Source organism: Prevotella sp. E13-17, from assembly GCF_022024035.1.
In the GTDB taxonomy this organism is placed as follows: Bacteria; Bacteroidota; Bacteroidia; order Bacteroidales; family Bacteroidaceae; genus Prevotella.
Window position 1 is genome coordinate 2,249,191 of record NZ_CP091787.1, and the last position, 57,523, is coordinate 2,306,713.

General features: G+C 43.7%; 60 protein-coding genes, 1 tRNA gene and 1 pseudogene (2 of these 62 running past the window's edge). 15 read left to right on the forward strand and 47 right to left on the reverse strand.

The window, feature by feature from the left end; translation table 11 throughout:
* Positions 1–613, forward strand: partial view of a 3-deoxy-manno-octulosonate cytidylyltransferase gene (gene kdsB, locus L6472_RS09060; protein WP_237804337.1) — the 3' portion only. It extends 134 nt beyond the left edge of the window; only the last 613 of its 747 coding nucleotides appear in the window; the start codon falls outside the window, past its left edge; the stop codon is at positions 611–613.
* Here the strand turns inward: kdsB and L6472_RS09065 are convergent.
* From L6472_RS09065 to L6472_RS09085, 5 genes are all read right to left on the reverse strand, one after another.
* The gene (locus L6472_RS09065) at positions 591–1,250 is read right to left on the reverse strand and encodes a DnaJ domain-containing protein (protein WP_237804339.1); all 660 of its coding nucleotides are present in this window, start codon (positions 1,248–1,250) and stop codon (positions 591–593) included. The two genes, kdsB and L6472_RS09065, sit on opposite strands and share 23 nt — an antisense overlap.
* A gap of 114 nt (positions 1,251–1,364) precedes the next feature.
* Entirely contained in the window at positions 1,365–2,906 is a 1,542-nt protein-coding gene (gene rny, locus L6472_RS09070) for a ribonuclease Y (protein ID WP_237804341.1), read from the reverse strand.
* Positions 2,907–2,934: 28 nt separating this feature from the next.
* Positions 2,935–3,246 carry a cell division protein ZapA gene (locus L6472_RS09075; protein ID WP_370640839.1) on the reverse strand — a complete coding sequence of 104 codons (312 nt, stop codon included), beginning with the start codon at positions 3,244–3,246 and terminating at the stop codon, positions 2,935–2,937.
* The gene (locus L6472_RS09080) at positions 3,246–3,542 is read right to left on the reverse strand and encodes a hypothetical protein (protein WP_237804343.1); all 297 of its coding nucleotides are present in this window, start codon (positions 3,540–3,542) and stop codon (positions 3,246–3,248) included. Before L6472_RS09080 ends, L6472_RS09075 begins: the two co-directional genes overlap by 1 nt.
* A gap of 80 nt (positions 3,543–3,622) precedes the next feature.
* Positions 3,623–4,252, reverse strand: a complete 630-nt coding sequence (locus L6472_RS09085; protein ID WP_237804345.1) for a hypothetical protein — start codon at positions 4,250–4,252, stop codon at positions 3,623–3,625.
* A 132-nt stretch (positions 4,253–4,384) separates the two neighbouring features.
* On the opposite strand from L6472_RS09085, the gene rfbA reads away from it, so the two are divergent.
* Genes rfbA through L6472_RS09100 form a run of 3 tightly spaced genes read left to right on the forward strand, consistent with a single transcriptional unit; the run spans position 4,385 to position 8,305 of the window.
* Positions 4,385–5,263, forward strand: a complete 879-nt coding sequence (rfbA, locus tag L6472_RS09090) for a glucose-1-phosphate thymidylyltransferase RfbA (RefSeq protein WP_237804348.1) — start codon at positions 4,385–4,387, stop codon at positions 5,261–5,263.
* 39 nt (positions 5,264–5,302) lie between these two features.
* Positions 5,303–7,852, forward strand: coding sequence for a polysaccharide biosynthesis tyrosine autokinase (locus L6472_RS09095; protein WP_237804350.1), 2,550 nt, complete (start codon positions 5,303–5,305; stop codon positions 7,850–7,852).
* Between the two features lie 3 nt (positions 7,853–7,855).
* Positions 7,856–8,305, forward strand: coding sequence for a BT0820 family HAD-type phosphatase (locus tag L6472_RS09100; RefSeq protein WP_237804352.1), 450 nt, complete (start codon positions 7,856–7,858; stop codon positions 8,303–8,305).
* Between the two features lie 70 nt (positions 8,306–8,375).
* On the opposite strand, the gene rplT is transcribed toward L6472_RS09100, so the two are convergent.
* The 10 genes from rplT to L6472_RS09150 form a co-directional block, all read right to left on the reverse strand.
* Entirely contained in the window at positions 8,376–8,720 is a 345-nt protein-coding gene (rplT, locus tag L6472_RS09105) for a 50S ribosomal protein L20 (protein ID WP_237804354.1), read from the reverse strand.
* 35 nt (positions 8,721–8,755) lie between these two features.
* Positions 8,756–8,953: a 50S ribosomal protein L35 gene (rpmI, locus tag L6472_RS09110; protein ID WP_027450087.1), complete on the reverse strand. Its 198-nt coding sequence runs from the start codon at positions 8,951–8,953 to the stop codon at positions 8,756–8,758.
* A 54-nt stretch (positions 8,954–9,007) separates the two neighbouring features.
* A complete protein-coding gene (infC, locus tag L6472_RS09115; RefSeq protein WP_237804356.1) occupies positions 9,008–9,709 on the reverse strand; it encodes a translation initiation factor IF-3 in 702 nt (233 codons plus the stop codon).
* Positions 9,710–9,991: 282 nt separating this feature from the next.
* Positions 9,992–10,150: a rubredoxin gene (rd, locus tag L6472_RS09120; RefSeq protein ID WP_237804358.1), complete on the reverse strand. Its 159-nt coding sequence runs from the start codon at positions 10,148–10,150 to the stop codon at positions 9,992–9,994.
* A gap of 431 nt (positions 10,151–10,581) precedes the next feature.
* Positions 10,582–12,525 carry a threonine--tRNA ligase gene (thrS, locus tag L6472_RS09125; protein ID WP_237804360.1) on the reverse strand — a complete coding sequence of 648 codons (1,944 nt, stop codon included), beginning with the start codon at positions 12,523–12,525 and terminating at the stop codon, positions 10,582–10,584.
* A gap of 61 nt (positions 12,526–12,586) precedes the next feature.
* Entirely contained in the window at positions 12,587–14,437 is a 1,851-nt protein-coding gene (locus L6472_RS09130) for a CotH kinase family protein (protein ID WP_237804362.1), read from the reverse strand.
* Between the two features lie 10 nt (positions 14,438–14,447).
* On the reverse strand, positions 14,448–16,451 hold the full coding sequence (locus tag L6472_RS09135) for a tetratricopeptide repeat protein (protein ID WP_237804364.1): 2,004 nt from the start codon (positions 16,449–16,451) through the stop codon (positions 14,448–14,450).
* The gene (gene def / locus L6472_RS09140) at positions 16,448–17,008 is read right to left on the reverse strand and encodes a peptide deformylase (protein WP_237804366.1); all 561 of its coding nucleotides are present in this window, start codon (positions 17,006–17,008) and stop codon (positions 16,448–16,450) included. Before def ends, L6472_RS09135 begins: the two co-directional genes overlap by 4 nt.
* Before the next feature lie 19 nt (positions 17,009–17,027).
* Positions 17,028–17,447 carry a Holliday junction resolvase RuvX gene (gene ruvX / locus L6472_RS09145; protein ID WP_237804368.1) on the reverse strand — a complete coding sequence of 140 codons (420 nt, stop codon included), beginning with the start codon at positions 17,445–17,447 and terminating at the stop codon, positions 17,028–17,030.
* 5 nt (positions 17,448–17,452) lie between these two features.
* On the reverse strand, positions 17,453–17,965 hold the full coding sequence (locus tag L6472_RS09150) for an SPOR domain-containing protein (protein WP_237804370.1): 513 nt from the start codon (positions 17,963–17,965) through the stop codon (positions 17,453–17,455).
* Positions 17,966–18,179: 214 nt separating this feature from the next.
* Here L6472_RS09150 and L6472_RS09155 point away from each other — a divergent pair, with 214 nt between their 5' ends.
* Genes L6472_RS09155 through L6472_RS09165 form a run of 3 tightly spaced genes read left to right on the forward strand, consistent with a single transcriptional unit; the run spans position 18,180 to position 19,051 of the window.
* A complete protein-coding gene (locus L6472_RS09155) occupies positions 18,180–18,386 on the forward strand; it encodes a YtxH domain-containing protein (RefSeq protein ID WP_237804372.1) in 207 nt (68 codons plus the stop codon).
* A gap of 23 nt (positions 18,387–18,409) precedes the next feature.
* Positions 18,410–18,763 carry a phage holin family protein gene (locus L6472_RS09160; RefSeq protein WP_237804374.1) on the forward strand — a complete coding sequence of 118 codons (354 nt, stop codon included), beginning with the start codon at positions 18,410–18,412 and terminating at the stop codon, positions 18,761–18,763.
* A 21-nt stretch (positions 18,764–18,784) separates the two neighbouring features.
* On the forward strand, positions 18,785–19,051 hold the full coding sequence (locus tag L6472_RS09165; RefSeq protein ID WP_237804376.1) for a hypothetical protein: 267 nt from the start codon (positions 18,785–18,787) through the stop codon (positions 19,049–19,051).
* A 13-nt stretch (positions 19,052–19,064) separates the two neighbouring features.
* On the opposite strand, the gene L6472_RS09170 is transcribed toward L6472_RS09165, so the two are convergent.
* From L6472_RS09170 to L6472_RS09185, 4 genes are read right to left on the reverse strand one after another with little or no spacing between them, the layout of a single operon-like run.
* The gene (locus L6472_RS09170; protein WP_237804378.1) at positions 19,065–19,940 is read right to left on the reverse strand and encodes a hypothetical protein; all 876 of its coding nucleotides are present in this window, start codon (positions 19,938–19,940) and stop codon (positions 19,065–19,067) included.
* A gap of 39 nt (positions 19,941–19,979) precedes the next feature.
* A complete protein-coding gene (locus L6472_RS09175) occupies positions 19,980–20,744 on the reverse strand; it encodes an MBL fold metallo-hydrolase (protein ID WP_237804380.1) in 765 nt (254 codons plus the stop codon).
* 16 nt (positions 20,745–20,760) lie between these two features.
* On the reverse strand, positions 20,761–21,777 hold the full coding sequence (gene murB, locus L6472_RS09180) for a UDP-N-acetylmuramate dehydrogenase (protein WP_237804382.1): 1,017 nt from the start codon (positions 21,775–21,777) through the stop codon (positions 20,761–20,763).
* 12 nt (positions 21,778–21,789) lie between these two features.
* Positions 21,790–22,647, reverse strand: coding sequence for a DUF4348 domain-containing protein (locus L6472_RS09185; RefSeq protein ID WP_237804384.1), 858 nt, complete (start codon positions 22,645–22,647; stop codon positions 21,790–21,792).
* A 130-nt stretch (positions 22,648–22,777) separates the two neighbouring features.
* Between L6472_RS09185 and L6472_RS09190 the strand changes: the two genes are divergently transcribed.
* Both L6472_RS09190 and L6472_RS09195 read left to right on the forward strand, forming a co-directional pair.
* Positions 22,778–22,851: transfer RNA gene (locus L6472_RS09190), tRNA-Arg, on the forward strand.
* A gap of 267 nt (positions 22,852–23,118) precedes the next feature.
* Positions 23,119–23,661 carry a thioredoxin family protein gene (locus L6472_RS09195; RefSeq protein ID WP_237804386.1) on the forward strand — a complete coding sequence of 181 codons (543 nt, stop codon included), beginning with the start codon at positions 23,119–23,121 and terminating at the stop codon, positions 23,659–23,661.
* Between the two features lie 179 nt (positions 23,662–23,840).
* On the opposite strand, the gene L6472_RS09200 is transcribed toward L6472_RS09195, so the two are convergent.
* Entirely contained in the window at positions 23,841–27,098 is a 3,258-nt protein-coding gene (locus tag L6472_RS09200) for a S41 family peptidase (RefSeq protein ID WP_237808009.1), read from the reverse strand.
* A 263-nt stretch (positions 27,099–27,361) separates the two neighbouring features.
* Between L6472_RS09200 and L6472_RS09205 the strand changes: the two genes are divergently transcribed.
* On the forward strand, positions 27,362–27,910 hold the full coding sequence (locus tag L6472_RS09205) for a 3'-5' exoribonuclease domain-containing protein (protein WP_237804388.1): 549 nt from the start codon (positions 27,362–27,364) through the stop codon (positions 27,908–27,910).
* Between the two features lie 83 nt (positions 27,911–27,993).
* Here the strand turns inward: L6472_RS09205 and L6472_RS09210 are convergent, their stop codons facing one another.
* From L6472_RS09210 to L6472_RS09225, 4 genes and pseudogenes are all read right to left on the reverse strand, one after another.
* Positions 27,994–28,392, reverse strand: a complete 399-nt coding sequence (locus tag L6472_RS09210) for an FKBP-type peptidyl-prolyl cis-trans isomerase (protein ID WP_237804390.1) — start codon at positions 28,390–28,392, stop codon at positions 27,994–27,996.
* Positions 28,392–28,769 (reverse strand): thioesterase family protein, encoded by a 378-nt coding sequence (locus L6472_RS09215; protein WP_237804392.1) that lies wholly within the window; start codon positions 28,767–28,769, stop codon positions 28,392–28,394. Before L6472_RS09215 ends, L6472_RS09210 begins: the two co-directional genes overlap by 1 nt.
* 87 nt (positions 28,770–28,856) lie before the next feature.
* Positions 28,857–29,183 carry a winged helix-turn-helix domain-containing protein gene (locus L6472_RS09220; protein WP_237808010.1) on the reverse strand — a complete coding sequence of 109 codons (327 nt, stop codon included), beginning with the start codon at positions 29,181–29,183 and terminating at the stop codon, positions 28,857–28,859.
* Positions 29,157–30,824 (reverse strand): annotated as a pseudogene (locus L6472_RS09225) (Na/Pi cotransporter family protein); the annotation flags it as partial. The pseudogene L6472_RS09225 and the gene L6472_RS09220, both read right to left, overlap by 27 nt.
* A 231-nt stretch (positions 30,825–31,055) precedes the next feature.
* Between L6472_RS09225 and L6472_RS09230 the strand changes: the two are divergent.
* Positions 31,056–31,601, forward strand: a complete 546-nt coding sequence (locus L6472_RS09230; protein ID WP_237804394.1) for a flavin reductase family protein — start codon at positions 31,056–31,058, stop codon at positions 31,599–31,601.
* Positions 31,602–31,605: 4 nt separating this feature from the next.
* On the forward strand, positions 31,606–32,415 hold the full coding sequence (locus tag L6472_RS09235) for an inositol monophosphatase family protein (RefSeq protein ID WP_237804396.1): 810 nt from the start codon (positions 31,606–31,608) through the stop codon (positions 32,413–32,415).
* Positions 32,416–32,501: 86 nt separating this feature from the next.
* Here L6472_RS09235 and L6472_RS09240 read toward each other — a convergent pair whose 3' ends face one another.
* Genes L6472_RS09240 through L6472_RS09250 form a run of 3 tightly spaced genes read right to left on the reverse strand, consistent with a single transcriptional unit; the run spans position 32,502 to position 33,801 of the window.
* Positions 32,502–32,840 carry a hypothetical protein gene (locus tag L6472_RS09240; protein WP_237804398.1) on the reverse strand — a complete coding sequence of 113 codons (339 nt, stop codon included), beginning with the start codon at positions 32,838–32,840 and terminating at the stop codon, positions 32,502–32,504.
* Positions 32,837–33,379: an RNA polymerase sigma factor gene (locus tag L6472_RS09245; protein ID WP_237804401.1), complete on the reverse strand. Its 543-nt coding sequence runs from the start codon at positions 33,377–33,379 to the stop codon at positions 32,837–32,839. Before L6472_RS09245 ends, L6472_RS09240 begins: the two co-directional genes overlap by 4 nt.
* Positions 33,379–33,801 carry a DUF6249 domain-containing protein gene (locus tag L6472_RS09250; RefSeq protein ID WP_237804403.1) on the reverse strand — a complete coding sequence of 141 codons (423 nt, stop codon included), beginning with the start codon at positions 33,799–33,801 and terminating at the stop codon, positions 33,379–33,381. Before L6472_RS09250 ends, L6472_RS09245 begins: the two co-directional genes overlap by 1 nt.
* Positions 33,802–34,288: 487 nt before the next feature.
* Here L6472_RS09250 and L6472_RS09255 point away from each other — a divergent pair, with 487 nt between their 5' ends.
* Positions 34,289–35,143, forward strand: coding sequence for an OmpA family protein (locus L6472_RS09255; RefSeq protein WP_237804405.1), 855 nt, complete (start codon positions 34,289–34,291; stop codon positions 35,141–35,143).
* Between the two features lie 107 nt (positions 35,144–35,250).
* On the opposite strand, the gene L6472_RS09260 is transcribed toward L6472_RS09255, so the two are convergent.
* The 7 genes from L6472_RS09260 to L6472_RS09290 all read right to left on the reverse strand — a co-directional run bounded on the left by L6472_RS09260 (position 35,251) and on the right by L6472_RS09290 (position 40,449).
* Positions 35,251–35,544 (reverse strand): hypothetical protein, encoded by a 294-nt coding sequence (locus L6472_RS09260; protein WP_237804407.1) that lies wholly within the window; start codon positions 35,542–35,544, stop codon positions 35,251–35,253.
* Between the two features lie 25 nt (positions 35,545–35,569).
* Positions 35,570–36,430, reverse strand: coding sequence for a hypothetical protein (locus L6472_RS09265; RefSeq protein WP_237804409.1), 861 nt, complete (start codon positions 36,428–36,430; stop codon positions 35,570–35,572).
* A 10-nt stretch (positions 36,431–36,440) separates the two neighbouring features.
* Positions 36,441–36,959: a hypothetical protein gene (locus L6472_RS09270; RefSeq protein ID WP_237804411.1), complete on the reverse strand. Its 519-nt coding sequence runs from the start codon at positions 36,957–36,959 to the stop codon at positions 36,441–36,443.
* 94 nt (positions 36,960–37,053) lie between these two features.
* Positions 37,054–37,335, reverse strand: coding sequence for a WYL domain-containing protein (locus L6472_RS09275; protein WP_237804413.1), 282 nt, complete (start codon positions 37,333–37,335; stop codon positions 37,054–37,056).
* Between the two features lie 9 nt (positions 37,336–37,344).
* Positions 37,345–37,800, reverse strand: a complete 456-nt coding sequence (locus L6472_RS09280) for a hypothetical protein (protein WP_237804415.1) — start codon at positions 37,798–37,800, stop codon at positions 37,345–37,347.
* Between the two features lie 95 nt (positions 37,801–37,895).
* Positions 37,896–38,957 (reverse strand): hypothetical protein, encoded by a 1,062-nt coding sequence (locus L6472_RS09285; protein ID WP_237804417.1) that lies wholly within the window; start codon positions 38,955–38,957, stop codon positions 37,896–37,898.
* A gap of 259 nt (positions 38,958–39,216) precedes the next feature.
* A complete protein-coding gene (locus L6472_RS09290; RefSeq protein ID WP_237804419.1) occupies positions 39,217–40,449 on the reverse strand; it encodes a nuclear transport factor 2 family protein in 1,233 nt (410 codons plus the stop codon).
* A gap of 175 nt (positions 40,450–40,624) precedes the next feature.
* On the opposite strand from L6472_RS09290, the gene L6472_RS09295 reads away from it, so the two are divergent.
* Positions 40,625–41,029 carry a hypothetical protein gene (locus tag L6472_RS09295; RefSeq protein WP_237804421.1) on the forward strand — a complete coding sequence of 135 codons (405 nt, stop codon included), beginning with the start codon at positions 40,625–40,627 and terminating at the stop codon, positions 41,027–41,029.
* 72 nt (positions 41,030–41,101) lie between these two features.
* Here the strand turns inward: L6472_RS09295 and L6472_RS09300 are convergent, their stop codons facing one another.
* From L6472_RS09300 to L6472_RS09360, 13 genes are all read right to left on the reverse strand, one after another.
* Positions 41,102–41,539, reverse strand: coding sequence for a hypothetical protein (locus L6472_RS09300; protein ID WP_237804423.1), 438 nt, complete (start codon positions 41,537–41,539; stop codon positions 41,102–41,104).
* Positions 41,540–41,758: 219 nt separating this feature from the next.
* Complete coding sequence (locus tag L6472_RS09305; RefSeq protein ID WP_237804425.1) at positions 41,759–45,223, reverse strand: DUF6035 family protein; 3,465 nt, start codon at positions 45,221–45,223, stop codon at positions 41,759–41,761.
* Positions 45,220–45,720: a hypothetical protein gene (locus tag L6472_RS09310; protein ID WP_237804427.1), complete on the reverse strand. Its 501-nt coding sequence runs from the start codon at positions 45,718–45,720 to the stop codon at positions 45,220–45,222. The genes L6472_RS09305 and L6472_RS09310 overlap by 4 nt, the downstream gene beginning before the upstream one ends.
* 51 nt (positions 45,721–45,771) lie before the next feature.
* Positions 45,772–48,048 (reverse strand): hypothetical protein, encoded by a 2,277-nt coding sequence (locus tag L6472_RS09315; protein WP_237804429.1) that lies wholly within the window; start codon positions 48,046–48,048, stop codon positions 45,772–45,774.
* A gap of 107 nt (positions 48,049–48,155) precedes the next feature.
* Positions 48,156–50,681, reverse strand: coding sequence for a lipopolysaccharide assembly protein LapB (locus tag L6472_RS09320; protein ID WP_237804431.1), 2,526 nt, complete (start codon positions 50,679–50,681; stop codon positions 48,156–48,158).
* Between the two features lie 31 nt (positions 50,682–50,712).
* Positions 50,713–51,150 (reverse strand): TerB family tellurite resistance protein, encoded by a 438-nt coding sequence (locus L6472_RS09325; RefSeq protein WP_237804433.1) that lies wholly within the window; start codon positions 51,148–51,150, stop codon positions 50,713–50,715.
* On the reverse strand, positions 51,147–51,329 hold the full coding sequence (locus tag L6472_RS09330; RefSeq protein WP_237804435.1) for a hypothetical protein: 183 nt from the start codon (positions 51,327–51,329) through the stop codon (positions 51,147–51,149). Before L6472_RS09330 ends, L6472_RS09325 begins: the two co-directional genes overlap by 4 nt.
* Positions 51,330–51,729: 400 nt before the next feature.
* Positions 51,730–52,908, reverse strand: coding sequence for an ATP-binding protein (locus L6472_RS09335; RefSeq protein WP_237804437.1), 1,179 nt, complete (start codon positions 52,906–52,908; stop codon positions 51,730–51,732).
* Between the two features lie 25 nt (positions 52,909–52,933).
* Entirely contained in the window at positions 52,934–53,245 is a 312-nt protein-coding gene (locus L6472_RS09340; protein WP_237804439.1) for a helix-turn-helix domain-containing protein, read from the reverse strand.
* Between the two features lie 13 nt (positions 53,246–53,258).
* Positions 53,259–53,603, reverse strand: a complete 345-nt coding sequence (locus L6472_RS09345; RefSeq protein ID WP_237804441.1) for a type II toxin-antitoxin system RelE/ParE family toxin — start codon at positions 53,601–53,603, stop codon at positions 53,259–53,261.
* A 434-nt stretch (positions 53,604–54,037) separates the two neighbouring features.
* A complete protein-coding gene (locus L6472_RS09350; protein WP_237804443.1) occupies positions 54,038–55,282 on the reverse strand; it encodes an ATP-binding protein in 1,245 nt (414 codons plus the stop codon).
* A gap of 303 nt (positions 55,283–55,585) precedes the next feature.
* Positions 55,586–56,311: a DUF2461 domain-containing protein gene (locus L6472_RS09355; RefSeq protein ID WP_237804445.1), complete on the reverse strand. Its 726-nt coding sequence runs from the start codon at positions 56,309–56,311 to the stop codon at positions 55,586–55,588.
* A 101-nt stretch (positions 56,312–56,412) separates the two neighbouring features.
* Positions 56,413–56,853 (reverse strand): hypothetical protein, encoded by a 441-nt coding sequence (locus tag L6472_RS09360; RefSeq protein WP_237804447.1) that lies wholly within the window; start codon positions 56,851–56,853, stop codon positions 56,413–56,415.
* Positions 56,854–57,175: 322 nt separating this feature from the next.
* Between L6472_RS09360 and pepT the strand changes: the two genes are divergently transcribed.
* Positions 57,176–57,523: the 5' portion of a peptidase T gene (gene pepT / locus L6472_RS09365; RefSeq protein ID WP_237804449.1), read on the forward strand. The gene runs 876 nt beyond the window's last position; 348 of the gene's 1,224 nt are visible here — the first part of the coding sequence; it begins with the start codon at positions 57,176–57,178; its stop codon lies off the right edge, out of view.

Consider the following 57,523-nt stretch of genomic DNA (forward strand, 5'->3'; position numbering starts at 1 on the left):
TGTCGCTACCGACGATGAGCGCATATACAGGGCTGTCGAACAGTTTGGCGGACGCGCTGTCATGACACGTGCGGATCACAAAAGCGGTACTGACCGCATTGAGGAGGCTGCACAGAAGATCAAAACAGATGCAGACGTCATCATCAATATACAAGGCGACGAACCCTTCATCCAGAAGAGCCAGCTGGAAACGGTGAAACAACTCTTTGACGATCCTCAAACTCAGATCGCCACATTAGGAAAGCCATTTGAAAACATGGAAGCAGTAGAGAACCCTAATTCTCCCAAAATCATTTGTGATGTCAACGGCTATGCCATGTACTTCAGCCGAAGTGTGATACCATATATAAGAGGAAAAGAAAGAAATGAATGGATAAAGCAATTCCAATTCATCAAGCATATTGGACTCTATGCCTATCGTCGCGAAGTGCTGTCTGAAATAACGAAACTGCCCCAAAGCCCACTAGAGTTAGCAGAGAGTTTGGAGCAGTTGCGCTGGTTACAAAACGGTTATCGAATCAAGGTTGGACTGACCGATGTCGAAACGGTTGGTATTGATACGCCTGAAGATCTACAGCGAGCCGAGCAGTTTATCCTTGCTGCATCTGTTTGAGCAACTCCTGCTGACGAAGAGACAAACTGGCGGGCAGTGTCACATTGTATGTAATAATCAAATCTGTGCCATTCGCTCCTTTACCTCGCAAACGAACCTTAGAGCCTGGCTGCGTGCCGGGCTTTATTTTTAGTTTCAACTTTCTGCCATCTTGCGTTGCCACAATGACATCACCGCCTAGAAGCGCTGTGTACATATCTATAGACACCGAGGCTTGGGTATCCGAAGGCGTGTGACGACCACGACTGTCCATATTACCCATACCACCGCGGAAAAGACTGTCGAAGAACGAGCTGAAACCACCATGACCATTGGAGAATGCAGAGAAATCAAAGCCATCGAAAGAATCGCGTCCACGTCCGCCGGCACCAGAGAAGCCGCCAAATCCACTACCACCACCATATGCGTCAGCCTCTTTCCACTGGGCACCATACTGGTCGTACTTCTTGCGCTTCTCAGGATCACCAATCACATCGTAAGCCTCGTTCAGTGCTTGAAACTTTGCCTTTGCTTTTGGATCATCTGGATGAAGATCGGGATGAAACTGCTTGGCACGTTTCAAGTAGGCTCGTTTCACATCCTTTTGAGGGATATTCTTATCTACACCTAAAATTTTGTAATAATCTATAAATGCCATAATACAATCCTCCTCTTTTTTATAAAAGTACCAGCAAAAAACATGCCATGGTACATAAAAAAGAAACCTTAAGTCGAAACTTAAGGCTCCTTTTTATATGAATAAACTAATTATTTACTTAGCATAAGCTACAGAACGCGTCTCACGGATAACCGTTATCTTCACCTGACCGGGATAGGTCATCTCATTCTGTATCTTTGTTGCAATCTCACCGCTCAGCGCCTCTGTTTCCGCATCATCCATCTTGTCTGCACCAACGATTACGCGCAGCTCGCGACCAGCCTGAATAGCATAAGTCTTAGTCACACCAGGATAGCTCATTGCGATAGCCTCAAGATCGTTCAAACGCTTAATGTAAGCTTCAACAATTTCGCGGCGGGCGCCAGGACGCGCACCACTGATGGCATCACAAACCTGAACAATAGGAGCTAACAACGTCTGCATCTCCATCTCATCGTGGTGGGCACCAATGGCATTGCAGATATCGGGCTTCTCCTTATACTTCTCAGCAATCTTAGCACCATAGAGTGCGTGTGGCATCTCACTCTCCTCATCGGGCACCTTACCAATATCATGCAGAAGTCCGGCTCGCTTAGCCTTCTTAGGATTCAAACCAAGTTCTGATGCCATAACCGCACAAAGGTTGGCCGTCTCACGAGCATGCTGCAAGAGGTTCTGACCATAGCTCGAACGATATTTCATCTTTCCTATGATACGTACCAATTCAGGATGCAAGCCATGGATACCAAGATCAATAGCCGTGCGCTTACCTGTTTCGATAATCTCATTATCCAACTGCTTCTTCACCTTGGTCACCACCTCCTCAATACGTGCAGGATGAATACGTCCATCACTTACCAACTGGTGGAGAGCCAAACGGCAGGTTTCACGACGTACGGGATCAAAGGCCGAGATAACAATAGCCTCAGGAGTGTCATCGACAACGATTTCAACACCGCAAGCAGCTTCGAGAGCACGAATATTACGACCCTCACGTCCGATAATACGACCTTTAACTTCGTCATTATCAATATGAAACACCGACACAGAGTTCTCAACTGCAGTCTCAGTGGCAACACGCTGAATGGTCTGAATAACAATCTTCTTGGCCTGAGCGTTAGCGTTAAGCTTCGCCTCATCCATAATCTCGTTGACATAAGCTGCAGCATCCGTACGAGCTTCGTCCTTCATGGCTTCCACCAATCTGTTCTTAGCCTCCTCAGCACTCAAGCCAGACAGTTCTTCGAGCTTTTCACGCTCTTTCTGCTGCATCTTATCAAGCTCTTCTTGTTTGATGGCCAGAGATCTCTTTTCGTTTTCAATACGCTGCATTTGGTTGTCCAAATCGTTCTTACGGCGCCCCAACTCTTCCTGACGCTGATTAAGAGATATCTCTCTTTGCTTCAGTTTGTTTTCACTCTGTTGGATATGCTGATTACGCTGCTGAACCTCTTTTTCAAGTTCACTCTTCTTGTTGAGGAACTTTTCTTTCACCTCCAGCAATTTCTTTTCTTTAATCACTTCAGCATCTTTCTGAGCAGCGCCAATAATTTGTTGCGCCTTCCCCTTAACTACTTTTAGAAAGATGAAATATCCTATTGCCACGCCAGCAGCCAACGCAACAACAGCAATAAAAATCACAATAGATGTCTCCATATAATAATTATGTAAAGTTAATATTCTCTCACTTGATGACCTCTTCAATCTCAGAAGTCAGTTGTGAGAGAATATCCCGATAAGGAACGGTATCATTATTACCTAATTCCTTTTCATATCGTAGAGCAATTTCCACCAAAGTCATCAAGGCAATCGTATGATCGCTTTTAATACCGGCGAAAACCTGTGCATAAGCACCATATCGCTCTGAGATTAACTTTGCAGCCGCACGATAGAATTCTTCATCTGCACGATCAATCGTAGCATGAATATCCTCATCGTACACGTGCAACGTTATATTAAGTTTCTCTTTACTTCCTTCTGCCATCGCTTCCGTCATTACTTTTCACCGCTAAGAACAGCAATGCACTTATTAACATCTCGTATCAGATTGGCAATTCTAACCTTGGCGCCATCCAGGTCGCCGCTTGTTATTTCCATCATCTTAGCCATCTTCAACGATTGGTAGTCATGTTCTTGTTGAGCCATTTGCTCCTTCAAGGAACCGATTTCAGCATCCCTCTGCTCCACCATGGCATACAATTCTCCGTTTTCCTTCTTTAATTCTTGAAAGCGGAGAATCAACTGCCTTACGCGAGTCTGGAAGTTCGCTAAAACCTTCTCGTTCTGATTCATGACAAAAATTATCTACTTACAAAGGTAGAAAAAAAACGCTTAATTAATAACTTTTATAGCAACTTTTTAATATTTATTAATTATTTATCTGTATTTTGGGGATTTTTCTCTTTCTTTGCAAGCATCACAACACGATAGACGAAATCTGTCACCCATTTTTCAGAGAAGCCTAAACGCTTATTATACTCGCGAACAGAAAGGACTGTTTTGATGACACCGGCGTCCGTATAATCATTTTTTGTAAAGATCTCATGAACAGTCTTTTCTGTCATCGCATACAAGGCCTTCTTAAAGAAACTGGGAAGACGAAGTTTAACTTTCATCAAATTGCCTGTCAACATCATGACATCCTGAACAAATGCTTGGAATTGCAGCAAGTAAGTCTGTACGTCTTGTATTTTCTTACAACGACGGCGAATACTCTGATCTATTTCTTTAAAGAACAAATCGTCCATCTGATACATGTCCTTCAAGATTCTCTTACATCGTGACTTTTCTGCAACACCCAGCTTACCCCCCTGAGTCGGAACTTTAAGAGTGGTTTTAAAAACGCGCAAGTCAGGTAAAGCTGCTAAATTAGAAATACCGAGATCTGCAGCTATTGCTGCTTGAAAATATACGCGAATCAGCGTCATAAAGTCTTCCATGCCACCAATTCTCGCTTCCGTTTCTTGTGCCTTACGGCCAAACAATTTTGTTAAAAAGTTCATAGTTTCCGAAATAAATTGTGTGCAAAGATACGCTTTTTTCTGTAATTTATGAAGTTTTTAAGGAAAAAGATACCTTTATATAAAAAAAAAACGTATCTTTGCAAAGCTAATTTAGTTACAAATGAATCTATTATGAAAGGAATTGTACTTGCTGGAGGTAGTGGTACACGTCTCTACCCAATCACGAAAGGTATTAGTAAGCAACTGATACCCATCTTCGACAAGCCAATGATATACTATCCTATATCTGCTTTAATGCTTGCTGGCATTCAAGACATCTTGATCATTTCAACGCCACATGATTTACCAGGATTTAAGCGTCTGCTGGGTAATGGTGAGGATTTGGGCGTTCATTTTGAATATGCCGAGCAACCTTCTCCTGACGGACTTGCCCAAGCATTCATTATTGGCGAAGATTTCATTGGAGATGACTGCGTTTGCCTGGTCTTAGGAGACAATATCTTTTACGGCTCCGGATTCACTGGTCTCTTGAAGCAGAGCGTTGAGAATGCTGAGAAACGCAATCTGGCAACAATCTTTGGATATAACGTAAACGATCCTCAGCGTTACGGTGTAGCAGAGTTTGACGCAGAGGGCAATTGTCTTAGCATAGAAGAGAAACCCGAACATCCTAAGTCAAACTATGCTGTGGTAGGTTTATACTTCTACCCCAACAGTGTAGTCAAGATAGCCAAAACCATCAAGCCCAGCGCCCGCGGCGAACTTGAAATCACGACAGTAAACCAAGAATATCTAAAGCAAAACGCCTTAAAGGTGCAAACACTGCAGCGTGGCTTTGCATGGCTAGATACAGGTACTCACGACTCTTTGTCGGAAGCAAGCACCTTTATTGAGGTCATCGAGAAGCGACAAGGGCTGAAAGTTGCATGTCTTGAGGAGATTGCCTACAAGAAGGGGTGGATCACTTCAGAACAATTGCTTGCCATTGCACACCCCATGCAAAAGAACGAATACGGCCAATATCTCATAAATTTAGCCAAACAGAATTAAAACTTAAAGAATCACTAATACCTAATTAATTTATTTTATATGGAAGATAACCAAAAGAAGAATATTGCTGACAACATTCTCGATCAAACTCAGGAAGAAGAATCCTCCTTCAATATTGGAACCATCATTACTATGTTGGTTCTCAACTGGCAGTGGTTCTTGCTATCAATATTCATATGTGTCTGCGGTGCATCGATTTATCTACGCTATAAGACCCCCGTTTATCAGATGTCTGTCAAGATGCTGATAAAAGACGAAAACAACAGTCGTCGCACCAATGGACAGGTACTAGCTAACATGCAAGACCTTGGAATCATTTCAAACACTGCCGGTTTTGAGAATGAGATTGAAATTCTGCATTCAAGCCTATTGGCCCGCGAAGTTGTAAAGGATTTGAAGCTCTATACAGAATATCGTCATGATGGCCACATCAAGAAGACATTAGCCTACAAGAATCAACCTATCAATGTAGATCTGGATCCGGAAAGTCTGAACAGACTCGACAACACCCATGGCAGTATTAGCTTGAAACTGGAAAAGAAAGCCAACACCTATCACGTAGAAGACATGATGGGAGAATTTTCTGGTTCCTTCAAGACGATGCCGGTTTCCTTCAACACGTCTTATGGTACGCTGACCTTCACTAAGAATCCGCTAACAGAGCAGAAAGAACGGGAAGCAAAAATGCTCAGCCGGGGCAAAACAGCCGAAGCCAATCAAGACACAAACGAGAACAATGACTATATAATGTATGTCACCATCAGTTCGCCTTCACGAGTAGCCTCATTATATGCAGGAAAGCTAAACGTCACTCCGACATCGAAGGTAACATCTATTGCTGAACTTACCATCAATGATGAGATTCCCGAACGTGCCTCTGACTATTTAACTCAACTTGCAATCTGCTACAACAGACAGGCAAATGCCGACAAAAATGAGATTGCATACAAGACCGAGTCATTCATCAACAAGCGTCTGGAAAAAATAAATTCAGAACTTGGCATCACCGAAAGTGAGTTGGAACAATATAAGCGTAACAACAACTTGGTACAACTCAAGTTAGACGCTACGCAAATCATGACACAGACAAACCTCTACTACGGTCAGTTGTCTGAAGCCAACACACAAATCCAGCTACTCGACTATCTACGTGAATATATGGACAAGAAGGCCAACAGATACCAGATTATCCCTTCTAATGTTGGCCTGACTGATGGTGTATCGTCATCGCTGATCAACCAATACAACAAGGTTGTACTGGACCGCAACCGCCTGCTGGCTTCGGCTAACGAGAATGCGCCCAGTGTCATGACGCTTACCAACACCTTGGATCAGCTACAGAAGAGTATTGATGACGCTTTGATTCAAGCGCGCCGTTCTGCCGACATCGAGCGTATGGGTATTCAGAAACGATACGAAACCTTCCAGAATAAGGTTGAGAGCACCCCCACACAAGAACGAGTACTCACACAGATTGGACGCCAACAAGAGGTTATGTCTGGCCTTTACCTGCTGCTTCTGCAAAAGCGCGAAGAGAACTCAATCTCACTAGCCGCTACCGCAGACAAAGGTCGCCTCATTGATGAACCATCCTCTGGAGGAAAAGTCAGTCCTAAGGGGTCTATTATACTATTGGCTGCCTTGCTTTTTGGCTTCGCCATCCCCCTACTTATCTTGTATATTCTCCAACTGCTGCGCTATAAGATTGAAGCTCATGATGACGTGGTTAAACTGACCACATTACCTATAGTAGCAGACATTGCAGTAGCAACAGAGTCTATTAAGACCTCAGCAGGAATTGTTGTTCATGAGAACACGAACAATCAGACCGACGAGATATTCCGTGCGATGCGAACCAATATCAACTTCATGATGAAGGAAGGGCAAAAAGTCATCATGTTCACATCAACGACCTCAGGCGAGGGTAAGACATTTAATGCGGCCAACCTTGCTGTCAGCACCGCTCTGTTAGGCAAAAAGGTTATACTTTTAGGTCTCGACATTCGAAAGCCTGCCTTAGGACGCCTCTTTAACTTCAAGGACCGAGAGAGAGGTATCACAATGCTGTTGACCAAGCAGACAATCAGCGAGAGTGATCTTAAAAGTCAGATTCTCCCCTCGCACATTAACCGTAATCTTGATATTCTGCTGGCAGGCCCAACACCTCCTAACCCCACCGAGTTGTTGGCACGTGATAATTTGAAAATCATTATGGACATGCTGAAGCAGGAATATGATTATATTATTCTTGATACGGCTCCTGTCGGCCTGGTGACAGACACTTTGCAAATCGGCAAATATGCGGATGTTACTGTCTATGTATGCCGTGCCGACTACACGCCAAAATCAGCATTCGGAAATATCAATGCGCTTAGCCGAGATGGCAAACTGCCCAACATGTGTATCGTTATCAATGGTGTGGACATGTCTAAGAAGAAGTATGGCTACTATTACGGCTATGGCAGATACAGACGTTACACACACTATGGACATTATAGCAACTATGCTAACTACAGTACATATGGCACTTATGCCAACTATTCGGACAGCCAATATGGCAAACCAGACGATAATTCAATCAAGAGATAAACCATGATTATAGCTGTAGATTTTGACGGAACCATCGTTAAACATCGCTATCCTGCAATTGGCGAAGAGATTCCGTTTGCCATTGACACACTAAAAATGCTGATAAACGACCGCCACAGATTAATTCTGTGGACGGTTCGTGAAGGGAAACTGTTGGAAGAAGCCATCAACTGGTGTCGCCAACGTGGCATTGAATTTTATGCTGTGAACAAAGATTACCCAGAAGAAACGACAAGCAACAATGAATATTTCAGCCGCAAGCTGAAAGTTGATGTCTGGATTGACGATCGCAACCTTGGCGGACTGCCTGATTGGGGTACGATCTATCGCATGATTAGCCAGCACAAGACATGGGACGACATTATCAATGAGGAAATAAAAAGCAATCAGTTGACATCTTACAAGAGTGAGCAGGATCCCTCAAAAAAGAAAAAGCCGTGGTGGAAATTCTAACCCACATAAAAAAAACAAAAAGAGAAGAAACCCAAATGAGTTTCTTCTCTTTTTTTCAGCTTTACTCTTCTTACTTCACCTTGGCAACAATAGCCTTGAAAGCCTCGGGGTTGTTCATAGCGAGGTCAGCGAGAACCTTACGGTTGATCTCGATGCCAGCTTTGTGCAGAGCACCCATCAGCTGTGAATAGCTCAAACCTTCCAGACGAGCGGCAGCGTTGATACGCTGAATCCACAATGCACGGAAGTTGCGCTTCTTATTGCGGCGGTCACGGTAAGCGTAGGTCAGACCTTTCTCCCAAGTATTCTTTGCTACTGTCCACACATTCTTGCGGGCTCCAAAGTAACCGCGAGTGAGCTTAAGAATTCTCTTACGTTTTGCTCTTGATGCAACGTGATTTACTGATCTTGGCATAATTTTCTTTCTTTAAATGTTAGACAATAGGTTAATTAACGGAGACACAACAGGTCACGAACCTGCTTCATGTTGCTGTTGTCAACGAGAGTTGTACCAACCAGATTACGCTTTTGCTTCTTAGTCTTCTTAGTCAGAATGTGACTGTGGTAAGCGTGGTGTCTCTTAACCTTACCTGTACCGGTGAATGAGAATCTCTTCTTTGCGCCGGAATTTGTCTTTACTTTTGGCATTTTTTTATTGTTTAAATTGTTATTAATAATTGATGGCAACGCATATACCGGGCGTTACGCATCTGTTTCTTCAGTCAGTTTCTTCAGTGCATCGGCACTAATCTTGGCATTTGCAAACAGTCCTCCGTTGCTGGGCGTCTGAACATCTGCAACGCTATCGGCTTTCTTTGCAGCATTCTTTGACTCTAAAGCTTCAGCCTCTCTGTCGCGGGCCTGCTGGCTTTTCTTTGCCACTCCTGCCTTTTTGGGTGCCAGATAGATGAACATTTTCTTTCCTTCGAGTGAAGGCATTGACTCTACCTTACCGAATTCCTCAAGGTCGTTGGCAAAACGCAACAACAAGACTTCGCCCTGCTCCTTGAACAAGATGCTTCGACCACGGAAGAACACGTATGCACGCACCTTGTTTCCCTCTTCCAAGAACTCCTTGGCATGCTTCAATTTGAACTGGTAGTCGTGTTCATCTGTCTGAGGTCCGAAACGAATCTCCTTCACCTCCACCTTCACCTGCTTGGCTTTCATCTCCTTAGCTCGCTTTTTCTGTTGGTAGAGGAATTTTGAATAGTCGATGAGACGACAAACAGGCGGATTGGCATTGGGTGAAATCTCAACGAGGTCAACGCCCTCATCACGTGCCATATCCAAAGCCTGCCTTGTTGGCACAACCATAGATCCGCTGTCGCCTACGATGCGGACCTCACGTACACGAATCTGTTCGTTGATGCGGTACTGATTCTGTTTCTTGTCTATTTTCATCAAACTATTTTTGCAAATCGGCTGCAAAGTTACAATATTTCAGCGAATTAGCAAAACATTTTAGGGTATTTTTTCTTAAGAAATCATTGAAAAAGTAAGAAAATTACTAACTGTTTATCAAAAGTTACGAAAAGTCGAGCGCAGTACAAAATAAATCCATTTATTTTTTTATGCCGAGACGGAGTAATTTCGCAACTATTGTTGCAAAGTTATAAAAAAAATCTGCCGAGTTGTTATTCGACAAAGCTCGGCAGACGATGATTTTACTTAGTTCACAAGGGGTTAGGCCTTACTGAAATCGCCCTTTCCTACCCCGCAAACGGGGCACACCCAATCATCCGGAAGGTTCTCAAAGGCCGTACCCGGCTCAATGCCGTTGTCGGGATCTCCCACTGCGGGGTCATATTCATAACCACACACGTCGCATACATACTTTTCCATAAATTGTTCAGTTTAAGTTAATAAAAAGGTAATGTCTGAGCGCAAAGATAGCATATAATTATGGAATGCGCAAACTTTCTGCGTGAAAAAATCAGTCATTCCATCATGAAGAGCACCATTTTAACATGAGGATAGCACCACTTTGCCGTCACAAAAGTGGCTGTTTGAGGTAAGGAAAATGGCACCATTGCAGAGCAACAGTAAGCCAACGGCTTTGCATTCAGCCCCTGGAAAGCGCATTTCCAGGGGCTGGACGCAATCAATCTAGACGCTGGAGAAGGCTTTTCCAGGGGCTAAAAACAGCGTTTCTAGGGGCTGGAATGAAACCAAAACCTTAACTATTGCAAAACAAAAGTGGCACTATAAGACAAGAAAAGTGGCACCATTCCATTGGAAAAGTGCCACTTTGATGATATGAAAGTGTAAAAACTTTAGAAGTTCTTGGTCTGCTCAGCGACCTCAGCATTGATCTTATCGATGAACTGCTGAATGGTCATAGTGGCCTGTTCGCCACCACCCTGTTGACGCATAGAGACGAGACCCTCGGCAGCTTCTTTCTCGCCGACAATGACCATGTAGGGGATGCGTTTCAACTCATTGTCGCGAATCTTGCGGCCCAGCTTCTCATTGCGCAGGTCAATACTGCCACGAACGCCCTGCTGATTGAACTGTTCGAGCACCTTCTTGGCGTAATCGTTGTACTTCTCTGAGAGAGGAAGCACGACAACCTGGTCGGGTGTCAGCCACAAGGGGAAGTGACCGCTGGTATGTTCGATAAGCACGGCGGTGAAACGCTCCAGCGAACCGAAGGGTGCGCGGTGGATCATCACAGGGGTCTTCTTCTGGTTGTCCTCGTCGGTGTATTCCAACTGGAAACGCTTAGGCAGGTTGTAGTCCACCTGGATGGTGCCCAACTGCCAGCGACGACCGATGGCATCCTTGATCATGAAGTCGAGCTTAGGACCATAGAAGGCGGCCTCGCCGTATTCTACCTTAGCGGGGAGTCCCTTCTCTTCGCATGCTTCCTGGATAGCTTTCTCGGCCAATGCCCAGTCTTCATCACTGCCAACATACTTCTCATGGTTGTTGGGGTCACGCAAAGAGATCTGTGCTTCGAAGTTGAAACCGAAGGCAGAGAGCACGACATTAATGATGTCCATGACGTTCAGGAACTCCTGCTTGACCTGATCCGGACGACAGAACAGGTGAGCATCGTCTTGAGTGAACGAACGTACGCGTGTCAGACCGTGCAGCTCACCACTCTGTTCATAGCGATAGACAGTGCCAAATTCGGCAATGCGCAGGGGCAGATCCTTGTATGAACGAGGCTTCCAAGCGAAGATCTCACAGTGGTGAGGACAGTTCATGGGCTTCAACAGATACTCTTCGCCCTCTTCTGGTGTATTGATGGGCTGGAAGGAGTCTTTGCCATAGTGGTCCCAGTGACCTGAAGTGACATAGAGATTCTTAGAACCTATATGTGGAGTGATTACTTCCTGATAGCCGTAACGCTTCTGTACTTTGCGCAGGTGCTCCTGCAGACGAAGACGAAGGTCGGTGCCTTTTGGCAGCCAAATGGGAAGTCCCTTACCTACTTTGTCAGAGAACATGAAGAGTTCCATCTCCTTACCAATCTTGCGATGGTCGCGCTTCTTTGCTTCCTCCAACATGACGAGATACTCGTCGAGCATCTTTTTCTTGGGGAACGAGATACCATAGAGGCGCTGCATCTGCTCGCGAGTAGCATCGCCACGCCAGAAAGCGCCTGCAACAGAGGTCAGTTTGATGGCCTTAATCTCGCCAGTGTCCATCAAGTGAGGTCCACGGCAAAGATCGGTGAAGTTGCCCTGTGTATAGGTGGTGATGGTTCCATCCTCGAGGTCCTGCTCAATGTGCTCGCACTTATAGGTCTGGCCATTGGCGGCAAATTGCTTCAGCGCATCGGCCTTGGCCACTTCCTTGCGAACGACAGGCTCCTTCTTTGAGGCCAGTTCACGCATCTTATTCTCAATGGTAGCGAAATCGCTCTCCTTGATGCTCTCGCCGTTGGGCAGCAGCACATCATAGAAGAAGCCGCTCTCTACGGCAGGACCAAAGCCAAACTGAATGCCAGGATACAACTCCTGGAGTGCTTCAGCCAGCAGGTGGGCAGAGGTGTGCCAGAAGGTGTGCTTACCCTGCTCGTCGTCCCACTTATAGAGCTCGATCTGCGCGTCCTCGTTGATAGGACGGTTCAACTCTACCGTTTCGCCGTTTACGCCGCAGGCCAAAACGCTGCGTGCCAGAGCCGGCGAAATACTCTCGGCAATCTGTAGTCCGGTTACGCCCTGCTCATACGAGCGAACAGATCCGTCCGGAAAAGTAATGTTGATCATATTTACAATATATGTTTAAGTTTAAATCGCCTGCAAAGTTAGCACAATAATTTGAAACAGCCTAATTCTTGCATACCTTTTTCACGGTCTTTCCTTGTATCACGACATAGATTCCTTGTGGCAGGGACTCCAGGTCGTGACCGCAATATGTTCCAGAAAGATTGTATATGCGACATGGCTGACGGCCGGTTGCGTCTGTTTCTGCAATGCCATTTGGTTTGGGCACAAACACATAGTTAAGTCGCTTGTCCATCCAGCCGATGCGTTTCATCAGATACTGGCGGACCACATCGACCTCTGACCGATAACTTCCCCAGACCATAGGATTTTGATGAACATACTCGTTGAGTATGGGCCAACGCAGAAAGTTTAGCCTCTGCGATGCTTGCAGCACCTCTTCCATAGAGTCAACAAACGCCACCAGATGGTCTTCGTTGAGTCCTTTCTGCCGGGCATCGTCCCATATTTCGAGCATTTTCTGGATAGAAGGGGCATCGTTAATCACGATCTTATCAACAAAAGACCTCATGGTGCCTGCGCAACTGCCCTTCGTGCGATATACATAATCGGTCAACGAGTTGACGGGATAAGTACGATTATCATTGTCGAAAGCCAAGTCGAAATCCCACACCGGACCTGTATAGAACAGGCTTTCATTGCGGTTTTTATACATATAGACGCTCCAATAGGTATCTGTGTTGCCAGACAGTTCGCCCACCAGGAAATGGCGCAAGAAGGATTCTTTGTCAAGATAGCGTGCCGTGTTAGACTCCATCTGATTGAAACGTCCTTCGATATAGTCTCTCTGCGCAGTCGTAATACTGTCGGAATCGGGCGATTTGATGGTGACAGGAAGTCCGTATTGGGAATAGAACCACGAGTCTTCATCAGCAGCATAGGCGTCTATCTCTACCAGATAGCCACCAGTCAGTGCCGTCCCACTGTTGTCCTGAGGCGTCATCTCGGTAATATTGACTCGATTTTTGTTGATTTCTATCTGGTCGCACAGCTGATAGCAGCCTTTGTATTCGCCGTTCAACAACACATCGACGGCAGTGCCAAAAGGTGTATAGCTCATCCCGAGGCGTTTACTTAGCTCGAAGGCAAGGAGGTTTCTCATCAGCGACTTGTCGCCGTAGTTATTGATCAACGTCCACTTCTTAGCCTTGGCAGGTGCGTCAAGCACGCGCTGCTTTTTATCGAACTTGATGCGATAGGGTTTCTTGGGAAAACTTCTTGACGCATTTCCGCGTTCACGCGTGGTGCCAGGTTCAGAGAGAAGTGTGGTGCCACCGTCAGAGATGATGGTCAGTTGCGACACAATCTGGTGTTCCTTATCATAAGGAATCTCATTGTTCTGCGTATGAATACTGACTGTTGGCAGGTTGGTCAGCTGATAGAGATGACTGTCGTCTCCGACTCCTTTATGTCCATAGAACTCCAGTTCTGCAATGTTGCACCTGGCGTCCGACGGGCCTACATAGCGCACATAGCGGAAACCACGACTGCAATTCACATCGGCATAGGAAAAAAGTCCGATGGTTCCTCGTTCCGATATAATATATATAGGTAGGGCATCCATAAAGTCGGCACTATTGGCACCTTCGAAAACGCCCAGCACCACACGCGCCTCACCATGACTATCGTTGCGAGGCGACCATCCCACGCGGGTAATCACATAGGGCTCTCCCAAGTCGAGTCCGGCCCATGTGTAACTTCGGTCATACGATGCGAAATAGGTGTCAAGCTTCCCATCGAACGCCATCGCATAGGTGTTGACCGTCGTCGACCTCTGTCCATTAGAATAATCCACTGAATAAGGCGTACCTATAGGATGGCCTGTCAGTTTCCCATCGGCTTTCATCAGCGTGAAGTGCATCAGGCATAATGAAGCCAAAAAGAGTTTTCTCATAATTACTTTACTACTTACTATATTTTTTAATGATACTATATGCAGTATATAAGCCCAGCTCTCCTGCTTTGCTCAAATCGCGGATGCCTTCTTCTACCCGTTGATGGTAGATAAGACAAAGCCCACGGTTGTAATATGCCTCGGCCATGTTGGGATCTATTGCTATGGCTGCAGTAAAGTCTGCAATAGCCGATTCGTAGGCCTTTCGCTGTGCATGCTGGTTGCCACGGTCATACAACAGGTAGGCATTCTGCGGGCTAAGTGCCAAAGCGTGATTGAAGTCGGCCAGCACATTGGCATTCTTCAACTCTGTATTCGTGCCTTCTGAAGCCTGAAACTGATTGATACGCGACTGACATACAGCACGCTGCCACAAGGCCAGCACTGATGTGGAGTCTATATGAAGGTAGGTGGAGAGATCTTCGATGGCCCCTTCGTAGTTCTGTATGGCAGAATAAGCTATGGCACGCAGCAACAGGTTCCTGACTGCCAACTGCGTGTCGTGCGACTGGTCAATGGCAACGCTTAACGAGTCAATATACGAGAAATAAGAAGACGATCGCTGTGCGTCCATCACCTCTTGACTATTGCTGATGAAAAGCTGACGACTGCTCTGCCGATTGAACTCTTCTACCTGCCTATCGAAATGTGGCGCTGCGTTCAACTCGCCACGATGCTCTGAAAAGGACAATGCAAACATGGGCTGAAACCCCATCTCCACCTTGCGGTTCTGCACCTTGCCACGATAGTTGTTCTGATATTCATGTTCCAACTCCTGGGCATCTTCGACCACCAACTGGTTGTATTTCTCGGGGTCGGAATCGCTACGCTTACGGAGCTTCTGCGGATCCAGTCTTGGTTGTTTGCCATAAAGGTGTTTATAAAGTTGGGCCTTATAAACCGTAAACTCATCTTTCTCGGCTTCTTTCGTCATTCCGAGTCTTCTATAACATGAGGCTCTGAACTCGAGTCCTGTCCAGAAATTTGGATATTCTTCAATCACCTTCGAATAGTCCCGTATGGCTGCTCTCAAGTCGCCTGTCTTGTCTAACAGGACTGCTCTATTGAAAAGCGCCATCATATTGTCAGGTTCCAACTTCAAGACGAAGTCGAAATCGGTGATTGCTCTATTGTCATCACCAACCTGAGCACGCAGCAGGCCTCGGTTATAGTGACCCAAAAAGTTGTTGGGGTCTAAGTCGAGTGCCATGTCATAGTCGGCCATGGCACCACGAAGGTTCTTTCTGTTGAAACGCACCAGAGCGCGATTGATAAGACAACCGGCATGCTTGGGCATCAGTCGGATGGCTTCATCCAACTGTTCTTCGGCTTTTTTCCAGTCTTCGCGCGACAGCGAGATAATGCTCATTGCAGCCCAGGTATGTCCGTCGTAAGGATCAATCTCCATACTTTTCTCAAGTGCTGCAATGGCCTGCGTCGTGTCCTTCATCTGCATATAGACATCGGCGCGCATGGAATATGCCTGCGCATAATTGCTCCATCGCTGCTGGATAGTATCCAATTCTGCCAAGGCTTCATTGAAATCCTCATTCTGTATATGGCAGAGCACTCTGTTATGCCACAAGCCCTTATTCTCCGGATTATACTTTAGCGCTTGCGAATAGTCTGCAGCGGCGTCGGCATACTTCTTTTGCTGAATACGGGTTAGTCCGCGCAACTCATAGATACTTACCACGTAGGGGTTGCGCTGAATAGCCTCTGAGCAGTCGGCCTCTGCACCACTGAAATCATCGAGATAGTATTTTGCTACGCCACGAAAGAACCATGGCTCGTAGAGATAAGGCTTTGCCACTATCGCCTGATTAAAATACTGCATCGAAAGGACGTAATCTTCGTAATAGAGTGCCGATCTTCCAATTGCTATCAGACGGTCTGTATTGAACTGAGCAAAACACTTGGTTTGAGAAAAAAAAGAAAACGAAATAACGAGAGAAAGCCACGTAAAGAACTTACGCAGCCCATTTCCCACTATTTCGTTTTCTTCGAAATTCATTTTCTTACAGGCTTTGTCTTGTATCCGCAACGATAGCGGCCTTGTATGAGCGCCTTCAACTTGCTCTTGATAAGCTGCTTGCGAAGAGGTGATACTCTGTCAACAAACATCTTTCCATCCAAATGGTCGAATTCATGCTGCATCACACGTGTCAGATAGCCTTCCACCCACTCATCGTGAGGTTGGAAATCTTCGTCCATCCACTGCACGCGAATACGCGTAGGACGAGTCACCTTCTCATGGATGGCAGGCAGCGACAAGCACCCCTCTTCGAGCGACTCCATCTTTGTTTCATCGTATTCGATGATATGTGGATTGATGTAAACACGTTTAAAACCCTTGTATTCGGGCATATCATCCGACAGAGGATCTAAGTCAATCACAGCCAAACGGATATCTTTTCCCACCTGAGGCGCTGCCAAACCTATACCTTCAGAATCTGCCAACGTCTCCCACATATCTGCAATCAACTGCTTCAATCCAGGATAATCTGGGGTAATATCTTCTGTCACCTTACGCAGTACAGGTTGACCATATATATAAATAGGTAGAATCATTCAGATATTATTTTATTAATTAATACTTTTTTTGCGAACGCATGTAGTCTTCCAGAATAATCGTGGCTGATATTTCATCTACCAAGGCTTTGTTCTGACGTGCTTTCTTTCTCAAGCCGCCATCCAACATAGCCTGATGAGCCAACACCGATGTGAATCGTTCATCGAAATATTCAATGGGAACCTGAGGCATGGCCTTCTTCCAGCGATTCACAAACTGCTGAATACGTGCCATATTTTCACTGGCTTGCCCATTCATCTGCTTGGGCTCTCCGATAACAATACGTTCAACCTCCTCACGAGAGATATAGTCTTTCAACCAATCAAACAGTTCAGAAGTAGCGACAGTCGCCAATCCTCCAGCTATCAGCTGCAGAGGATCAGTGACTGCCAGACCTGTTCTCTTTTGACCGTAGTCAATAGAAAGTATTCGAGCCAATGCTTTTATTTCGTGTTGAACAACAACCAGGCATCGGGATATTTAGCACGCAACTGATCGCGGCTTGTCACAGCATCAATCTTGCTATCGAAGGTTGAAGCTACAACACGATACATCACACGACTTGGAGTCTCGTTCTTTACAATCTGTGCTGCATAGCCATTGTTCTTCAAGTTCTGCTGCTCTCTCTCTGCATTAGCCACAACAGTAAACGAGCCAACAACGACACTGAAGTTCTTCAGACCAGCACCACTAACCAAAGTCACGCTCTCCTGACGTACAGCTACGTTATCAACATTGTCCACAACCTGAGTCTGTGTGGCAGGACGAGTGACAACAGGCGTAACAACAGGAGTCTCTGTTACCTGCTGCACTGGAGTCACCTGCTGATCCTGCTGCATAGCAGCCTGAGCCTGAGCCTTCTCATAAGCTTTTTTATAAGCGCTCTCACTTGACTTACAACTTGTCATCATCATGGCCACGCAAAGGCCTGCACAGAATACGAAGTACTTTTTCATAATCTAAAATTAATGTGTTCTTTTAAAAATATTTTGTGCGAAATTACAAATTATCAATGAAAAATAAGACAATTCGGTGCATAAACTTTGTTAAATGGGTATAAATATAGCGTTTTTAACAAAAAATGGCAACTATTTTTAGGTTCTTTTGATTATTATTTATATTTTTGCCTCACAAAGAATATTATTATTTATAACAAAACAACAAAACACTATGAAAGGATTTGGTTATTTTGGCGCATTCCTGTGCGGAGCGGTTGCTGGTGCTGCCATTGGAATGCTGGCTGCTCCCGCTAAAGGCAGCGAAACTCGCGAAAAGATTTCGGAAACACTTGAAGAATTTTTGAGCAAGCACAATATTAAGTTGAATCGCAAAGAGGTCGGTGATCTCGTCAATGATTTGGAAAACGCCACAGAATAGTCATTTACGCTTATTCTGAATATATGTTATCAAGTGACAAGAATATAGATGCGCTGACACATCTCCTTGATGTCTTTGCGCACTATCTAGGGCTTCGTGTAGAGTACACGAAACTGATTGTAATTGCCAAGAGCGTCAAGTTAATTTCAGCTGCTATCTTAGCATTGATTATGTTGTTTTTGACAGCAGGCATGATTTTATCTCTATCTGTTGGCGCTGCTTATTGGATTGCCAACACCTATGGCATCATCCAAGCATCGCTAACGCTGGCAGGTATCTACCTAATCATGATGGTTATTGTCTATTTGGGCAGAAAGGTGTTCTTCGAACGACCGATTGTCAGATTCCTAACCAGACTGCTTTTGGAGAAAGATTAAACAGGAAAGGAGCTTACACTTATGGTACGAAAAAGACCTATACGAGAGTTCAACTCACTCGATGACATTGAGTTGCGCAAGGCACAATTGGCAGAGAGCTTCAAAGCCGATGAGAAAGAAATGCGTCTCACTTGGCAATACATCAACCTCAAAGAAGAAAACGCAAGCATCAACGACCGCATCTCAAGCGCCATCTCCTACGGTCTCATGGCCTTCGATGGGGTTATGACTGTACGCAAGCTAACAAACCATTTTAGGGGGTTGCGCAATCTATTTAGGAATAAATAAACAAACTGATGAGCTACTCAAAATAGCTCATCAGTTTGTTTTTCAGTTCTGTAAACTTCACAGAGTCAGGCAGTGTAATCAGCCTACCCTCTGTTTGTATTTCGTTCACAGGCATCAGTTTGATGACAACAATATGCGGGTTGATTTCATCCACAATGTGATGCGAATGGGCAAATGAGGCATCAAGTAACACAACACTATAACCAAAGTCCTTATTAGTGCCACCCACTCTATTAAGCACTTGCTCAGATGTTTCTGCATAAACAACACGACAACGGTCTATCATCAGCTCACGCAATTCATTATAGCGCGCGACATTTTGTGTTGCGAAAAGCAGTTTAGGTATAGACGGATCAACCTCTGCCTTCAAGTTCTGATCTATGTACCTACGTAGCAGCCGTTTCGACTCCGACACATTTTTCACGTTCAAAACCATCCGTGGTTTACCATCTTTATTGATATATCTTCCTCCTACACACAAATCAACGTCTTCAACACATTTCGGCTTGTGTCCATCATAGATTTCCATTCCTACCTCTAAGTCATGAATATCTTCTCTGCGGTCGAAAGCCTTTGAAATAACAAAGCGCACCGGGCAGTTCTTACAAGACATGTCTGAACCGCAGGAACCACTGTCACAACCGACCTTACAACGTAGCACATTACCCAACAAGTTAGGTTGGGCTTTCTTAAAACCAGGATTCAACGCATAATAATTGGTTTCTTCGACCTCAAACTTATCGTTTATCAAAAAGGCATAGCTATTTATATTGTTTACCAACGTATTCATTTTATCAACTTCAGAACGAAGACGATATGCTCTCATTTCCATCCAAGCAACAATGCCAACAAGCATCAGCAAAGCGATAATTAATATATATACAATCATAATCTCTGAGTTTATTGGGTTAATAATCCATTATGTCACTTAAACAATATTTAGAATCTGACCGTCGTAAGCCAACTTAATATCATCGGGCAGCCGCCGGTTCACTTCTTCATGCAGACCCACATCATGACACATGTGAACAAGATACGTCTGCTTGGCACCCACACTGCGGGCAAAGGCAATCGCATCATCTACTAACTGATGAGAATGGTGAGGCCGATCGAAACGCAAGGCATTGACAACCAGCACATCAACTCCTCTAAGTAGCTCTGCTTGCTCGGACTCAATAGTCTTCATATCAGTGATGTATGCAAACTTACCGAATCGATAGCCAAGGATTGGTAATTGGCCATGCATCACCCGTATGGGCAGTATATCGATGTCACCAATCTTCATTGCCTCTCCCGCCTTGATCTCGTGAAGTCCGATGGCAGGGACTCCTGGATAGCGGTGCTCAGCAAAACAATATGGTAACATTTGCAACAAATTCTTGCGAGAGATGCCGTCAGCGTAAACATTCATTTCGCCAAACTGGCAATAGGGGCGGATATCATCCAAACCTCCAATGTGGTCATAGTGCGAATGAGTTATCAGAATGCCATCAATCCTGCGGAATGGCTGCGGCAAAATCTGCATACGGAAATCAGGACCACAGTCAACCAACAGACGTGTGGTTTCCGTCTCCACAAGTATAGAACAACGCATGCGTTTATCCTTGGGATTGGTACTCTGACAAACCTCACACTGACATCCGATGACTGGCACGCCACACGATGTTCCTGTTCCAAGAAAAGTTATCTTCATGCGCATTATTTCGTCATTAAATGATATTTACCTCTGGGCTGATCAATATACCAAACTTCGATTTGACATCCTGACAGATAGCGTTACACAACTGTACTATTTCCTCGCCAGTGGCGCCACCACGGTTCACCAACACCAACGCTTGTTTGGCATGAACACCTGCGCGTCCTACTGTACGTCCTTTCCAGCCGCATTGATCGATCAGCCAGCCTGCTGGCACTTTCTCGTGTGCCTCATCTATATTATAATGTGGCATATCGGGATACTGATGCTGTAATGATTCGAAAACTTCCCTATCAACGACAGGGTTCATAAAAAAGCTGCCGGCATTGCCTTCTACCTTGGGATCTGGCAATTTTTCCCGACGAATAGCGATGATTACCTCGCGCAACTGTTTAAGTGTCGGCTCAGCAATTCCGCGTTTATCTAATTCAGCCTGAATGTTTCCATAAGCCACATTTAAAGGAGCACCCACTGTCCTTAAACGATAGGTCACATGTGTGATCAGATAGTGATTCTTCCATTCATGTTTAAACTTGCTATCACGATATCCGTAAGCACATGACTCCCTGCTGAACGTACTGATTCGACCAGTAGCTATTTCCACAGCCTCAACTTCGGTAATCAAGTCTTTTACTTCTGCACCATAAGCACCAATATTTTGCACGGCCGACGCACCCACCTCGCCAGGTATCAACGACAAGTTCTCTGCACCCTGCCACCCGTTTTCCACACAGCAAGCCACCACATCGTCCCACGTCTCGCCACTTCCGGCTTTTAAGAGAATATCGCCATTGGCAGTCAATGCGGATTCTATTCCTTTGATGGCAGAATGGACAACAGTACCTTGGAAATCACCCGTAAGAAGCAGGTTGCTCCCCTCACCTACTATCAGCAGAGGTTCATCGGCAGCCAACATCTCTGTCACCCGTTGTGCTTCTTCCACCGTCTCGTATTCAACAAAACGGTGACACTTAGCATCAATTCCAAAGGTGTTATGTTTGAGCAGACTATAGTTTTTCTCTATTCTCATCCGTCGTTGTTCTTAAGTGATTAGTTTGGTCAGTTTCCAACGTCCCTTTACGAGTTTGAACGTCAGTTCCATCTCCATACCATTAGCAATACCGCGCAACACCAGCACCTTCACCGTCGAGGCAGGATTCTGATGCCCATACACAATATTATATTCAATACTGTTTGGTAGTTCTGGTGCAAAAGCATTCCAAAAGTCTGGCGTAATAACACCTTCCATCATTGAGAAGTCATCCTCGGGATCGGGACCCACAAAATCGATGGCATCGCTCAGACTCTCGCGCTGAAACAGCGAGTCTGTAACGAATCTATGATAGAAAGTCAGAAAGGAAGCATTAGGATTACGCTGAAAGGCCTGATTGCGCAAGGCCGTCAATCGCCATTTTCCATCTTTCCGACGAAACTGGTAGCGACTCACATAAGAGGCGTTCATATGGAAATGCTCCACCGTCACCTCACTAATAGTTGTATCTTTGATCTGTTCCACCTGCTCGGTATTGTCCAGCAAAAGAGTATAAAAGTCTTTCTTCATAAAGAACTTCTCCATTTTCCACTGCTGCTTCAAGATCTCACCATTTCTCACTGTGCCACTCTTTACGTTGGCAATTGTTGAGTCAGTGCTTACAGGTAATGGGAACACAGTACGCTCGATTTGCAATTTGTTGTTTGAAGCATAATTGAATATAAAGTCATCAAACAGTTCCTCAGCCGACTGAGGCATTGGCGCATCAGCACTCCCCTCCACTAAGCCCGCGCTATATAGTGAATCGGCAGCCTCGTCATCAAGGCTGTAGTCCTCTGCTCCATGTTTCCCCTTACAGCCTGCCAACAGCAGAACAACCAGAGAAATTAAAAAAAATCTGTCAAGCATAACTTTGAACCAATCAACGATAATTCAGCATGCAAAGTTACTAATTAAATCTTCAAAACCAACAAACTACGATTAAAATTTGTCCGTTTCACTTTTTTTCTATACTTTTGCATCTGCTTTCACGCATCAAGGTCCCGTAGCTTAGCTGAATAGAGCGTCAGATTCCGGTTCTGAAGGTCTTGGGTTTGAATCCCAACGGGATCACAAAAGATTAAAAGGTTTCGAAGAATAAAGGTTGTTTAAATTCTTTGGAACCTTTTATTTTTTTAGGATGGCTGGCACCAGCCCATGGGGTAAGTGGCTTGTGGTTCAGCGCCGCAAAGATACAGAAATACGGAAATGACAGACCGACGGAGAAGGAATAATAGACTTATGTTTTGAGATTCCACGGGAAAACATTACCTTTGCAGACGGTAAGTAATCTATCAGACAACTATCAATAATCAATAAAAACAAGAGAGAACGATGAATATGATGAATAAACTCATGATGAGAACGATGAATGTTTTCGTGAAGGAAAGTTTGGTGGTGCTTGGTCTGACGTGCCTGTTTGCACTCAGCACGAACGCACAGAACGGGCTGAAGAAGGTTTACAACGAGAACCTTAACCCGCTGGAACAAATAGACCAGGCCGTGGCCAAGGCGAAGGCCGAGAGTAAGTATGTGGTCTGTCAGGTGGGTGGCAACTGGTGCCCCTGGTGCCTGAGGTTTGCCGACTTCATCACGAAAGATACGACCATCAGCAAGGTCATCGATCGGAATTTCGTGTATATCCACGTGAACTACAACCCACGTAAGTCGCAGGATGCCGACAAGGCAGAACAGGCCAGCGCGCTGATGAAGCGCCTGAACAATGCCGGTCGTTTTGGTTTCCCCGTGTTCGTGGTGCTCGACAAGGAAGGTCAGGTTATCCACATCCAGGACTCAAGTTTTCTGGAAGAGGGACAAGGCTACGACCAAAAGAAAGTGCTGCGTTTCTTTGAGGCTTGGACGCCCCAAGCTGTTAACAAATAAAAGCGAGAGGCTGTTGATAAAAGCAAGAGACTTTATATAAGCGAGAGGCTGTTGATAAAAGCGAGAGGCTGCTGGCAATAAACCAACAGCCTCTTACTTTATTTCTTTGTGCCAAACACCTGCCGATATACATGGCACGTAAACCAGCAGGAAAGTTTGCGTATTGATTGACAGACACTTTACAGCTCCTTCAGCAGCTCGCGAACAGCGGCCTCTAACTGCAGGTCAACGCCCTTGACTACAGTCTCAGGACGGTTCAGTACGGGCACGTCGGGCTCCAGCTGTGTATTCTCCAGATAGGTACCATCGGGCAACTGATAGCCGATAACGGGAACACCGAATATCAATGTGGGGTCTTGCAACGTCTCCCAGTTCACCGAACTCATCGTGCCAGGCACTGGCGCTCCGACCAGCTTACCTATCTTCTGATGGCTATACACCCAAGGAGTGCCATGCGCATTGCTATAATTGCCCTCGGCTTGCAGCATGATACTTGGGTGGTTGTAACGACGACTAGGCATGTCGCACACCTCCCTACCCCTGATGACTTGCGTGAAGTATTTATGCCCCGAGAACAAGATTTCAATATCCTCGTGCAGACGTCCACCACCATTATGGCGAGTATCAATAACGATACCCTCTTTCAGGTTGAACTTACCCAAGATGTCTGAATAAACATCGCGGAAGCTGGCATCGTTCATGCTTTCTATATGAACATATCCAAGACGACCGTTTGACAAGCGATCCACTTCAGCAGCCCGACTCTTGATCCATCGCTTATAGAGCAGCAGCGACTGTTCCGACTGACTGATAGGCAACACTACCTCGTCCCAATTGCCAGCATGGCCTTTAAGACTGACCAGTGTTTTCTTACCTTTACACAGGTTCAGCAACTGCGCCAGGTCGGTATCCTTGCTAACAGGTTGTCCATTGATAGCAGTCAGCACGTCGCCTGCCTTCACCTTGCTATTAGCCCTGCTGAAGGGGCCACCCTCAAGCACTGCTGTAATCCTGATTCCATCGGTAGCTTCAGACAGGTCGTAAAGAAGTCCCAACTGTGCCGTAGCATCACCCTTGGGTGCAGGACGGAATCGACCGCCCGTATGACTCACGTTCAACTCACCCAGCAGTTCACTCAGCAGTTCAGCGAAGTCATAGTTATTAGTAATATGCGGCAGGAAACGGGCATAGTTCTGCACCATCAACTCCCAGTTGCAACCATTATAGTCGGTACGGAAAATCTTCTTATTAATCTGTTTAGCCACATGGCGCAACAAGTATTCACGTTCAGCAGCCAGATCCAGTTTCATCTGCGCATCATAGGCGATAGGAGTAATCTTGTCGCCCTTCTCTATCTTCTTCATGCTGCTACCCAGCGAATAGAGGTTACCATCCTTATCCATCTGCAGCACACCACTTCCCCCCTTGCTCAGCAACTTAGTTTCATGTTTGCGCAAATCCATCTTCCAAAGGTCTGGCGCGCCCTCGAAAGCAGAAAAGTAATAGAGGCTCTCACCATCCTTACTCACGATGGCATCGCCCAGACGACTGCTGTTAGGTGTCAGTCGCACGATGCGGTCTTCAATGCCCTCAAACTCAATTTTCAACGTCTTGACAGAGTCGGTCTCAGCCTTCTTGTCGTCCTTCTTGCCCTTTACTTTCTTTTCAGAGGCGTCTTCCTTCTTCTCAGGCTTAGCCTTCTCCAGTTCTTTCAACAGTGCATAGTCTTCGGGCGACAGGCGATAGCGGTCGTAGGCATCTTGTGTAAGGAACGCCAGGAACACGTCCTCCTGACTGCCCCACGAGGCATGACTGCGCATACCGTAGCGCTCACTCTCAAACATGATAGCCTTGCCGTCCATCACCCAACGGGGGCGGCCACTCATATAGCCACTCTGTGTGATGGGATGTATCTCACCACCTTCAGCACTCACAATACCTTGATCTGCATAAGGATCGCGTTTATTGGCGATATAGCTCAGCACAAACCACTTGCCATCGGGACTCCATTCGAAGTCGAACCCACCGTCCTGATCATACCATTTGCTTCCATCGGTGACCTGTGTCACTTTCATTGTTTTCAGATCCACCACTTTCAGTTTGATACGATCTTCGATAAAAGCCAGTTTCTTCCCATCAGGACTATATTTTGGACTATGACGCTCCACCTGTGAAAAGTCAATCTTACCCTCCAATTTCAGTGCAGGCAATTCAGAAAACACACTTTCCTCCTTGAGCAGTGTCGCATTGGCAAAATTCAGATCTTCGTCTCTAACGATGCGAGCCGTATAGAGTTGCCAATTACCATTGCGTTCTGAGGCATACACGATGCTACGACCATCAGGTGCGAAGTCCACGTCTGCTTCTGCACCTGCAGTCTGAGTGATGCGACGAGTAGTCGCATATTCTGTACTGGTCACGAACACCTCGCCACGGGCCACGAAAGCCACTTGTTTGCCATCGCGGCTCACCACCGCCTGTCGAGCACCGCTTGTGAATGTCAGATCAGAAATGACGGGCTCATCATCACGCGTTATTGTGATAGTCAGTTTCTTTGGTTTTTCTCCTGTCTTCTGTGTATAAATCTCACCATTATAGGTATAGCACAACAAACCACCTCTGGCAACACTCAAAAAGCGCACAGGGTGTGTCTTAAAGTTGGTGACTGCGCGAGGAGACAAGCCTTGACCATTGACCATCGAACCATTCAAGTCATAACTATACACGTTCATGCTACCACCATTGCGTTCACTCAAGAAGAAGAGTGTTTTTCCATCGGCACTGGCCACAGGATTGCGATCCTCGCCAGCATGAGCGGTAATATTGGTATGCTGACCGCTCTTGGCGTCGTAGAACCAGACATCGCGCGTAATCGATGAGGTGTGATGTTTACGCCACTCGTCCTCATAGCCCTTGCGATCCTGATAGTAAAAGCTCTTACCATCGGCAGCAAAGCTCAGCATCTCAGCTGGCGTAGCCAGCACCTGCAGTGTTCTCCCACCTTTTACCGACACCTTGTACAACTCGGGCAACGTGTTGTCGGGAAACATCACACTCTCAGCAGGATCCTGAATTGCAGCGCCAAAGAGCACCCACTGACCATCGGGCGAGAATGCTTGTGGCACCTCAGCCACGCTATTATAGGTCAGTCGTTGAGCCGAGCCGCCATCAGCAGCCATTATAAATACGTCCATATTGCCATGTCGGTCGCTGGCAAAGGCGATCTGCTTTCCATCAGCACTCCATACGGGCGAACATTCGTAACTGTCTTGTGTTGTCAACTGCACCGCTGCTCCGCCATTAGAAGACACCTTATATATATCACCCTTATAGCAGAACAACACTTGCCGTCCGTCGGGGCTAACTACCACATCTCTTAACCAAAGAGGGGTAACAGCCTGACTGGCACTCATCTGAGCCGATGCCCCTGCCAACATTGCTGTCACCACGGCTGCACGCATCCAGCTATTCTTAATCTTTTTCATCTTTATACAATATTTTTCGTTTAGTCTTTTCCAGGTTCATCACAAGAATAGAACCGCAAAATTACATATATTCTGTGACTTTTCTACATAATTATTCATTTTTTAACATCACAGGAAAGCTTGTTCTGCAGCATTAAACTATCTTAATTATCAACATGAAAAGAGTAGTAATATAGTCATTTTAAGTATCTTTGCTCACAAAAAAAACATATTATATGCTTCGAGACTTTATTGCCATCGATTTTGAGACTGCCAACCAACAGCCTTCCAGTGTCTGCTCAGTAGGCATTGTCATGGTGCGTGGCGGACAAGTGGCAGATACCTTCTACAGCCTCATCCAGCCCGAACCAAACTATTACCACTACTGGTGCCAGCGGGTGCACGGCATCACGCAAGACGAAACCAATGCAGCTCCCATATTCCCGATAGTATGGCAACAACTTGAGCAACGCATCCACAACGTCTATTTCTCTGACCAGACACGCCACAACCTACACTACCAAATAGCCACCCTACCCTTCGTGGCCCATAACGCCCGCTTTGATGAAGGGTGTCTAAAGGCAGCTTTTAAGGTCTATCAAATGGACTATCCCGATTATCGATTCTACGACACGCTCGCAGCATCACGTCGCCAGTTCGGCCATTCATTGCCAAACCATCAACTCCACACTGTGGCAGCTGCCTGCGGCTACGACCTTCGAAATCACCACCATGCACTCGCTGATGCTGAGGCCTGTGCTGCAATAGCGCTGAATTTATTATAACGATTCGTCATACACAATGGTTAACTCATCACTGACATTAAAATCATCATGAAATCAAAGTGATAATAGCCACCACCGAAGCATCATGCTATAGCTATTAGCTCAATTTCAAAGATGAGCGTTGAACCTCCAGGAATGCCTGGTTGAGAGAATTTTCCATAGCCCATCTCTGCAGGAATATACACTTCCCACTTATCGCCTATATGCATCTGTTGCATAGTAATAATCCATCCTTCAATAAGATCGCACAACCGGCAAGCCAATGGCACACCACCCCGACTGCTGTCGAACTCCCTACCATCAATGGTACGCCCAGTGTAGTGGGCAGTAACGATACTTCTGACCGTCGGTTGGGTGCTCTCTTGATTTCCCTCGCTAAGCACCTTGTAATAAATGCCTTTGGGCAGTGCTTTCACCCCGTCCTCTTTCGCTTTTGCTTCCAGCCACTCTTTATTGGCTTGTATGTATGCACGTTTTGCCATCACTCACAGTTTTTTGCCAAAAACTTCTCTCTATCTACGACAAAGCGCAGGTGGGTACCTTCGCCAAGAAGTGTATCACCACAATAGGCAGCCACCTTAAATGATATTTTGCGGCCATCCACATTTGTCACCTCTGCCTCGGCTCTTACCACATCACCAACCTTTGAAGGTTTTAGATGAGACGATGCTATATGTCCTCCGACAGTGGTGCTGCCTTCTGGCAGAGCATTCTTAACAGCCAACATTGCCGCATTCTCCATCAGCGCTATCATCATTGGTGTAGCCAACACTGGCATATCACCAGAGCCAATATTCACCGCAGTGACAGACTCTGTAACGGTCAGTTCACTGCTATGTTTCATCCCAATCTTTATCATATTTTCCTTTTAGGTTCAAAATACGATACAAAAGTAATGATTTTCCCCGAAAAACCGTCCGATTAACATCAAAAAGAAGAGTTTGATTCAAACATTGGTAGATTCGAATACATAACCGAAACCAGTACGACTGACAATGTTCTGAGCATAGGTGCCTAATTTCTTGCGCAGACGAGTGATGTTGACATTGACGGCACGATCGGTCACTACGACTCCCTCCCAAACGCTGTCCATCAGCTGCTGACGCGAGAACACCTTTCCCTGATTAGCCAACAACAGGCGGAGGAGTTCGAACTCCGTTGGAGTTAGACTTACAGGTTCTCCATCAACAGTGGTTGTTTTCTTATCAAGATTCAATTGTAATCCCTTATAATTAAGCAAGTGCTTGCCCAGACGAGCCTCAACGATGTTCATCGCATAGTCGCCAATTTTCTCACAATCGGCCACAATATCATTGAAGAGCGTCCCCAGAGCATAAGAATACTGATGCGAGTTGACACCCATCACTGTTGCCGTCTTCAATTGATTGCGCAACTCGTTGATATCGTTTTCGATGGCACGCGAGTCTTCTATTGAGATATCCTTACGACGACCGCTCACCACCACAATCATCTGAGCAATAGCTTCATTGACGTATCTAAACATATCATGCAGTCGCACATATTGCTCAGCTGTAAAGTCCTCCTTATGGTCACGCAGATGATTCACTGTGCGTGCTATCTTATAACAGGCATCACCAATAGATTCCAGTTCGCCTATCTGACGCAGCATCACACGAGTCTTTTCTTTTGTATCATCCGAGAGGTGTTCATTGCCCACTTGTTCCAGATAGTTGGCAATCTCTATTTCCATGTTATCGGCTATCGTTTCATATCGCTCTATACGGGCATACTGGCTCTCAAACTCCTTTTTGTCTCGCTCATCAACCAGCGCACATATCATGCCAAACATGCGGTGCATACGTTCAGCAAAATGCACGGTCTCTTTTTGGGCCTGCAGCACAGCAATCTCAGGCGTCTGTATCACGCCACCACTGATAAAGTGAAGCGTGGTTGGTAGCTTTTCAGCGCTCTGTTTTTCAGGCAGCAGTCGGCACACAAGGCGCTCCATCTGTGGTATCAATCCAATCAGCAGGGCTGTATTGAGCACATTGAAACAGGTGTGAAACATGGCTAATACGACGGGAATACGCTCCGCTTGTCCCGCCGCTGACGGATTATACCCAACCAACGAGCACACCATATCGGTAAAGGGATAGAACACGACCAGCACCCACATGACGCCAAACACATTGAACAACAGATGAGCCAGCGCCGCACGACGTGCCTCAGTACCTGCACCCAGCGCTGCCAAATTGGCCGTTGCCGTAGTTCCAATATTCTCACCCATTACCAACGCAATTCCCATGTATATGGGCAGTACGCCTGTTGAACAAAGCAGAATAGTGATAGCCATCACTGCTGCCGACGACTGTACAACACAAGTGATAACAGTACCCGCTACCAGGAAAGTCAGAATGGTGAGGTAGCTGCCAGTATCAAACGAGGCAAAGAAGTTGACCACATCAGCATTATGAGCCAAATCCATATCGCGCCCCACACTGCTCAACAGCACCAGCGACCAAAATAGGAATCCTAATCCGAAAAGCAGATCACCCACCACGCGATGTCGCTTTTTATAGATAAGCACCATACCAACGAGAAAGGCAGGGAACACCACCACCGTCAAATCAAGATTATATCCCAGCGACATAATCCACGCTGTAAGTGTGGTACCAATGTTGGCACCCATGATGACCGATATGGCTTGTGCCAACGTGAGTAGTCCGGCAGACACGAAAGAAACAGTCATCACCGTTGTTGCCGATGATGACTGTACGGCACAGGTCACCATCGTACCTGTCAGCATACCCATAAAACGATTGCTCGTCATGCGAGCCAATATATGCCGCAAACTTGGTCCTGCCAGTTTCTGCAGTGCATCACTCATGGTCTTCATGCCATAGATGAGCAGTGCCAACGAACCTAGCAACCTAAAAAACAATTCTACATTCATAATAGTTATGATAAGATATTTATTATTTCGCCACAAAGATACAAAAACAATATTATATGCGCTATAATATGTTGGTTACAATTTGGCTACAAATTACAAAGCAATACTTTTCTTGTTTTTTATTCTACGTTATTTTGGGGTTTGCATTTTAAATCGTATCTTTGCAAAATGAGTTCAATCCGTTTGCTCGCTAAAACAGCAACATCACTCACCTAAACAAAAAGAAAGAATATGAAAAGCTTTAAATCTGCAGCGTGGCTATTGCCACAACCCGTACTGATTATCGGCACCTACGACAAAGATGGCAGACCCAATGCTATGAATGCAGCTTGGGGCGGCCAGTGGGACATGAAAGAGATTATGATTTCTTTGGGCTCTCACCAGACAACAGACAATCTGGCAAAAAATCCCGAATTTACCGTTACTTTCGCCACCACCCAAACCATGGTTGCATCTGATTATGTCGGAATCACGAGTGGAAGGAACACACCCGACAAAATGGATCGAACGGGATGGACCATTGAGAAGGCGCCCAATGTTAACGCACCCATTTTCAAGGAATTTCCCTTGACGCTGGAATGCCGTGTGAAACAAAAGATTGACGAGAGCGAGACGGGCTATTTCTTGATAGCCGACATCGTGAATATCCTTTGCGACGAGAACTATCTGGCTGAAGACGGTAAGCCCGACGTTGAAAAGATGCGCCTCATCACCTACGACCCCGTTCACCACAACTACATCCAACTTGGCAGCCCCGTTGGCAAGGAACTGAAATAAGAGTATGATAGACCACGAATTACATGCACTTGAAGGCATCAAGGAAACTGCCATCAGGATGGCTCTGCATTGTGGCAAACTACAACTTGAGTCTTTCCGTTCCAATAACATCGGAATAGACACCAAGAGCAATGTTTACGATGTCGTGACAAAGGTGGACAAAGCCTGCGAAGACTATCTGCTCGCAGAGATCTCACGTCTCTACCCCACTCATTCCGTCATTGGCGAAGAGACTGGCCAGCACCTGCATGCTGACAGCGAGTGGGCCTGGGTGGTTGATCCGCTCGATGGCACAAACAGCTACTCACAGGGCCTACCCGTTTTTTGCGTCAGCATAGGTGTCACTTTTAAGGGCGAATGCGTTGTTGGCGTGGTCTATGCCCCATATCTCGACGAGCTATACACTGCCATTAAGGGCGAAGGTGCATGGTATGGGACGGCAGACAACGCAAAAGCCAACAGATTACACGTTTCCACCAAGCATTCTCTTCAAGAATGCGTCGTGGCATCTGGTTTCCCCTATGACAAAGCTACCCACCCCATCAACAACATCCGCGAGGCGAGTATCATCATTCCTCAAGTGCGCGGTTTCCGCAGAATGGGCAGTGCGGCCTACGATCTCTGTTGCACCGCCATGGGGACCATTGATGCCTACTGGGAGTATAACCTCAACCTATGGGATGTCTGTGCTGGGCAGCTCATCGTCAGCGAAGCTGGAGGCTTGGTTGTACCCCTTTGCGAGAATCGTAAAATCAGCATCATCGCTGGTCCCGAGAACTTAGTGCAACTACTTAAAGAAGTATTGGCATCCTGACCCTTCTCTGTTCTTAAACGATGCGGTGTCGGTCCTTATTTGTTATGAGCAAGGACCGACACCGCATCGTTTCTATATGACGAGGCTTAAAGTTTAGAAAAATGGCGATGCAGAAAGTAATTGAGCGTTGCCAAAAACAAGAAACAAAAAGCTATGCCAGGCACCATGCTGAAACCTTCTGACTCCTGAACCATGGCGCGACATCCCCGCAGCAATGCTTCACCATAAAAATAGATAATACCACCAATACCAAGCAGACAGCAGACTGCAATTGTCACGGCGGCAGTCACCCTCTCCTGCCGTTCGCGCACCCTTTGTTCTTGTTGTATTCTGCGCATCGTGGTATATGCGAAATTAGAAGGCAGGTGCAAGGGTTCTTGCTCTGCTTTCTGTCGCAATGCTTCGTGTAGTGCCCTGTCTGTCATTGTTTCTCTGTTTTTTTGATGATTAGATATAGTTTCTTGCGGATGCGGAAAAGCCGTGTAGCGATATTGCCCTGTTCGAGTCCCAGGATATAGGCGATGTCGCGTATGGGCTTTTCGTCGTAATAATATAGGTTGACGAGGGTTTGCTCGTCGGGCGTCAGTTGGGCGCAGGCGTCGCGGAGCTGCTCTACGCGCGAATTATCGTCCAGCAGTCGGTCGATATCCGTATCGCTGATGTCTGGGCGCTCGTCTATGCTGATGTATTTCATCTTCCGCTTGCGCAGCCAGCTGACGGTGAGGTTATAGGCTATACGACACAGCCATGTGTGAAACGCTGCCTCGCCCGTATAGGTATCCAATCGGTCGAAGGCACGGACGAAGGCATCCTGCACCAGTTCCTCAGCATCCTGTTGCTGGGGCACCAGTCGCACCACGAGCCGGAACACCTCCTGTCCGTAGCGCGTCAGGAAATAGCCGTAATCCTCGGCGTGTCCGTCGAGGATACGGGCTATCAGTTGCTTTTCGTCTGCCTGCTGCATCAGATTTGGGTGTCGTCGTTCTTCTTGTCCTCAGACTGTTCTGCCCTACGCTCTGAATAGTATGATATCAACAAGCCTAAGCCTCCAAAGAAACTAATGCAAGACACATAGATGATGCCGCTTATATGGTCAATAAAACGATAATCACATAGGTTAGCGGCATCTCCTTGGGCTATTATCAGATTGAGAAAGAAGCCTACAAAGAATCCCAAGCCCACTCCCATCAGAAGCCATGCAAAGCGCAGAGCTGTAAACTTATTGCCGCTGTTGTAGAGTTTGATACCCTTGAAATCGACGTTTGATATCTCCGTCAGTTTACTGATGAGCGTCAGTCGTTCGCGCTTGCGCACAAACAGTTCTACCACTTTGTAAATAGTGCCGAACACGATCAGGCAGTTCAGCGGAATCATAATCCAATCCATAGCTTTTTCGTTTAATTGTTGTTACAAATGTTTCGTTTCTCTATCCTTATATACGCAACATCAGAGGCAAATATTACAAACCAGAAAAACTTTTTTCGTACTATACGGTTGAAAATTCGAGGACTCCGTAGGCGCTCCCCTCCCATGTAGGGGAGGGGTCGGGGGTGGGGTCAGTGTTGTTCTAACTGCAAAGAAGTTACAGCCCCCCTGCCCCTCCCCTTCTTGCGTCCCTTCGGTAGCAAGCGAGCAGAGCTCGAGCGGAAGGGAGGGGCGCTTTTACTCTCATCGTTGAGTGTTGCGCCGAAAGGCACACCACCTCTCACCTCTCACTTCTCACCTTTCACTTCTCAAAAAAGGTCAACTTTTCAAAAAACAGGCGCTGCGAGGTTAAAAATCACTAATTCCGATTGACTTTTGGTGGTTTTGACAGTCGTATCTGTATATTTGCATTCGATTTTTATGTTTAATCAATAAAAACTGAACGATTATGAAGAAGAACATGATGATGGTTGCAGCCGTGGCTGCCATACTGCTGAGCAGCTGTGCCAGCAAAAAGGAACTGATGAGCTGTCGCGACGAAAACAAGTCGCTGTCAACCAATCTGCAGAACACACGCGAGGATCTGGCAGGAAAGAACGCCCGCATCACCTCGCTCGAGGAACAGATCAAGAATCAGCAGAAGGCACTGGACGAACAGAAGGCTGCCTACGCCAAGTTGCAGGCTTCGCTGGACAAGAGTCTCTCTAACGCTTCGCAGAACAACGTATCTATCGATAAGCTCGTAGATCAGATCAACGAGTCAAACCAGTATATCCGCCACCTGGTGGAAGTGAAGTCAAAGAGCGACTCGCTGAACATGGTGCTGAGCAACAACCTGACTCGCTCGCTGTCTAAGGAGGAGCTGAAAGAGGTCGACGTACAAGTACTGAAGGGCGTTGTATATATCTCGCTGGCCGACAATATGTTATACAAGAGTGGCTCTTACGAGATCAACGATCGTGCTGCCGAGACACTGTCTAAGATTGCCAAAATCATCACCGACTACAAAGACTACGACGTGCTGATCGAGGGTAACACGGACAATGTGCCCATTGCGCGCGAAAACATCCGCAACAACTGGGACCTCTCTTGTCTGCGTGCATCGTCTGTAGTACAGGCCCTGCAAAACAAGTATGGTGTTGACCCCAAGCGCCTCACCGCAGGCGGTCGTGGCGAGTACAATCCTCTCCAGAGCAACGACACCGAGCTGGGCAAGCAGCGCAACCGTCGCACCCAGATCATCATCACGCCAAAGCTCGACGAGTTCATGGAGCTCATCGGCGAGGCCCCCGAGACGAAGTAAGCCCTGACGTTTTGATATAAAAGCCGAAAGCCGCCGGTACATGACCAGCGGCTTTCGGCTTTCTTAGATAGTACAGTGTTCCCAGATATAGTTGTTCATCAACACATCTATACATATACAGTACCGTCCTTACTGTTTTCATTCTTCTTTTTTATAACAGCAAGATGATATTCTTTAGCTATGTTTTTATTCTTTTTTATATAATTAAACAACCTTCTTCTCATCCATTCCCCCAATTTACGAATCCAAAATCTATACCACTTCGGCCAGGCTATTTCACTTGCTTCCGCATAAGAAACATATTTATCCAAAATTTCATGATAATAAGTCCAACTCCAGCCTATACTTCTTGGAAACATATTATACAATTTTACACACAGAATCACTACTATTTTCTTCATAAACAAAAAAATTAATATTGAGTTACTACATATTTTCACGTCTTTCCCATACCACATTAAAGCCTGGATAATTTAATAGTGCTTTGTTCGTACAGTCGTCGGGCAAAAGACAATCCAGGACATCACCACCTATCATCCCCAAACCTTTATTCTGATTTTTTAGTTGGAGGAGCTTTGTACGCATCGTCTGATTGGTACAATTGTCATAAACAACTTTCAATTCATCAGACAATTGTTCAGATACCTGACGTCGATAGTTCATCCATTCATTCCAAAGTTGCCACTCTTTACGGAGATTTTCCTGATAATCTGTTCTGTAGTCATTATACTCATCTTCTCCTGCCACTTTTATAAATATCCTATAGGCTCTCGATATCATGCCAGAGGTAAACCTTGTTTTACTAAACGATGTACGTTTTCCTTGCATGTGGAGATAGAGATTTCGGAAAGACGCCTCCCTGAGACTTATTCCCTGTTTAAGCATATCATCAACAAACATGGGCGTTGAACTGCCATGATACTCACAACCCGCCAGTTCACGCACTCCCTTCTGATACCTCTTCCAGTACTTTTTCTCTTTGTTGAAGACATCCCGGTATTGAGGTAATAGCACCAACAACTGCTGAAACTCCCTCTCTATACTATCATTGTATTCAAGCAGCCATGTTCCATGAAGATCGTTCAATTCTCTTTGATCTTGGTATTCATATCCCTGGTTCTCCTCCCTTACCGAATCTTTCTCTCCACCAACATCAACGCACGAGTCAGCCCCTGCCCCTTCAGCAACAGTTTCCACCTCATCATCCACCATAGGCTTCTCCGCCATTCCCCTGCAGCAGGCGAAGAAAACAACTGCCAATATGCAAACCACATACACCTTATTCATACCCAAACTTTTATTTTTGTTCTTCCCTAACCTTACACTTTTCTATCTCGGTCAACACCGCTCTCTGCACCTTAAAGAAATCATCGAGAATGCTGGTCAGATAGCCCTTCAGATCTGGTATCTGACGAATGAACAACACATTCTTCCTCGTGTGCACGCCTATTCTCTCCGTTTCCTGATTGACAGTATAAAGCACGGTGCAACTAGCATGGGCATTGACTTCGTTTATCGCCTTCTGCATCGCAGCAAACTCTTCCACTTCGCAATACGTGGACAAATCATACCACCACAAGTCATACACATTGATGAAGTAGCAGTCGTTCTTAGCCTCTACCAGGAACCGTTCCCCCTGATAGACGAAGTCAATCCTCAACTCATTGACCTCCTCATAATCACACCCCATCTCTTTCAAGATCTCTATCACCAAGTCCCTTGTCTCATCTGCTATCTTCGCATCATCAGGCGTTGCAGTATATGATGGCGTCGTTGCGCCAACCACCTCATCCTCCTCCCGTTCACGCTTGTACATCCTGTAAAGTATGTACGCCCCAACCAGTGCTACCATTGCAAAAATTCCCTTCATATGCCACTACAGATTATGTTATGTTTGCTTCGCACTTTCTTTAGTGCAAAGTTAAAGAAATTCTTTTAAAACCATCACCTATCTGGTTCCAATAAATCTGAGAGAAATAATGGCCATTTACGCTCATAATTCTACTCACCTTAAACGTCCGTTCCTCGCCTATGTCTTTACGATAAGCCTGAATATATCCGCCACAATAATAACTTGAGTACCCAATATCAGAAATCACACAAGTAAAGACCTTACCATTACGGGTACAGTATTCTATCTCAATAGCCTGTTGAAACATGATGGCCCTATCTATCACTTCTTCAATAGTCATTTCTTTCCATTATGATTTCTTCCATTGATAATTAGCGATATTAGAATCACCATATTGCTCTTTACGCACTTGACTCTTCACCCATTGCTGGTCACTTTTCGTAGACACATTGAATAATCCTGCAATCCTCTGCCTGTCCTTTCCTGCTTTGTAGCGCTCACGAAGTTCTTTACGAATAAGAGCGACGTTACCACTCTTTTTATCTTTGAATTCCTCTATCAGCTCATCAATTGGCAAACTCCTGATGCGCTCCTCCCGTTTTCCGACCTTGTCTGCAAACAGTACCTTTATAACCGTCTGCTTCAGCGGATGTTTCTCGTCCAGCAATCTACTACGATAGATACTCAATAGTTCTTCCCTCGTCAAGTTTGGCAAAAGCGATTGGCATTCCCTTAACACATTCTCATCCCACCTCGTAAAATGGAACTTCTTTACTTGCTGAATAATGTACTCATAATCCGTCATATGCTCACAATAAAAATTAGTTTGGTTGCGAAGTTAGCCTTTTCTAACCACGCGACCAAACATTTTCGCTCCACAAGGCTTGTGAAATTGTGATTTTATTCCCACACCACCAATTCACGAGGCAGGGAGATCTTCTTCGCTTCGCCACGAAGGCCATCGATATAATAATGCCGGGCAAGATGATTATCAAACTGCCCCACAAATGCACCACGAATCCTCGCACACTTCTCATTGATGGAGTTAAGCAGAGGGTTCGTTACATCTTCGATGCTTTGAAGGGCTTTTTCACCTAATCCATTCGGTTTCAGATTCACATAAATACCAACCAGCTCCTCCCTGTAATCGGGTAAATGCTTAAAAATGAGCCCCTCTGGATGTTTCAAGAATAGCAGATAGACAGCCTTCACCAAGGGTTCCATCTTAATTTCCATATTGTTGTAGTCAGGCAACACAATGCGATGATCTCGTGTAACCACCAGTTTACTCAAACGATCATCAGGGTGAAGCAACTCCTCAAGAACATGCTCTGCTATGCCACGTTGACGCAGTTTCGCTATCTTTTCCTTAATCTCTTCCAGTAAGTCATTCGTATCTTCCCCTTCTATCTGAGAGTTGAAACGGTCATCAGCCCCACGATAATCAGGTCCGCCCCAATCGTCACAAGTTGAAAAATTATCAAGCAGATGTTCACGATTTATCTTCTCATCAAATATCTGCCTCCCAATTCTATGCAGCTGGTCAGCAATGGGCTCCGTACTGTTTGAAGAGACAGAATAGAATCGGTTAATGGCCTTATCATTTCCGTCAGCGCCCCTGCGTATATCCTCCGTACGTATAAATCCATGTTTCATACGTCCTTTATCCGAAGGATTCTGCAGATATTGCAAGAAGAAGTCATTACCTATCTCTACACGCTCCAGCTCTATATCCGTCAAGTATGGAGCACGATATTGCAATACCTCCTTGCTTTGAAGGTGCTTCAGGAGAAGAGGAAAGATTATCACATGGTAACCATTCATTTTTCCCCAGCCTTCCAACACCTCCGGATTCTTCTCAAAGAAATCCATCAGTTCCTTGTCCTCCTCGCTCGCCACATATACCAACTCCTTTGGTCCCAATCGTCCCTCCAGGGTAAAGTCATATTTATTATCAACCATCTCTATTTCGACGTTGGAAGGTGGCGGCAGAGGTTCTTTGTTACTTTTCTTCTCTTTTCTATAATCCCTCAACTTTTTAACAGGCCAGTCAAAAGCGATAAGGACACAAAGGGGAATAAAGAACACCCCCATTAAGGGATAAGCCCAATACCAATGGTCCTCCCTTTTCCAGTCAAGATATGCGGCCCATACTGCAGAAAAAAATGCAAGAACATTGATGACGGATAAAACTATCAATATAATCTCCCATACACCCATATTACTCCCATACAACTAAATCGCGAGGCAAGATAATTCGTTTCACTTCACCACGCTCTCCGGTTACAAAATAATTCTTTGCCAGTCCTTCATCGAATTCTTTAATGAAAGCAGAACGAATACGAGCACACTTCTCATTGATAGAGTTAAGTAAAGGATTAGTAACATCTTCAATACTTTGAATAGTCCGTTTACTCAACCCCATAGGCTTCAATCCTTTGTATATATCAAGTAGTTCCTCTCTATAATCATTCAGTTCTTTAAAAATGATGCCACCTGGATGTTTTAAAAACAAGAAATATACTGCTTTTACAAGAGGTTCCATCTTTACCTCTATATCATTATAATCTGGCAACAACACTCTAAAATCTTTGGTAATTACAAGCCGGCTCAACTGTGCCTTTGTTTTAAACAGTCCTCTAAATGTCCATTCATTCATACCTTTGGCTCTTAGCTTTTGAACACGGACATCCATATCTTCCAACAATGTCAGGCTCACAAACCTTTGATCTTCATCTAAGGCTAGAATACAAGGGATATGATCATTCTCCTTACACTCTGCTTTAAGGTTGTTGAACTCAGAATACATCACAAAGCGGCACTTGGTTTCATTAAGGCTATGGATCTCCACTAGTGCGTCATATGTCAAGCCATCACATGTAAAAGAAATCTGACACTGAGCATTCCTTAGTTCATATGGAGTAGCCCAAGTGATTTTTTTATCCCCTAGTTCTGTTTTAACATATTGCTCTATGGCAGCGACAGCAGCAGCTTGTTCGTGGAGGGATGTCTGATGAATCACTCCAAATGGTGATGAGCCACCAAACTGTTTTAACCACCAGTAAGGCGAGGGTGTTACTTCTATTTCCTTAATTAGTCCATCCTCGATTTTCAATCGGTGCATCAAATCTTGATTCTCGTCATCAACAGTAACTATCGCAACAGCATGGTCATCTGATCCATCAACGTCCGCCCTATAATTCCGCTTCGAGTACTTAAGTGAATCAAACACCTTCTTCATGAGTTCAAGATATTCCTTCTTGCCATGAAGTATTCTTTCCGGTACGCCTCCTGTCCATATTACATCCTCGTCTAAGAATGGTTCAATACAACCCATATCAAGACGATGCCAGCATAAGCATATTAACTCTGCAGCTTGCCTATATGATGACAATTTGCCAGGATTCTGCTCATTAGATGAATCCCTATGGAAAATATAGTCAAAAATATCCATATGACACTTACTGTTTGTACCCGTTGTAATCTTCTGGTGCAAAAATACGATTTTTTCCTGATAATTATGCATTTATGATGAAAAATAGTATATCACAAGCCTTGTGATACTATTATGATTTGTTTTTTGGCAATTAATTGATTATCTTTGCCCTCGATTTAAAAACAGTTTAATTATGGCAACACGTGAACAAATAGAGTCAATGAAGATTGACGAGAACGTTTTTGAACTAGAAAAGGATACTGAGTTAGAATATCTTGTGCATTTTGCAGCGCCATTTACAGGAAATGACAAATGTATTATTCCAAAAGGAACTGTATTCGCTCCACACGGTCCTATGAGAGGTGATGCTTTGTATATGCATTTGGTTGAAGACAATAATGATGAATTATTAGAGAAGATGAGAGAGCAGGTTAAGACCAATTACGAGAAACTTTTCACTCGACTACAAGGATTCTCATTCTTTATCACGGAAGAGCAATTGCGAACGCTTCCGTTAAAGTTCCAAAGTGGCAGCGCTGAGCGATTGCTGGACATTATGAGAAAGTTGCGCTCACCACTATATCCAATGTTTCCGTAATTATTACGATTCGTCTTCCGTATCAACCTTATATATTCTTCTGCTTCTTTGTCGCCTTACTAAAGAAACTCTCTAGCATTTGTCATTCGGAACAGCAATCCAGTAGTCATTCTTACAAAACTCTTCACTATTATATTTTTGAAATGCTTTTCTCGCCATATTAAACGCATTTGTATCTAATATGGAAGGCCTGCGACATACCTCATCATCGTGATGAACATATTTCTCTCCTATCATTGCATATTCTCTCAGATTCAAACAGTCACGTAAGGCATTCAATTTATAAATATTCATACTACCGGGGATTGAGGGGATGAAGTATTCATTTCCTCCAATCTTGACAGCATCACAATCTTTCTTTACCTTACGAAATTCATTATCATCCAATTCTGAAACCAGCCTAATAGCCCATAGGTATGCTGCAACAGAAACAGCATCTAGTTCATCCTTAACGCCAATGCATCCATACATATCGTCAACAGAAAAAAGTTCTAATTGTTTTCTCATCATACTTGCTCTATGATATTGTTTGTCCATCTTTCCTAAATCAGCGAACTACAATCTGTCGCTTTTCCCATTCCCTTGGCACACTCATTGAATATGGCTAGAGTATGCCTAAATGCAGCTTAGAGTATGGTTACACTATGATTCAGGCCTACTTCCCGCATAATTGAGGTTTCATATTAATTAGTTGTGTAATATCTCAATTCCTTTATGTTGTTTGCATAACTAATGATTATATTCCGTTGTTTCATCTACCTGTCCTTTGGCACCAATATCATTGCCTCTCTCATGTCCGATACGGACAATCTCCCAAACATCTTTATGAAGTTCTTCATTAATTCCAACTTTTTTGAGTTCTATCTTTCTTCCTTTATATGTTTTATCAAGAGATAATCCACTGAAGTTGCTTCTGTGAACGAATATTGTACTTTTATCTGGAAGTTTTACTATGGCACTTCCGTATTGCACCCTGCTAATAACACCTTCCACAGTTTCATGCACAACAAACTCTCTTTGGACATGTGGTTTCTTTTCTCGTCGACAATATGGCTTTGCATAGACGTTTAATTGAGTGTATCTACTCCATTCTCTCCCATAGGTTTCCTTGTGAAAGTTTTTTATAACCAGCTCTGCGGATTCTGGGATATTGTCTTTCCAGTATTGTATGGCGATTGTTCTTGGTACAAAAAAATCCTTGCCTCCAACATTAAACACAATAGTTTTGTCTGTTTCCATTGTTTTTATCCCTTTTACGGGAATTGTATTGGTTGTTTTCCAATTAGTTTTTGTAATCCGCCTATCAACAATCACATAATAATAACCATGATATGTTGTGATCTCATCGTAAGAGCATTCCAGAGTGGTCTGGCCTTTAGAATTGCGGACACCCCACTTCCCCATGAAAAGGTATTTTACGCTACCATTGGGTAATTGTATTTCCATTTCGGAGATTGGCTGTCCTTTCTCATCAATATACCCAGTGCTTGTGCTCGAAAAAACTTTAGCCTTGCCATTTTCTATATCACCTATCTGTTTATAGGTTGGACTTATGCGTTTACCTGTCACATCAACTAAATACTCACAATTATAATCTCCTATCTTTATAATGTTTTCCGCCCATAAACTGATAGACCTATGATTACATGGGATAATAATACCATTCGAGTTAAGCAATCCATAATAATTATGCTGACGAACAACAATGAGATCTCCAAAGAGTTGGTTAACATCCAAGATTCTGTCCTTTCTACTAAGCATGGTTGTTCCTTCTCGATTAACTAATTCCCAATAGCCTAATAGCTTCAATGCTTTTATATTATCTGATAATTGCATTTGTTGTTCTGGAACAAGATGACCTTTTGCGTCTATCTCGGCGTCTTTCCCTTCTATGACAACTTTTGCTTTTCCATTGTCCAACTCACCAACAAAAGAGAATCCGCCAGTAATGATACAGCCATCAGCATCAATAATATCGTAATAAACCCTTTCTTGCCGCCGCCAACTTCCTTCTGTATGTACTTTTCCTATCTGAAGTCCTTCACTCCATTGTTTTATGTCTTCATAAATTGTCCAATCATGTATATAGTTTCCATCATAATCTAAATCATTCCATTTCCCATCCTCTTTTCGCTGAACATGCATCAAGTTTTTATCAAGAATAAATCTCATTTTTGAGAATTCCTCTTCTACAATTTTATTACCTTCTAAATCTGCAAAAATAGTTTCAAAATCTATGTGCGCGAAGAACTTTCTTCCATCTATGACATAGAACGAAGAAAAGGGTTCTCCTTCATCTCTATGATATAAACTTACTTTTTCAACCCTTTCGTTCAAGAGTGCACAGACAACACCATCTCCTGCTTTTCGTTCACAGAATGATCTGCCTATGTTGCCTAGCCAAAAGGAATCTCGCCCCTCTGCTAAATAAGCGCTTCCCGTAAGCGAGTGGATTTTGATGTATTCACATTCGCGAATCATTTCACCATTTTGACTTACTATACCTTCCTTTCTGTTAAAGCCTACAATGAACGTTCCGTCAGTACGCGATACACACGAAGTAAAGTGAGGTTCGATGACATGTGTGGCTCCATATTTAAAACCAAATTTTTTCTTTTCCTCAAATGGTATAACACAACCTCCATCTTTCAACATCAGTTCAATTGCTTCCTGTTTCCTCGTTTTCTTTTCTTGTGCGTTCTGCTCGAGTCCTCTGATATAATCTTCTTTAGATTTAATTTCAACAGAAAGACGCTTTGCCATGTCAGGATGCTGTTCAAAATAAGGTGTTTCAGCATCATAATAATAGAGTTTATGTGTATCATGGTCAAACTTCAATTTATCAAGCGTAACACGTTCTCCTCCAAAACGTTTTTCAGTGTTGGCATAATGCCAGGTTGAGTCTGGTTCCACCCAATTGCATTTTAAAACAAGTTGCCCGCTTTCTCTGCTCCACTCTCTTGCTTCGTCATCGAAAATGAAAGCATTCAGTTTGTTAGCGAAGTATATATCCTTCATGGCAAGATTGTTCAAATCAACATATTTTCTGTTGTCATCAAAGTTGAATATCCAGATGATATAATAATCATTCATTCGGTAAAAGGTATCGCGTTCGGTAATAACACTTAGGAAAGTGGTGGAAAGCTGTATTTCGAATACGATTTTATAATCTTGATAATCTATCTGTATATCGGGCTGCCGCCAATTAAAGAAAGGAAGGCTACTATAAACCCGTTTCTCCATTTCGACATTTCTGACGCCTAACGAAAGACTATTACTATCACTAAGTCTATCAAATAGTTCTTTTTTTAAGTTCTTATGGCGCTGACTTTGGCCAGACAAGCCGTATTTCTTTCTATTGATGTCCTCCTCAGATTGGCCAGTAGTCGTTTTCTCACATAAAACACTGTCGTTCTTATGGGTAAATATAGCAGGGACACCACATTCGTCGCCTCTTCCTGATATACGGATCATCTCAAAACATTTAGGACAGACGAAACGTCTGTTATTTTGGGAGATACATTGTTGGAAGATGGCACGCCAACTTTCCAACTCATGAATGGGCTTTTTAAAGAATTCTTCAGCGTGAATGGTTTCACCGGTCTCTATATCAAAGATTTCCTTGATTTTGTGGTCACGCTGTTTGCGTGTTGAAGGTTCTACAGAGACATTCTGTCTGCCTTTGTCTTGCTCTTTCTTTTTATTTTGTTCTATTGTTATTTCTTCTTCTAACTCAGTTCTTTTCTCCTCTTTTACCAAAATGTCCTCTTGAGGGGTTTCTACTGGCTCATTATCTTCTAATACTTGTATGGATTTTATAATATCCCTTTCAATCTGCGTTAAGTCTGCACTATGATTACGCAACCAATTTTGAATCCTGACTATGTCAGAATTAATAATTTGCAAATCGCTTTCTTTGCTATCGATTTCTTTTTTTGTTTGCACAATTTGCTCGGCAACTGTTTTTAATGCACGCATCCTTTTAACCTCATCATCAAGCAAGGCTCTTTGTTTATCAAGGACATTATGTCGCATTTCCAAATCAGATTTCAGCTGATTGATTTCCTGCTTTATCTGCAATAACTTATTTAGTCGAGACTTTAAATCTAAAGTCTCGTCCTGATATGATTGAATATTTTTGAGGATGGCACCAACGTCTTCTCTCAAAAGTAAACTAGCAATTCTAATTTTCATTCTACAGATATCTCAATAGCATTGTTAATACGTCTCTCATAATCATTGAGTTCATTTTTCAACTCATTAAGATATTTCTGACCATCAGCATTAGTTATCTTTGTTTTAAACACATCCAAAGTATTTTGCCATTCATTCTTTAGAGATGTAAGGTTGTCTCTTATCCCTTTCCGCTGTACTACAAGATTTTCTATCTTCGTTTTTCTTTCTAACTTTTTTGTTAACACCGTTTGTGCATCATTCCTTTCCTCGTCTTTCAAGAACAGATTTATGTATTCATCTAATGACACCTGTTCTTCCTTCAAGGTTCTCAACTCTTGAGTCAATGAATTTACAGATTTCTCTAATGAACAACACTCCTTCTTTAATACATCGTTGGCGCTACAAGCATTATTATACTTGTCTTGTGTCTTACACTTCTCCTTCTTAGCTATCGCCAAGTTCTCATATATGTCCCCACCAAGGAGTAATTTAGCAAGAAAGTCTTTTAAAGCCATATGCATCCTATTTTTTCTGACTATCACATATTATTCTCGATGTTACGCTTGTTATTTTGCATAATCTCTTTGCTTTAGTATAATATCGTTAAAATGATTAAACACTTCAGTACTTTCTTTTGAAAGAATTTTGATTTTCGTGATGAATCCATCACTATTATACCAGACTTCCGCATACACTGTTTCATCTTTATCATCAAATAGCATAATTGTATCATGCCAATCTTGACATTTAATCAGAGCCATTTCAATGTCGTTCTGTAATAGTTCGTTTTTCCATGAACCATATAATGAACCTCTAAAATCTTTCGGCCACTCGTTGCTAGCACATCGATGAATAATATAGTTGAGCTTTTTACTGTCTTCATTAATTCCACAATCTATTCTCACATTTGATACAGCATATTTATCTTTCTTTCCTTTATTGTCTATTAAGATCCTTATTAAAACATTTTTACATGACTTATATTCAGCTATCGTAAGGTACTCCCTTTTAATTAGAACAATATTCAATGAATAACCAATACCAGATATTTCCTTTGTGATTTTTTGTAGAAGAACCTTGGTGTTAAGATGAATATTTGGCAGATTAAGTGCAATCATTTCATCATTAAAAAAGACTTCTTCTGAGAAAACAATGTAAAATCCACCAGTGTAATCTCGATTATCGTCTATATCATCAATTTGACAATTCATCATTGGAGAGATATATTGAGGGGATGATAGACGAACAGTACCATAAGCAGATGTTATTCCGCTATACAACCATCTAAAATAACTCTCGTTAGATACTCCACTATTTGCAGTTTGATTCCCTTTGAGCCAAATATTATTAAAATAGACACCCAAAGATTTATGTACTGTAATTGCCCAACCATAAGAAAGCCAAGCAGCATTCAAGTATGGGTCTGTATCTATTATTTGTTTCCTAATATACATTTCCCATTTTTGCCGGTAAGTTCGTAGCATATTACGAGCTTTACTTGTGGTATGTACTTCTTTTTGCTGACTTTTTTCAACACCAATGTTGTTTATTAACTCTTCAATTGCTTGTCGCTCGTTATCTGACAATTTTTTATAATCATCACTGTCCAACATATTTCTATAATATGGGGTGTTCCTAAATGATTGCTTATTATTTTTTATCTTATTTCTCAACAGTTCATTACAATAAACTCTATATGCGATTTGTTCATTCTTAGTTAATTCATCTCCCTTGAAATAATTATCTAACATGAATAATTCTTTTTCTGGCGTACTCTCAATGCTAATACATTTTACTCTGATTTTAGTAAAAACAAGACTTACGTTAACTTTCCCACCTTTTGTTCTTATTTGAATTGTCTTATCTTCATGGCCAACAATATCCAATAATGTCAAGTACATTCCATTATATATTTTTATTGGATCTTCTACGGGTAAATCTGTTGGAATTGTAACATTGTTATTCATTATCAACAAATCGCCTTTAGCTAACTCCACACCATTTTTTAGACAGTGTTTTTTTATCCAAAGATTTGTTAGATAACAATCGTCATTCTTGTAAAAAAGAGCGGCATTTATTGGGTCTTGAGAAAATGGTTCAGAAAACCATTCTGCCAAGAGCGGTTCTAGAGCGTTTCTTTCAATATTAATAAGATTGCTATTAAAATCGTAATGCAGATTGTTGAAATATTGTTCTTGTATACTTGATGCCAATAACGTTCTTAACAAATCTTTCCCATAGTCAACATTGTGTGAAATACCATCTCTATAATGATAAATAGGCAAATTGGGGTTTTTCACTGCTAATGTCTCTAAGCAAATTGCTGAGTCGGTACTTTTTCCATATGTTAGAGAATATGGGTCTCCTATCAGTATTAATTTACGATTGTTTTTACAATTGTTTTTTTCAAAAATAAACGTTAGTACATCATCTAAAAGCCTTCCGCTTCCGTACCGTATTAACTCTGTTTGATTGAGATTTTGGCTTAATAATTGTGCCTCGCAAAACACAATGGTATAATCATCTCCCAAGAATTTGCTGCTTTTTACGGGAATGATAACCTGAGACACATCATCTTCAACTTCTTGATTATTATCGCTCATATCTTTATCATCACTCTCCATATCATCTACATCAGTTCCGCCATAAATAGTATTATAGACACTATCAATTACTATTTTATCGAAATCTGAAACACCTTTATTCAGCCTTTTGTCAATATGCCTGATAACCCTCATAGAATGAGCCCAGTAATATAGTGTCTTTTTGTCACTGATATTAACCTGCTGCGAACGAAACATAGAAATAGCACGCGCCCATTCGTCACGAACATTTACATTCATTGAGGTAAGTACCACTATACATGACTTGTCACTATTACATATATTGCGAACCTGTTCCAATAGATTACTGGATGATAACTGATTAATTGGCATATTCAAATCTGTATTTATTCTTGATTATTGCTATATCGAACTAGCTTATAAGCCTGCCATTTCTCACCATTAAAAACCACATCAACACACACATACTCATCTTCGTCTATTCCCTCAATCAAATGAGCTGGAATATAATAGTCATCAACAAAACCAAACAATTGGCCTTTGCTATTGTAATTAATGCGAATAGGGCCGGTTATAGTTTTCTTCATAACCTTATCACTTGTATCAGTTTTCTCAATAGTCAACATCTTTCGGAAATCCCTTCCTTCTTTAGATTTCTTTGTGATATATCTTATTTTTAGGTAATCACCTATTTGCGGGCGAATTGTAGTTTGGTTATACTTTATTATAATGTCAGAGTTCCTGCCAAAAACACAATGAAATAGTTCTTTGTTTTCATTGATACTATCAACGACTGCTGTTTCCGTCGGGAACTTTTCAAGTGCTTCACTATTTTTTACTATATCATAGAAAATTGCCTTTAATGGTCTTGCTTTTTTAGGTTGTGAATAAGTATCCCAGTCTAAAAAGACAAAATCATCATCTGTTTTTTCTTTCTTCTCTGGAACTTCAAAACATCTGCAAAATGAACCCTCCTGTAATCTAAATGGTACAGAAGATAAAAGCAACTCTTTATCGCTTTCACTTACAAGATGATAACATTTCTTTTCCTTGTTGTGGTAATCAACATAACACACAACAGGTGACAACAATTGCTCAATGTGAGTATCTGATACTTTAATCAAGACGATTTCTTTTCTATCATCTTTTGAATGGATTTTCACATCAAAACACTTTCCGATGCAATTATTATTTGATATAGAAAGCTTCTTATATTTGATAGCGATTGCTAAACCATCAGAAGAAACAAGCTTGGCTTTTTTTATCTGTTTTTCGCCATCTTTCTGGACATAAACATCAGCTACGAACATTGTTGTCCATTCGATATTGGAATAAACAAAGTCCTCAGCAGAAGCCATGTGTGATTTGTAGAATGGAATATTGTTTTCTGTATGAACCACAGAATTTGACACCTGAGAACTTAAAACATAGTACTCATCTTTAAGCCTCCATCCATTTTTATTATATGTGTCAGCATATGTTTGTAATTCTTGTTTCGCTTCTTGATTAAAGCCGTGCTCCTTCATAAGCCTTGCTAATGCCAAATGAATATCTCCAAGGAATTCGTCTTTAGGTTCTGAAATGATTGCTTTACAATATGCAGAGATTTTCAATTCAACATCATCAGTCGCTTCTGCCAATTCTTTCCAAACATAAAAACGATTTAAGTTGAGTAAAAGCGACCTATATATAGATAATGCTTTCTCTTTATCGCCCTTTGCCAACATAAGAATAGCTAAATTCCTTTCTAATTGATCATCATCATATTGTTTACACGCCTTTTCAAGCAATTGCTCAAATTCAGGAGCAATGTTATTAAATGAATTTCTTTTTAGTCCAGAATAATAATGTTTAATAACCTTTTCAACCAAAGATGGAAAATCTATTTCTTCTTTTCTTTCTCGTAACCAATCTTCAGAACGGAAATTGTCAAGTCCCCATTTATTAATAACAAGAACAGCCTCTATATCTTTTTCTTCTGGAAGTTTCCATAAATATAAAGATAAAATTCTTGAATGATATTCGTTTTTTATGAGCAAGCCATTGATAGTGGATGTATAATCGTCAATGCCAGAAAAGAAAGCTTGAATATTGTTTTCTTTGGAATAATTGAAAATATTGAAAAAATGGCACCTTGAAAACACAAACGATACGAGGTCTTCTGATATGTTTTGATTCTTTGTGAATGCCTCCTTCACTTCATTCAATCCGTATCCTAATTTAAAACAGCGTTCTATTATTCTTTCTACAAGCGGCTGTATTTCTTTATTATTCCAGAAAGACGAACAAAAATCTTCATCAGACAATGTTTCGACATCCCATAATTCTAAAAATGGCAGAAACTTGAAGTCACTATATTTTTCGCTAATCATTGTTGCTACATTCAGAATCTGAGAATGTAGTGTTGATGGGCGCTTGATTTGTAGTTGAAGATATGTATGAAGGGCTCTTCTTGCATTAATTGATCCACACGATTCATGACATTTTTTTAAGAATCTATAAATTATCCAACCAAAATCTTCGTGCAAAATTGGTGATAGATTGTTGTTCCTATTTAATTCGCAAATCTGTGTATAAGCAGATTCCTCTTGCCCGTTCTTTGATAGTTCAGACAATTTGTTTACCTCTTCCCACAATGGTGTTAATTGGCGTCTTATTGATTGGAGTGTGTTTTCAGCGACTCCATCATAGTCATTTATATTGCCAATTATAGACTCCATTCTTTGAAGTACATTCAATGCATACTGATTCTGTTTTTGGGCAATATATTGATTGCAGTAATCTCGAAGAACCCAGAATAATGCACTATAAGTCCAATGAGATTGCTCTGTCTGAAGGTCAAACTCTGCAAGCCTCAAAGCTTCATTAAGTTTTCCTGCCTTTCTTAGACTATTTACTTCTTTAAACGTCATACGCAATTATTGAGAAGAATAAAGTCAGTATTTATTTCTCAACGAACAACTCTTTTGATATAGGGTATACCATATACTGATCATTGAAACTGGCCTCCCCCGTAGGACAGGATATCAAATAAGGTTTGGGGATAGGTTTTCCGCTGGTAGTTTTCCTGTCGTTCTCGATTAAACAATACTGAAGAGCGATGAGCAGCAGAGCCTCGCAAGGAACACAGACATTGTCACTAAGGGCGATACTATATATATGGTCGAAAAAGGCCTGTCGCTCTTTTGGAGGGAGTTTTTTCAGCGTATTGACAGCATCAGCAAAGCGAATTTTACGTGCATCGCTCATTTCCTGATGAGTTATAGCATATTCAGACATGAGTTTCTTCATGTCTTTAATCTCGCTCTCCTCAATGATATTATCAGCTTTTATCATATCACTGATAATACGAGCTATTGCTGTTCGTTGTTCTCGTGTCATATCTCTGCTTCTATATTTGAATTTACTATTTCATCAAACCTCTCGTTAACATCAACAATCCACTCTGGGAGTTTCTTCAATGCCTGATAGACCAAGGCATCGGGCATCTTCTTATAATAGGCGTAGGCCATGGGACCTGCAATATCGCCTATAGCTTCGCTAATCAGATAATTCTTCATAAGCATTAAATGTCTTGATGTGGCAAAGATACTCTATTTTTTTTCATCTATAGTATAAACACGCTCCGCAAGCCTTGCGGAAATAGGATTTTGTAGACTTTAATTATTGGATTTTGCAAATATATGAAATAATCGCATAAGTTCCAAATCCAAACTGGACTTTTTCCTTTTTCAAATACTAAAGGGGCACTTTTGCAACGCGAAAGCAGTGGTGTTGCGACTGAGAAGTGGCACTTTGGTAACTTTCGACTTAAGTCGTGAGATCTTTTGACTTAAGTCGTGAGAACTGTTGACTTAAGTCGGAAGAAGAGTTGACTTTAGTCGGAAGGTTGGAACGTTACACTTTTCTGTTACTAAAGTGTAGGTGTTATGTGGGCAATGTGTTGTAATTAGAAGGACCTCAGAACTTTGATACTGGCACTACGGCTATGGTGTAGCCACCTTTCTCTATGGTGCGCTCTTCGTCGCGCGTAACAATGGTGAGGTTGCTGCATTTCAGTTCGCCTGCACATTCCACGATGCTATCAACCTCGCGCTTCTCGGTCTTGGGACTACTCATGTCGTAGCACACCTGTACCAGTCGTTCGACATGCGCTCCCTTGCGCAACACGAAGTCTACCTCCTTGTCGTTGCGAGAGCGATAATAGAACAGGGTCTTTTCGGTATCGTATCCTCGATGCATCAGCTCTATAAACACTTGGTTTTCGAGCAATCGTCCCAGGTTCTCACTCACAGCGAAAGCCTTGGCTGCCACAAAGCCGTTATCTACCACATAGACCTTGCGGGGCGCCTTGTTCATCAGCTTCAACTTATTGTTGTAGCGCGACAGATAGTAGAAAAGGTATGGTTCATGCAGATAGTCCATAAACTTCTTGACGGTGGAAACACTCGAGAAGCCGAGTTCCTCCGATAGCTCATTGGCACTCAGTGGATTGCAGAAGTTTGAAACTAGATATATGGCCAGGTTGTTGAGGTCGGTGATGTTGCGTACATTGTGTCGCTTGGCCACATCCTTCCACACGATGGAGTCAAACAATGTGTCGAGATAGCTACGTACCAATGGGCGCGATGCCACCACTTCAGGATAGCCGCCATTGCGCATATAGTCGTCTGTCAATGCCCTACCCTCAGCCTGCTGCTCCGGCTTTAGTCCGTGAAGATCGAGCTTGTTCCAATCGAAAAACTCTTCCATGCTAAAGGGTAACATCTCTATCTGTAGATACTTTCCCGTGAGCACGGTTGCCATTTCGCTCGACAGCATTTTGGCATTGCTACCCGTGATAACCAGATTCTTTCCCATCCTATAGAGCTCGCTCACCCACAAGTCCCAAGCATCAAGATTCTGAACCTCGTCGAGCAGCAGATACTCATAGCCGGGATAGACGTCATCCAGCATTCGCATCACCAGATTAGCGTCCCATGCGTCGAGAAGCGTTTGATTGTCGAAATTGAGATAGGCAAAATTCTTGTCGCGCAACATCAACAAGGCCTGGGTTGACTTGCCTACACGACGCGGACCTGTTATCAGCTTGATGAGATGACTGTTCAGCAGCATGTCAATATCCAGTATGTCACTCACCTGTCCCTAGACATACTAGACATATTTAGCCAACGACCAATGAGAATCTCAGTCCTAATGCATTCGCAATAAGCATAAACGTGGACAGCTGCATATCAGTCTGCCCCTGCTCAAGTGCAGAAATATACTCTCGCTTCTTACCTATGCGCTCACCCAACTGCTGCTGAGTCAGCTTCTGACGCTTGCGCTCGTCACGCAACAACTCTGCATAGTACCAAGCCTTGGCCTTTGCCTCAAACTCCTCACGGCTGGGAGTTCCCTTCTCGCCATACGTCTCTGCCAAATGCTGTGAACCAGTTTTCAGTCCGGTCAGTTTCTTTTCATCAAGCTTTATCATCTTCTTGTCCTCCTTAGATATATCTGTTCAAAATTTGACGGGCGGTTTCTATCTCACCCTTATATTGTTTGGTGTCTTTTTTCAAGAATGAATTCAAGAAAAGCACCCGTTTACTTTCCATGAACGAAACGGAATCAACGGCAAATACTATCGTGCGGTGCTCATTGGTACCTACAGATATTCGTGCCTCATAGAATTCCGTCCCTTCGAGATTCTTCACGAATTTCTTATTGACCACATATTGGGTCTTTATGATCGTCTCCACATAGTCGTACTTTGCCTTTGTCTTAGCATCAAGGCTGGCGTAGTATTCATCGTACTCCGCAGAGTGGAAAGTTTCTCTAACATCTTCGCTCATGCTGCAAAAGTAATATATTTATTCCGTAAATCCAAACATATTGGAAGAAAAATATTCATTTTGTATAATTCAGGTTACTCACTTACCCACTTACAACTCACTCACTTTGGACATTTGGGATTTCCCAATTTCGAAGGTTTGTATGTCACTCACCTGTCCCTATACATAATGAAATAATGTGGCAAATATACTGCATTTTTTAAAAAGTGCAGTAGTTTTGAGGTAAAATTTGCTATATATTTTCAGAATATTGTTCCTTTTCAAGCCCTATGCCATTATTGACGAACATACATTCAATGCCAGCATTAACGAACTAAGAAAATAAGAACTCCGCTTTAACAAGTCGCTTGCCGATCCAAACGGGGCTCTTATCCGAAAAAGGTTCCTTTCATGTTGCAAAGATAATGTTTTTGTTGAATAATCCAAATAGATTCTCAGAACTTTGATACTGGCACTACGGCTATGGTGTAGCCACCTTTCTCTATGGTGCGCTCTTCGTCGCGCGTAACAATGGTGAGGTTGCTGCATTTCAGTTCGCCTGCACATTCCACGATGCTATCAACCTCGCGCTTCTCGGTCTTGGGACTACTCATGTCGTAGCACACCTGTACCAGTCGTTCGACATGCGCTCCCTTGCGCAACACGAAGTCTACCTCCTTGTCGTTGCGAGAGCGATAATAGAACAGGGTCTTTTCGGTATCGTATCCTCGATGCATCAGCTCTATAAACACTTGGTTTTCGAGCAATCGTCCCAGGTTCTCACTCACGGCGAAAGCCTTGGCTGCCACAAAGCCGTTATCTACCACATAGACCTTGCGGGGCGCCTTGTTCATCAACTTCAACTTATTGTTGTAGCGCGACAGATAGTAGAAAAGGTATGGTTCATGCAGATAGTCCATAAACTTCTTGACGGTGGAAACACTCGAGAAGCCGAGTTCCTCCGATAGCTCATTGGCACTCAGTGGATTGCAGAAGTTTGAAACTAGATATATAGCCAGGTTGTTGAGGTCGGTGATGTTGCGTACATTGTGTCGCTTGGCCACATCCTTCCACATGATGGAGTCAAACAATGTGTCGAGATAGCTACGTACCAATGGGCGCGATGCCACCACTTCAGGATAGCCACCATTGCGCATATAGTCGTCTGTCAACGCCCTACCCTCAGCCTGCTGCTCCGGCTTTAGTCCGTGAAGATCGAGCTTGTTCCAATCGAAAAACTCTTCCATGCTAAAGGGTAACATCTCTATCTGTAGATACTTTCCCGTGAGCACGGTTGCCATTTCGCTCGACAGCATTTTGGCATTACTACCCGTGATAACCAGATTCTTTCCCATCCTATAGAGCTCGCTCACCCACAAGTCCCAAGCATCAAGATTCTGAACCTCGTCGAGCAGCAGATACTCATAGCCGGGATAGACGTCATCCAGCATTCGCATCACCAGATTAGCGTCCCATGCGTCGAGAAGCGTTTGATTGTCGAAATTGAGATAGGCAAAATTCTTGTCGCGCAACATCAACAAGGCCTGGGTTGACTTGCCTACACGACGCGGACCTGTTATCAGCTTGATGAGATGACTGTTCAGCAGCATGTCAATATCCAGACCACTTTTACGTGTAAGATACGGACGTGATAGCAACTCATCACGTTCCTTTCGTTGGTTCAGAACTATTGTCTTCATAATCTCAATGTTTAAATTCTGCGTGCAAAAATATGGTATTTTCTTCAATTTTGCAAGCGTATTGGATAAAAAATGCACTATTTTATCCAATACAGCGTTTAAAATGGATAAAATGGACATAAAAAAATCCACTATCCTCACGGATAATGGAAATCTCTTTTGATAATTCCACCTATGTCACTCACCTGTCCCTAGACATACTTGGCAGTTAGAACAACACTGACCCCACCCCCGACCCCTCCCCTACATGGGAGGGGAGAAAACAACGATATGTCACTCACCTCTCAACTTGCGCCGCATATGTCATTCATAGTCGTCAATCACGGAATTCATCATGTCCATCATGGGCTTGGCGGCGCGGAACATGGGGTCTATCTCATCGAGCCAATGGTCGTTTTGGAAGAAATCGTCGGGGACACGATGCCAACAGCAGTAGTCCTTTAGGCGCAGATAGCGCACGTACTCCCAGTCGCGAGGATAACCTGAGGGACAGGTCTTCAGACGGGTAAGTCCGAAACCTTGCGGTTGGTCCCAGCTATCGACATCGGTGGGACTGGTGGTGTGGTTCTCCTCGGTGCTGCCATAGTAGCGGAGGAACTCGGGGCTCTCTACGCATTGCAGCCACTGGTCGATGTTGGCCATAATCTCGTTGCGACACGAGGTGAGGATGTTGGTGGGCAACCAGTAGTTGCCACATGCCACCATGCAGTGGTCGGGCTCCAGATGCAGGTAGTAGCCACCATGCAGTGCCTTCTTGCCATGGGCGGCGATGTAGGCCCCGAAGTGATTCTTGTAAGGCGACTTGTCGGCAGAGAAGCGTGTGTCGCGATTGAAGCGATAGGTGCAGTCCTTGACACGGAGGTGCGACACGGTGGGGTCGAAGGTGACGATGCGCTCAATGGCTTGTTGCACACCGCGCTCGAAGTCGGCACGCACGGCGTCGTACTCGGCCTTGTGTTCCAGATACCAAGTGCGGGTATTGTGGGCCTGAAGTTGGCGCAGGTAATTCAGTATTCTCTTTGCATCCATAACTGTATCAAATGATTTATTGTTTCTTCGTTGCAAAGATACTGTTTTTCATTGGAACAACCAAAAAACCACAGGCTCATTGCTAAGACGCACACAGCTGATTACTCATTGCTGATGGGCACGACGAGGGTGCCGTTGAAGACGATCTCACGGCTGTGGTTCCAATGGAACGTGTAGTTGCTGAACGTCATGGTGAAGCTGCCGACATCGGTACGGGTGATCTTGGCAGAACCCGACACATAGGTGCACTTACGCTCGTTGATGCCAATAGTCACGCGGGTGGCGTCTTTCTCGAAGTCTGCATATCCCTCGCGAAAGAAGGTATAGGGATTGGTGTCTGTTGGGAACTCCATCAAGAAGTCGCAATAGATGGGCGTGACGATGGCCAGATAGCTATCGTCGAGCGAATGGACATACTCACCGAAGAAGCCCAGACATCGCATGTACTCCTGATCGTAGTCGTGACGCTGGCCGTCAACGGTGATGGTCAGCGGACCATCGGTCTCCACATTGAAGTCCTCGTCAATGTAGCATGCCGTCATTGTGACGGCTACTATACACGCTATTATAATATTTAAAACATTCCACTTCTTCATAACAGTTATTCATTTTCATTAGTTTCTTCATTACCACTGTTAAGAGATTCATCGCTATGAATGGGAAGTCTATGGCATTGATTATGTTGCCACAAAAATAAGAAATAATACTTGAACGACAAAAAGAAAATGAAAAAAATGCGCAAAAAACGCACACCGGACCTTAAAGTGTGCATTATTTAAATGGGAATAATTTGGCATTTCACCGATTATTTTGTACTTTTGTGGCAAAATAAAACAATACAAGAATACTGCATCATTGAATAGCATGAACATCGTAGAAAGATTTCTAAAATACACTCAGTTTGACACGCAGTCGGCTGAAGACAGCCAGAGCGTGCCCAGCACCGAGAAACAATTGGTCTTTGCGGCCTATCTGAAAGAGGAACTGAAGAGCGAAGGACTGGAAGACGTGGAACTGGACGAGCAGGGATACCTCTATGCCACGCTGCCTGCCAACACGAAGCAGGCGGTACCTACTATTGGCTTCATCTCGCACTACGACACCAGCCCCGACTGTTCGGGTGCCAACATACGTCCGCGCATCGTGGAGAACTATGACGGAGGCGACATCGTGCTGAGTGAAGGCATCGTGTCGAGTCCGAAGATGTTTCCA

What these genes read in the sequence shown, in the direction of transcription:
- L6472_RS09305 (WP_237804425.1), bottom strand. Translation starts at nt 45,223, where the DNA reads ATGAAAATTAGAATTGCTAGTTTACTTTTGAGAGAAGACGTTGGTGCC.
- rplT (WP_237804354.1), bottom strand. Translation starts at nt 8,720, where the DNA reads ATGCCAAGATCAGTAAATCACGTTGCATCAAGAGCAAAACGTAAGAGA.
- rny (WP_237804341.1), bottom strand. Translation starts at nt 2,906, where the DNA reads ATGGAGACATCTATTGTGATTTTTATTGCTGTTGTTGCGTTGGCTGCT.
- L6472_RS09290 (WP_237804419.1), bottom strand. Translation starts at nt 40,449, where the DNA reads ATGGATATTTTTGACTATATTTTCCATAGGGATTCATCTAATGAGCAG.
- L6472_RS09300 (WP_237804423.1), bottom strand. Translation starts at nt 41,539, where the DNA reads ATGATGAGAAAACAATTAGAACTTTTTTCTGTTGACGATATGTATGGA.
- L6472_RS09360 (WP_237804447.1), bottom strand. Translation starts at nt 56,853, where the DNA reads ATGACGGCATGCTACATTGACGAGGACTTCAATGTGGAGACCGATGGT.
- rd (WP_237804358.1), bottom strand. Translation starts at nt 10,150, where the DNA reads ATGGAAAAGTATGTATGCGACGTGTGTGGTTATGAATATGACCCCGCA.
- L6472_RS09100 (WP_237804352.1), top strand. Translation starts at nt 7,856, where the DNA reads ATGATTATAGCTGTAGATTTTGACGGAACCATCGTTAAACATCGCTAT.
- infC (WP_237804356.1), bottom strand. Translation starts at nt 9,709, where the DNA reads ATGAAAATAGACAAGAAACAGAATCAGTACCGCATCAACGAACAGATT.
- L6472_RS09275 (WP_237804413.1), bottom strand. Translation starts at nt 37,335, where the DNA reads ATGACTATTGAAGAAGTGATAGATAGGGCCATCATGTTTCAACAGGCT.
- L6472_RS09170 (WP_237804378.1), bottom strand. Translation starts at nt 19,940, where the DNA reads ATGATTGTATATATATTAATTATCGCTTTGCTGATGCTTGTTGGCATT.
- L6472_RS09195 (WP_237804386.1), top strand. Translation starts at nt 23,119, where the DNA reads ATGATGAATAAACTCATGATGAGAACGATGAATGTTTTCGTGAAGGAA.
- L6472_RS09200 (WP_237808009.1), bottom strand. Translation starts at nt 27,098, where the DNA reads ATGTTGGCAGGGGCATCGGCTCAGATGAGTGCCAGTCAGGCTGTTACC.
- L6472_RS09235 (WP_237804396.1), top strand. Translation starts at nt 31,606, where the DNA reads ATGATAGACCACGAATTACATGCACTTGAAGGCATCAAGGAAACTGCC.
- L6472_RS09250 (WP_237804403.1), bottom strand. Translation starts at nt 33,801, where the DNA reads ATGGATTGGATTATGATTCCGCTGAACTGCCTGATCGTGTTCGGCACT.
- L6472_RS09285 (WP_237804417.1), bottom strand. Translation starts at nt 38,957, where the DNA reads ATGGTTGATAATAAATATGACTTTACCCTGGAGGGACGATTGGGACCA.
- L6472_RS09325 (WP_237804433.1), bottom strand. Translation starts at nt 51,150, where the DNA reads ATGACACGAGAACAACGAACAGCAATAGCTCGTATTATCAGTGATATG.
- L6472_RS09130 (WP_237804362.1), bottom strand. Translation starts at nt 14,437, where the DNA reads ATGAGAAAACTCTTTTTGGCTTCATTATGCCTGATGCACTTCACGCTG.
- L6472_RS09245 (WP_237804401.1), bottom strand. Translation starts at nt 33,379, where the DNA reads ATGCAGCAGGCAGACGAAAAGCAACTGATAGCCCGTATCCTCGACGGA.
- L6472_RS09345 (WP_237804441.1), bottom strand. Translation starts at nt 53,603, where the DNA reads ATGAGCGAAGATGTTAGAGAAACTTTCCACTCTGCGGAGTACGATGAA.
- L6472_RS09230 (WP_237804394.1), top strand. Translation starts at nt 31,056, where the DNA reads ATGAAAAGCTTTAAATCTGCAGCGTGGCTATTGCCACAACCCGTACTG.
- L6472_RS09355 (WP_237804445.1), bottom strand. Translation starts at nt 56,311, where the DNA reads ATGGATGCAAAGAGAATACTGAATTACCTGCGCCAACTTCAGGCCCAC.
- L6472_RS09175 (WP_237804380.1), bottom strand. Translation starts at nt 20,744, where the DNA reads ATGAAGATAACTTTTCTTGGAACAGGAACATCGTGTGGCGTGCCAGTC.
- L6472_RS09255 (WP_237804405.1), top strand. Translation starts at nt 34,289, where the DNA reads ATGAAGAAGAACATGATGATGGTTGCAGCCGTGGCTGCCATACTGCTG.
- L6472_RS09065 (WP_237804339.1), bottom strand. Translation starts at nt 1,250, where the DNA reads ATGGCATTTATAGATTATTACAAAATTTTAGGTGTAGATAAGAATATC.
- L6472_RS09240 (WP_237804398.1), bottom strand. Translation starts at nt 32,840, where the DNA reads ATGACAGACAGGGCACTACACGAAGCATTGCGACAGAAAGCAGAGCAA.
- L6472_RS09150 (WP_237804370.1), bottom strand. Translation starts at nt 17,965, where the DNA reads ATGAAAAAGTACTTCGTATTCTGTGCAGGCCTTTGCGTGGCCATGATG.
- thrS (WP_237804360.1), bottom strand. Translation starts at nt 12,525, where the DNA reads ATGATCAACATTACTTTTCCGGACGGATCTGTTCGCTCGTATGAGCAG.
- L6472_RS09155 (WP_237804372.1), top strand. Translation starts at nt 18,180, where the DNA reads ATGAAAGGATTTGGTTATTTTGGCGCATTCCTGTGCGGAGCGGTTGCT.
- L6472_RS09265 (WP_237804409.1), bottom strand. Translation starts at nt 36,430, where the DNA reads ATGAATAAGGTGTATGTGGTTTGCATATTGGCAGTTGTTTTCTTCGCC.
- L6472_RS09075 (WP_370640839.1), bottom strand. Translation starts at nt 3,246, where the DNA reads ATGACGGAAGCGATGGCAGAAGGAAGTAAAGAGAAACTTAATATAACG.
- L6472_RS09095 (WP_237804350.1), top strand. Translation starts at nt 5,303, where the DNA reads ATGGAAGATAACCAAAAGAAGAATATTGCTGACAACATTCTCGATCAA.
- L6472_RS09340 (WP_237804439.1), bottom strand. Translation starts at nt 53,245, where the DNA reads ATGATAAAGCTTGATGAAAAGAAACTGACCGGACTGAAAACTGGTTCA.
- L6472_RS09205 (WP_237804388.1), top strand. Translation starts at nt 27,362, where the DNA reads ATGCTTCGAGACTTTATTGCCATCGATTTTGAGACTGCCAACCAACAG.
- rpmI (WP_027450087.1), bottom strand. Translation starts at nt 8,953, where the DNA reads ATGCCAAAAGTAAAGACAAATTCCGGCGCAAAGAAGAGATTCTCATTC.
- L6472_RS09160 (WP_237804374.1), top strand. Translation starts at nt 18,410, where the DNA reads ATGTTATCAAGTGACAAGAATATAGATGCGCTGACACATCTCCTTGAT.
- L6472_RS09295 (WP_237804421.1), top strand. Translation starts at nt 40,625, where the DNA reads ATGGCAACACGTGAACAAATAGAGTCAATGAAGATTGACGAGAACGTT.
- L6472_RS09165 (WP_237804376.1), top strand. Translation starts at nt 18,785, where the DNA reads ATGGTACGAAAAAGACCTATACGAGAGTTCAACTCACTCGATGACATT.
- L6472_RS09210 (WP_237804390.1), bottom strand. Translation starts at nt 28,392, where the DNA reads ATGGCAAAACGTGCATACATACAAGCCAATAAAGAGTGGCTGGAAGCA.
- L6472_RS09315 (WP_237804429.1), bottom strand. Translation starts at nt 48,048, where the DNA reads ATGAATGTAAATGTTCGTGACGAATGGGCGCGTGCTATTTCTATGTTT.
- L6472_RS09270 (WP_237804411.1), bottom strand. Translation starts at nt 36,959, where the DNA reads ATGTACAAGCGTGAACGGGAGGAGGATGAGGTGGTTGGCGCAACGACG.
- L6472_RS09135 (WP_237804364.1), bottom strand. Translation starts at nt 16,451, where the DNA reads ATGAATTTCGAAGAAAACGAAATAGTGGGAAATGGGCTGCGTAAGTTC.
- L6472_RS09080 (WP_237804343.1), bottom strand. Translation starts at nt 3,542, where the DNA reads ATGAATCAGAACGAGAAGGTTTTAGCGAACTTCCAGACTCGCGTAAGG.
- L6472_RS09320 (WP_237804431.1), bottom strand. Translation starts at nt 50,681, where the DNA reads ATGACGTTTAAAGAAGTAAATAGTCTAAGAAAGGCAGGAAAACTTAAT.
- def (WP_237804366.1), bottom strand. Translation starts at nt 17,008, where the DNA reads ATGATTCTACCTATTTATATATATGGTCAACCTGTACTGCGTAAGGTG.
- L6472_RS09350 (WP_237804443.1), bottom strand. Translation starts at nt 55,282, where the DNA reads ATGAAGACAATAGTTCTGAACCAACGAAAGGAACGTGATGAGTTGCTA.
- L6472_RS09085 (WP_237804345.1), bottom strand. Translation starts at nt 4,252, where the DNA reads ATGAACTTTTTAACAAAATTGTTTGGCCGTAAGGCACAAGAAACGGAA.
- L6472_RS09310 (WP_237804427.1), bottom strand. Translation starts at nt 45,720, where the DNA reads ATGGCTTTAAAAGACTTTCTTGCTAAATTACTCCTTGGTGGGGACATA.
- L6472_RS09330 (WP_237804435.1), bottom strand. Translation starts at nt 51,329, where the DNA reads ATGAAGAATTATCTGATTAGCGAAGCTATAGGCGATATTGCAGGTCCC.
- L6472_RS09185 (WP_237804384.1), bottom strand. Translation starts at nt 22,647, where the DNA reads ATGCTTGACAGATTTTTTTTAATTTCTCTGGTTGTTCTGCTGTTGGCA.
- rfbA (WP_237804348.1), top strand. Translation starts at nt 4,385, where the DNA reads ATGAAAGGAATTGTACTTGCTGGAGGTAGTGGTACACGTCTCTACCCA.
- L6472_RS09260 (WP_237804407.1), bottom strand. Translation starts at nt 35,544, where the DNA reads ATGAAGAAAATAGTAGTGATTCTGTGTGTAAAATTGTATAATATGTTT.
- L6472_RS09280 (WP_237804415.1), bottom strand. Translation starts at nt 37,800, where the DNA reads ATGACGGATTATGAGTACATTATTCAGCAAGTAAAGAAGTTCCATTTT.
- L6472_RS09220 (WP_237808010.1), bottom strand. Translation starts at nt 29,183, where the DNA reads ATGAACATCGTTGAGGCTCGTCTGGGCAAGCACTTGCTTAATTATAAG.
- L6472_RS09215 (WP_237804392.1), bottom strand. Translation starts at nt 28,769, where the DNA reads ATGATAAAGATTGGGATGAAACATAGCAGTGAACTGACCGTTACAGAG.
- murB (WP_237804382.1), bottom strand. Translation starts at nt 21,777, where the DNA reads ATGAGAATAGAGAAAAACTATAGTCTGCTCAAACATAACACCTTTGGA.